At 71.9% G+C, this 57,671-nt stretch carries 47 protein-coding genes and 3 tRNA genes (2 of these 50 cut by a window edge); 26 read left to right on the forward strand and 24 right to left on the reverse strand.

The window, feature by feature from the left end; genetic code table 11:
- Positions 1–512, reverse strand: partial view of an MFS transporter gene (locus tag ACH436_RS14385; protein ID WP_430560874.1) — the start only. 844 nt of this gene lie to the left of the window's left edge; 512 of the gene's 1,356 nt are visible here — the first part of the coding sequence; its start codon is at positions 510–512; its stop codon lies beyond the left edge, outside the window.
- Between the two features lie 94 nt (positions 513–606).
- Positions 607–2,106, reverse strand: a complete 1,500-nt coding sequence (locus tag ACH436_RS14390; RefSeq protein ID WP_430560875.1) for a CCA tRNA nucleotidyltransferase — start codon at positions 2,104–2,106, stop codon at positions 607–609.
- Between the two features lie 84 nt (positions 2,107–2,190).
- On the opposite strand from ACH436_RS14390, the gene ACH436_RS14395 reads away from it, so the two are divergent.
- The 6 genes from ACH436_RS14395 to trxA all read left to right on the forward strand — a co-directional run bounded on the left by ACH436_RS14395 (position 2,191) and on the right by trxA (position 10,829).
- Positions 2,191–2,841: an NUDIX hydrolase gene (locus ACH436_RS14395; protein WP_430560876.1), complete on the forward strand. Its 651-nt coding sequence runs from the start codon at positions 2,191–2,193 to the stop codon at positions 2,839–2,841.
- 10 nt (positions 2,842–2,851) lie between these two features.
- A complete protein-coding gene (locus tag ACH436_RS14400) occupies positions 2,852–5,266 on the forward strand; it encodes a DUF6049 family protein (RefSeq protein WP_430560877.1) in 2,415 nt (804 codons plus the stop codon).
- Entirely contained in the window at positions 5,263–7,212 is a 1,950-nt protein-coding gene (gene murJ, locus ACH436_RS14405; protein WP_430560878.1) for a murein biosynthesis integral membrane protein MurJ, read from the forward strand. Before ACH436_RS14400 ends, murJ begins: the two co-directional genes overlap by 4 nt.
- A gap of 148 nt (positions 7,213–7,360) precedes the next feature.
- Positions 7,361–9,298, forward strand: a complete 1,938-nt coding sequence (locus ACH436_RS14410) for a hypothetical protein (RefSeq protein WP_430560879.1) — start codon at positions 7,361–7,363, stop codon at positions 9,296–9,298.
- Positions 9,299–9,403: 105 nt separating this feature from the next.
- Positions 9,404–10,465, forward strand: a complete 1,062-nt coding sequence (gene trxB / locus ACH436_RS14415) for a thioredoxin-disulfide reductase (RefSeq protein ID WP_430560880.1) — start codon at positions 9,404–9,406, stop codon at positions 10,463–10,465.
- 31 nt (positions 10,466–10,496) lie between these two features.
- Positions 10,497–10,829 (forward strand): thioredoxin, encoded by a 333-nt coding sequence (gene trxA / locus ACH436_RS14420; RefSeq protein ID WP_429731056.1) that lies wholly within the window; start codon positions 10,497–10,499, stop codon positions 10,827–10,829.
- Positions 10,830–14,000: 3,171 nt separating this feature from the next.
- On the opposite strand, the gene ACH436_RS14425 is transcribed toward trxA, so the two are convergent.
- From ACH436_RS14425 to rpmH, 8 genes are all read right to left on the reverse strand, one after another.
- Positions 14,001–15,410, reverse strand: coding sequence for a ParB/RepB/Spo0J family partition protein (locus tag ACH436_RS14425; protein WP_430560881.1), 1,410 nt, complete (start codon positions 15,408–15,410; stop codon positions 14,001–14,003).
- A gap of 166 nt (positions 15,411–15,576) precedes the next feature.
- Complete coding sequence (locus ACH436_RS14430) at positions 15,577–16,521, reverse strand: ParA family protein (protein WP_430561029.1); 945 nt, start codon at positions 16,519–16,521, stop codon at positions 15,577–15,579.
- A 294-nt stretch (positions 16,522–16,815) separates the two neighbouring features.
- Positions 16,816–17,481, reverse strand: a complete 666-nt coding sequence (gene rsmG, locus ACH436_RS14435) for a 16S rRNA (guanine(527)-N(7))-methyltransferase RsmG (RefSeq protein WP_430560882.1) — start codon at positions 17,479–17,481, stop codon at positions 16,816–16,818.
- 73 nt (positions 17,482–17,554) lie between these two features.
- Positions 17,555–18,085, reverse strand: a complete 531-nt coding sequence (locus ACH436_RS14440) for a protein jag (RefSeq protein WP_430560883.1) — start codon at positions 18,083–18,085, stop codon at positions 17,555–17,557.
- Between the two features lie 23 nt (positions 18,086–18,108).
- Entirely contained in the window at positions 18,109–19,044 is a 936-nt protein-coding gene (gene yidC, locus ACH436_RS14445; RefSeq protein WP_430560884.1) for a membrane protein insertase YidC, read from the reverse strand.
- Positions 19,045–19,101: 57 nt separating this feature from the next.
- Positions 19,102–19,425 (reverse strand): membrane protein insertion efficiency factor YidD, encoded by a 324-nt coding sequence (gene yidD / locus ACH436_RS14450; RefSeq protein WP_430560885.1) that lies wholly within the window; start codon positions 19,423–19,425, stop codon positions 19,102–19,104.
- Positions 19,422–19,811, reverse strand: coding sequence for a ribonuclease P protein component (gene rnpA, locus ACH436_RS14455; RefSeq protein WP_430560886.1), 390 nt, complete (start codon positions 19,809–19,811; stop codon positions 19,422–19,424). Before rnpA ends, yidD begins: the two co-directional genes overlap by 4 nt.
- 3 nt (positions 19,812–19,814) lie before the next feature.
- Positions 19,815–19,952 carry a 50S ribosomal protein L34 gene (rpmH, locus tag ACH436_RS14460; protein ID WP_013840089.1) on the reverse strand — a complete coding sequence of 46 codons (138 nt, stop codon included), beginning with the start codon at positions 19,950–19,952 and terminating at the stop codon, positions 19,815–19,817.
- A gap of 419 nt (positions 19,953–20,371) precedes the next feature.
- Between rpmH and dnaA the strand changes: the two genes are divergently transcribed.
- The 5 genes from dnaA (at position 20,372) to ACH436_RS14485 (ending at position 26,338) form a co-directional block, all read left to right on the forward strand.
- Positions 20,372–21,787, forward strand: a complete 1,416-nt coding sequence (gene dnaA / locus ACH436_RS14465; RefSeq protein WP_430560887.1) for a chromosomal replication initiator protein DnaA — start codon at positions 20,372–20,374, stop codon at positions 21,785–21,787.
- A 661-nt stretch (positions 21,788–22,448) separates the two neighbouring features.
- Complete coding sequence (gene dnaN, locus ACH436_RS14470; RefSeq protein ID WP_430560888.1) at positions 22,449–23,582, forward strand: DNA polymerase III subunit beta; 1,134 nt, start codon at positions 22,449–22,451, stop codon at positions 23,580–23,582.
- A gap of 50 nt (positions 23,583–23,632) precedes the next feature.
- A complete protein-coding gene (gene gnd / locus ACH436_RS14475; RefSeq protein WP_430560889.1) occupies positions 23,633–24,526 on the forward strand; it encodes a phosphogluconate dehydrogenase (NAD(+)-dependent, decarboxylating) in 894 nt (297 codons plus the stop codon).
- Between the two features lie 32 nt (positions 24,527–24,558).
- A complete protein-coding gene (gene recF / locus ACH436_RS14480) occupies positions 24,559–25,749 on the forward strand; it encodes a DNA replication/repair protein RecF (RefSeq protein WP_430560890.1) in 1,191 nt (396 codons plus the stop codon).
- A 112-nt stretch (positions 25,750–25,861) separates the two neighbouring features.
- Positions 25,862–26,338, forward strand: coding sequence for a DUF721 domain-containing protein (locus ACH436_RS14485; protein WP_430561030.1), 477 nt, complete (start codon positions 25,862–25,864; stop codon positions 26,336–26,338).
- Positions 26,339–26,407: 69 nt separating this feature from the next.
- Here the strand turns inward: ACH436_RS14485 and ACH436_RS14490 are convergent, their stop codons facing one another.
- Complete coding sequence (locus tag ACH436_RS14490; RefSeq protein WP_430560891.1) at positions 26,408–27,964, reverse strand: LPXTG cell wall anchor domain-containing protein; 1,557 nt, start codon at positions 27,962–27,964, stop codon at positions 26,408–26,410.
- Positions 27,965–28,406: 442 nt separating this feature from the next.
- Here ACH436_RS14490 and gyrB point away from each other — a divergent pair, with 442 nt between their 5' ends.
- The 6 genes from gyrB (at position 28,407) to ACH436_RS14520 (ending at position 34,588) form a co-directional block, all read left to right on the forward strand.
- Positions 28,407–30,518, forward strand: coding sequence for a DNA topoisomerase (ATP-hydrolyzing) subunit B (gyrB, locus tag ACH436_RS14495; RefSeq protein ID WP_430560892.1), 2,112 nt, complete (start codon positions 28,407–28,409; stop codon positions 30,516–30,518).
- Positions 30,519–30,626: 108 nt separating this feature from the next.
- The gene (gene gyrA, locus ACH436_RS14500) at positions 30,627–33,245 is read left to right on the forward strand and encodes a DNA gyrase subunit A (protein WP_430560893.1); all 2,619 of its coding nucleotides are present in this window, start codon (positions 30,627–30,629) and stop codon (positions 33,243–33,245) included.
- Positions 33,245–34,111 (forward strand): DUF3566 domain-containing protein, encoded by an 867-nt coding sequence (locus ACH436_RS14505; protein ID WP_430560894.1) that lies wholly within the window; start codon positions 33,245–33,247, stop codon positions 34,109–34,111. Before gyrA ends, ACH436_RS14505 begins: the two co-directional genes overlap by 1 nt.
- A gap of 116 nt (positions 34,112–34,227) precedes the next feature.
- Positions 34,228–34,301, forward strand: a tRNA-Ile gene (locus ACH436_RS14510).
- Positions 34,302–34,364: 63 nt separating this feature from the next.
- Complete coding sequence (locus ACH436_RS14515; RefSeq protein ID WP_217700772.1) at positions 34,365–34,484, forward strand: DLW-39 family protein; 120 nt, start codon at positions 34,365–34,367, stop codon at positions 34,482–34,484.
- A 28-nt stretch (positions 34,485–34,512) separates the two neighbouring features.
- Positions 34,513–34,588 (forward strand) — tRNA-Ala (locus ACH436_RS14520).
- A gap of 159 nt (positions 34,589–34,747) precedes the next feature.
- On the opposite strand, the gene ACH436_RS14525 is transcribed toward ACH436_RS14520, so the two are convergent.
- Positions 34,748–35,782, reverse strand: coding sequence for a hypothetical protein (locus tag ACH436_RS14525; protein WP_430560895.1), 1,035 nt, complete (start codon positions 35,780–35,782; stop codon positions 34,748–34,750).
- 105 nt (positions 35,783–35,887) lie between these two features.
- Here ACH436_RS14525 and ACH436_RS14530 point away from each other — a divergent pair, with 105 nt between their 5' ends.
- Positions 35,888–36,427 (forward strand): peptidylprolyl isomerase, encoded by a 540-nt coding sequence (locus ACH436_RS14530; protein WP_430560896.1) that lies wholly within the window; start codon positions 35,888–35,890, stop codon positions 36,425–36,427.
- Between the two features lie 234 nt (positions 36,428–36,661).
- Here ACH436_RS14530 and ACH436_RS14535 read toward each other — a convergent pair whose 3' ends face one another.
- Positions 36,662–36,826, reverse strand: a complete 165-nt coding sequence (locus ACH436_RS14535) for a hypothetical protein (protein WP_430560897.1) — start codon at positions 36,824–36,826, stop codon at positions 36,662–36,664.
- A 22-nt stretch (positions 36,827–36,848) separates the two neighbouring features.
- On the opposite strand from ACH436_RS14535, the gene ACH436_RS14540 reads away from it, so the two are divergent.
- Entirely contained in the window at positions 36,849–37,451 is a 603-nt protein-coding gene (locus ACH436_RS14540) for a rhomboid family intramembrane serine protease (RefSeq protein WP_430560898.1), read from the forward strand.
- A 63-nt stretch (positions 37,452–37,514) separates the two neighbouring features.
- Here the strand turns inward: ACH436_RS14540 and ACH436_RS14545 are convergent, their stop codons facing one another.
- Entirely contained in the window at positions 37,515–37,778 is a 264-nt protein-coding gene (locus ACH436_RS14545; protein ID WP_430560899.1) for a cell division protein CrgA, read from the reverse strand.
- Positions 37,779–37,898: 120 nt separating this feature from the next.
- Between ACH436_RS14545 and ACH436_RS14550 the strand changes: the two genes are divergently transcribed.
- A complete protein-coding gene (locus tag ACH436_RS14550) occupies positions 37,899–38,630 on the forward strand; it encodes a DUF881 domain-containing protein (RefSeq protein WP_430560900.1) in 732 nt (243 codons plus the stop codon).
- Between the two features lie 101 nt (positions 38,631–38,731).
- Positions 38,732–39,412 (forward strand): aminodeoxychorismate/anthranilate synthase component II, encoded by a 681-nt coding sequence (locus ACH436_RS14555; protein ID WP_430560901.1) that lies wholly within the window; start codon positions 38,732–38,734, stop codon positions 39,410–39,412.
- A gap of 63 nt (positions 39,413–39,475) precedes the next feature.
- Here ACH436_RS14555 and pknB read toward each other — a convergent pair whose 3' ends face one another.
- Genes pknB through ACH436_RS14590 form a run of 7 tightly spaced genes read right to left on the reverse strand, consistent with a single transcriptional unit; the run spans position 39,476 to position 48,654 of the window.
- The gene (gene pknB / locus ACH436_RS14560) at positions 39,476–41,488 is read right to left on the reverse strand and encodes a Stk1 family PASTA domain-containing Ser/Thr kinase (protein WP_430560902.1); all 2,013 of its coding nucleotides are present in this window, start codon (positions 41,486–41,488) and stop codon (positions 39,476–39,478) included.
- Complete coding sequence (locus tag ACH436_RS14565) at positions 41,489–42,991, reverse strand: serine/threonine-protein kinase (RefSeq protein ID WP_430560903.1); 1,503 nt, start codon at positions 42,989–42,991, stop codon at positions 41,489–41,491.
- Positions 42,988–44,457, reverse strand: a complete 1,470-nt coding sequence (locus tag ACH436_RS14570) for a peptidoglycan D,D-transpeptidase FtsI family protein (protein ID WP_430560904.1) — start codon at positions 44,455–44,457, stop codon at positions 42,988–42,990. The genes ACH436_RS14565 and ACH436_RS14570 overlap by 4 nt, the downstream gene beginning before the upstream one ends.
- The gene (locus ACH436_RS14575) at positions 44,454–46,016 is read right to left on the reverse strand and encodes an FtsW/RodA/SpoVE family cell cycle protein (RefSeq protein WP_430560905.1); all 1,563 of its coding nucleotides are present in this window, start codon (positions 46,014–46,016) and stop codon (positions 44,454–44,456) included. Before ACH436_RS14575 ends, ACH436_RS14570 begins: the two co-directional genes overlap by 4 nt.
- Positions 46,013–47,419, reverse strand: a complete 1,407-nt coding sequence (locus ACH436_RS14580) for a Stp1/IreP family PP2C-type Ser/Thr phosphatase (protein ID WP_430560906.1) — start codon at positions 47,417–47,419, stop codon at positions 46,013–46,015. The genes ACH436_RS14575 and ACH436_RS14580 overlap by 4 nt, the downstream gene beginning before the upstream one ends.
- Before the next feature lie 7 nt (positions 47,420–47,426).
- Positions 47,427–47,924 (reverse strand): FHA domain-containing protein, encoded by a 498-nt coding sequence (locus tag ACH436_RS14585; RefSeq protein WP_430560907.1) that lies wholly within the window; start codon positions 47,922–47,924, stop codon positions 47,427–47,429.
- A 10-nt stretch (positions 47,925–47,934) separates the two neighbouring features.
- Entirely contained in the window at positions 47,935–48,654 is a 720-nt protein-coding gene (locus ACH436_RS14590; RefSeq protein WP_430560908.1) for an FhaA domain-containing protein, read from the reverse strand.
- Between the two features lie 254 nt (positions 48,655–48,908).
- Here ACH436_RS14590 and ACH436_RS14595 point away from each other — a divergent pair.
- Positions 48,909–48,992: transfer RNA gene (locus tag ACH436_RS14595), tRNA-Leu, on the forward strand.
- A 205-nt stretch (positions 48,993–49,197) separates the two neighbouring features.
- On the opposite strand, the gene ACH436_RS14600 is transcribed toward ACH436_RS14595, so the two are convergent.
- From ACH436_RS14600 to ACH436_RS14610, 3 genes are all read right to left on the reverse strand, one after another.
- A complete protein-coding gene (locus ACH436_RS14600; RefSeq protein WP_430560909.1) occupies positions 49,198–49,584 on the reverse strand; it encodes an SgcJ/EcaC family oxidoreductase in 387 nt (128 codons plus the stop codon).
- Positions 49,585–49,645: 61 nt separating this feature from the next.
- On the reverse strand, positions 49,646–50,512 hold the full coding sequence (locus ACH436_RS14605) for an alpha/beta fold hydrolase (RefSeq protein WP_430560910.1): 867 nt from the start codon (positions 50,510–50,512) through the stop codon (positions 49,646–49,648).
- Between the two features lie 98 nt (positions 50,513–50,610).
- Entirely contained in the window at positions 50,611–51,447 is an 837-nt protein-coding gene (locus ACH436_RS14610; protein WP_430560911.1) for an alpha/beta fold hydrolase, read from the reverse strand.
- A 125-nt stretch (positions 51,448–51,572) separates the two neighbouring features.
- Between ACH436_RS14610 and ACH436_RS14615 the strand changes: the two genes are divergently transcribed.
- From ACH436_RS14615 to ACH436_RS14630, 4 genes are all read left to right on the forward strand, one after another.
- On the forward strand, positions 51,573–54,323 hold the full coding sequence (locus ACH436_RS14615) for an AAA family ATPase (RefSeq protein WP_430560912.1): 2,751 nt from the start codon (positions 51,573–51,575) through the stop codon (positions 54,321–54,323).
- Positions 54,324–54,439: 116 nt separating this feature from the next.
- Positions 54,440–55,267 carry an alpha/beta hydrolase gene (locus ACH436_RS14620; protein ID WP_430560913.1) on the forward strand — a complete coding sequence of 276 codons (828 nt, stop codon included), beginning with the start codon at positions 54,440–54,442 and terminating at the stop codon, positions 55,265–55,267.
- A 37-nt stretch (positions 55,268–55,304) separates the two neighbouring features.
- Entirely contained in the window at positions 55,305–56,549 is a 1,245-nt protein-coding gene (locus ACH436_RS14625; RefSeq protein ID WP_430560914.1) for an amino acid permease, read from the forward strand.
- 27 nt (positions 56,550–56,576) lie between these two features.
- Positions 56,577–57,671 carry the 5' portion of an FAD-dependent oxidoreductase gene (locus ACH436_RS14630; protein ID WP_430560915.1) on the forward strand. It continues 333 nt past the right edge of the window, so only the first 1,095 of its 1,428 coding nucleotides appear in the window; it begins with the start codon at positions 56,577–56,579; its stop codon lies beyond the right edge, outside the window.

Raw genomic sequence — 57,671 nt, forward strand, 5'->3', positions numbered from 1 at the left:
ATGCCGCCCACGCTCCACGCGCCGTGGAAGGAGTTCAGCAGGCTGCGTCCGTACCGTTGCTCCACCTCCACGCCCTGCATGTTCATGCTCGCGTCCACCAGGCCGAGCAGCAGGCCGACCGCGGCGACCGAGGGGTAGAGGACCGTGACGGTCGGGGCCAGGCCCGCGCCGAGCACCGCGAGCGCCACGAGCGGGCCGCAGACGTGCAGCAGGCGGCCGCTGCCCACCCGCGGGGCCAGCACCCCGGCGAGCACGCTGCCGACGCCCGCCACGACCGGCACCGCCAGCAGGATCAGCGTCAGCGTGCCGTCCGAGATGCCGAGGTCGTGCTGCAGCGTCGGGACCTGGGCGAGCAGTCCTGCGAAGCACATGCCCTGCACCAGGTAGAACGCCGTCACCACGAGGCGCGCACGCCGGTCGGCGTCGCCGCCGCCCGCAGCGCCCCTGTCGCTCGCCGGGCCACCCGCCGGGCCGCTGCCCGCACCACTCGACGTCCCACCGGACCCGCTCATGCCCAGCCTCCGCTCGTCGCGCTCCGGGGCTCGCCGTCGGGCCCGCGCGCAAGCGTGAGGATAGACCCCGCCCGTGCCGGTGCGGGAGGGTCGGTCAGGCCTCGCGCCCCGCCCACCAGGTGCGCAGCTCCTGCTCCGCACGCTCCGTGCCGAGCGGGCCGTGCTCCATGCGCAGGGCGAGCAGGTGCTTGTACGCCTGCCCGACGGCGGGCCCGGGCGCGATGCCGAGCACCGCCATGATCTGGGAGCCGTCCAGGTCGGGGCGGATCGCGTCGATCTCCTCCTGCTCGCGCAGGGCGGCGATGCGGTGCTCGAGGTCGGTGTACGAGTCGGCGAGCCGCTGTGCCTTGCGCCTGTTCCGGGTGGTGGAGTCGGCGCGCGTGAGACGGTGCAGCCGCTCCAGCAGCGGCCCGGCGTCGGTGACGTAGCGGCGCACGGCGGAGTCGGTCCACTGGCCGTCGCCGTAGCCGTGGAAGCGCAGGTGCAGCTCGACGAGCCGCGCCACGTCCTTGACCACCTGCTTCTCGTACTTCAGGGCGCGCAGCCGCTTGGCCACGAGCTTCGCACCGACGACCTCGTGGTGGTGGAAGCTGACGCCGCCACCGGGCTCGAACCGGCGCGTGGCCGGCTTGCCGACGTCGTGCAGCAGGGACGCGAGCCGCAGCACGAGGTCCGGCGCGGGCACGGGCCCGTCGGGCCCGGTCTCCTGCGCGATCGCCTGCTCCAGCACGGTCAGCGAGTGCTGGTAGACGTCCTTGTGGCGGTGGTGCTCGTCGATCTCGAGCCGCAGCGCCGGCAGCTCGGGCAGCACGTGGTCGGCCAGGCCGGTGTCGACCAGCACCTCGAGCCCGGCACGGGGACGGTCGCTCAGCAGCAGCTTGGAGATCTCGGCCTGCACCCGCTCGGCCGAGACGATTTCGATGCGGCCCGCCATGTCCACGATCGCCTGCCGGGTGGCGGGCTCGACGTCGAACCCGAGCTGGCCGGCGAAGCGCGCGGCCCGCATCATGCGCAGCGGGTCGTCGTCGAACGACCGCTCTGGGGCGATCGGGGTGCGCAGGACCCCGCGCGCCAGGTCCGAGAGCCCGTCGAACGGGTCGACGAACGTGAGGTCGGGCAGCCGCACCGCCATCGCGTTGACCGTGAAGTCGCGGCGCGACAGGTCGCCGTCGAGCGTGTCGCCGAACGCCACGACGGGCTTGCGGGAGGCGGGGTCGTACTCGTCGCTGCGGTAGGTGGTGACCTCGACGACGACGTCGCCCGACGCGGGCGCCGCCCCGGCTCCGGACCCGCCGGTGCGCGCGAACCGCCGCGCGCCGATGGTGCCGAACTCCTTGCCGATGTCCCAGTGGGCGTCGCCCCAGCGGGCGAGCAGGGCCTGCGTCTCGTCGGGCGAGGCCGACGTCGCGAAGTCCAGGTCGTTGCTGGTACGGCCGAGGAAGGCGTCGCGGACGGGTCCGCCGACCAGCGCGAGCTCGTGCCCGGCGGCGCGGAACACCTCGCCCAGCTCGACGGCCGCGGGGGCCATCTCGGTCAGCACGGCGAGGGCGCGGCGCAGCAGTGCTGCGGGGGCCGGGGGTTCAGGGGTCGACACGGCGTCCCATCCTCCCAGATCCGGCGCGTCGGCGCCCCGGCGGGCTGGGCCGGCGGGGCGTCGTCACTCGGTAGGGTGGGGCGCATGTCATCCCCGGCCCCGGTTCCCGGCCCGCGGCGCCGGCGCCCGGCCGCGCCGGTCCCCGTGCCACCGGGAGGACACCCGCTCAAGGTCGACCCTGCCCGCCTCGCCGGTCCGCGCGGCACGGCGACCCCCGCCGTCGTGGGCGTCGCCCCGTCGGGCACGACCACGCACCTGCCGGTCCACGAGGAGACGTCCGCGGGCGGCCTCGTGGTGCAGGTCGCGGCGGGCGGTCCGGAGGCGGCCGTCATCGTGCGGCGCAACCGCGGCGGGCGGCTCGAGTGGTGCCTGCCCAAGGGCCACCTCGAGGGCGAGGAGACGCCGGAGCAGGCGGCCGTCCGCGAGATCCGCGAGGAGACGGGAATCCTCGGGACCATCCGCACGCGCCTGGGAGTCATCGACTACTGGTTCAGCGGCGAGGACCACCGCGTCCACAAGGTGGTGCACCACTTCCTCCTGCGCGCGGAGGGCGGCACCATCACCGCCGAGGGCGACCCCGACGGCGAGGCCGAGGACGCCCTGTGGGTGCCCGTCGAGCAGCTGACGGAGCGCCTCTCCTACCCCAACGAGCAGCGGCTCGCCGTCGTCGCGCAGCAGACGCTGCGCCGCACGCCCGAGGTGCTCGGGCACCCCGGCCTCGGAGCAGTCGAGTGAGGCCCGCCGCGTGACCGCTCCCCGAACGTCGGGTGCCTCGGGCGCACCCGCGCCGACGCCCGCCCGGCCGGCCCGCCGCCTCGCCACGCGGCTGTCCGCGCTGACCGCGCTGTTCGTGCTCGCGGGGCTGCTCCTGACGGGCGCGCTCGTGGCGCTGCCCGCTGCGAGCGCGTCGGCCACCACCCCGTCGCCGTCGTTCCTGCCCACCGCCCGCGACGGGAAGGCGACCGTCGAGCTCGTGGGCTCCGCGCCGGTGCTCGCCGCCCCCGGTTCGACCGTGACCCTCACCCTCCGGGTCACCAACGGGACCGATTCGGTGCTGGAGGGAGCCGGGCTGGACCTCGGCGTCTCGTGGCGCCCGCTCACCTCGCGGGAGGACCTGTCCGCCTGGGCGGAGCAGGACGGCAAGGCCACCGCCGCGAAGCAGGCCGAGGAGCCCGTCGAACGCCTCGCGCCCGGCGGCTCGACGGAGGTCACGATGGACCTCGAGGTCGACGCCCTCGGCCTCAGCGCCGAGAACCCGTGGGGGCCGCGCGAGATGTCCGTCGCGCTGACGCGAGGCGGCTCCACCCTCGACGTCGTCCACACGTTCCTGCTGTTCGCGCCGGACGGGGACGCGCCCGACCCGGTCTCGGTGAGCGTCGTCGCACCGGCGACGGGCCCCGCCGTCGACCCGCTCGACCCGGGCGGCTACGACCTGGACCTCGCGACGGCGACCGCGACCGGCGGCCGGCTCACCCGGCTGCTCGACGCCGCCGCGGTCACCGGCTCCTCCCCCGGCATGTCCCTCGCCGTCGACCCCGCGCTGGTCGCCGCGGCCGCCGCCGCGGACGACGAGGACGCCCAGGCGTGGGCCACCCGGCTCACGGGAGCGCCCTCCCCTGACGACGCTGACGACGCTGCCGACACGTCCGACGAGACTGCCGACGCGAGCGCCACGGCGGCGAGCCTGGCCGGCGCCACGAGCGCGCCGGCCGGGGAGCCGGCCGACGTCGCCGTCCTGCCGGGCTACGACCCCGACCTCGCGGCGGTGGCGCACGCCGAGCCGTCGCGCGCCGACGTCGCGGCCGCGACCGGCGGGGAGGCCGCGCTCGGCGCGACCTGGCAGCGGCCGGCGGACTGGGAGCTCACCCTTGCCTGGCCGGAGGGTCGGCCGGACGCCGCGACCCTCGCCGCGGGGCGCGAGGCCCCGGTCGACCAGGTGGTCGTCGCCGAGGGGCTCGCCCCCGCCGACGGGGTCGCCGCGTCCGCACGCACGGCCGTGGAGACGCCGTCGGGCAAGGTGCCCGCGCTGGTCGCCGACGCCGGCCTCTCCTCCGCGTTCGCCTCCCTCACCGACCAGGACGACGCCCCGACCGATGCCGAGGCGTCCACCCGGGTGCTCGCCGACGCCGCGCTCGTCGCCCTGCAGCAGCAGGAGTCCGGGCAGCAGGACGTGCACGTGCTCGCCGCCCTCCCCCGCGGATGGTCCCCCGACCCTGCCCTGGTGGGCTCGGTGCTGGGCGCGCTCCACGACGCCTCGTGGGCCGACGTCGTCCCGCTCTCGGAGACCGTGGCCGCTCCCGCCTCCCGCGTCCCGCGCGACGAGCCCGCGCGCGGCGGCAAGGCCGGACGGTCCGAGGACGAGCTGGCGCCGGCCTCCGTCCGCCGCCTCCTCGACTCCCACCGCGACCTGGCGGCCTTCTCGACCGTGGCGAGCGACCCCGTCGAGCTGAGCGGCGACGCCGACCAGGCCCTCGTCGCCCCGCTCGCCGTCGCGGCACGCACCGAGCCCACGGCCCGCGACCGCGCCGTCGACCTCGCGGTCGAGCAGTCCGACGCCCTGCAGCGGGGCATCGGCGTCGCCGACCGCTCCAACGTGACGCTCGTCAGCGACACCGGGAAGCTGCCCGTGACCGTGTCGAACGAGCTGCCCGTGGACGCCACCGTCACCGTGGTGCTGCGGCCCGACGCGTCGCGGCTGGTCGTCGAGTCACGACCGACCGTCGTCGTCCCCGCCGGCACGTCGACCAACGTCCACGTGCCGGTGCGCGCGATCGGCTCCGGCGACGTCAACCTGCAGGTCGAGGTGCTCACCCCGAGCGGCACGGTCGCCGCCGGGCCGACCAGCTTCTCCCTCCGCGTCCGCGCCGGGTGGGAGACCGCGGGCACCGCCGTGGTCGCCGCACTGGTGGGGCTCCTGTTCCTCGGCGGCATCTGGCGTACCGTGCGTCGAGGGCGGTCCTCGGCCCGGACCACCGGAGAGGGTGTCGCCGCGGCGGCGGCCGACCCGCAGGGACCCGAGGCCACCTCGGCGAGCGAGCCGGACACGCACGACGGGTCCCCCGACGGCGGACCCGTCGACCGGCCGGACGACCCGGGCGGCGGCCCGCCCCCCGCTGCCCGCACGTCCCCCGCACCGGCCACGGAGACCGACCCCTCATGACTTCGACGTCCGCCTTCCCCGACGACGGCCGGTCCGAGCTGCCCGGCGCGGGCGGCCCGGCCGACCCCGCGACGCCGCCCCGCGCCCCCGGCGCGAGCTGGCACCCCGTCGGCGACACCGGCGGCCACCCGGCAGGTGGGGACGCCGCCAGGGCGGCCGGCGGCGATGCCGCCCGTGGGACTGGTGACGCCGGTGACGTCGACGGTGGCGGCGGGGCCGTTCCCGGCGGCGATGCCGCCGGTGGCGGCGGCGCGGGCGACGGTGGAGGGGCAGGCGACGGAGGGGCAGGCGACGGAGGCGGCGCCGACGCGGTGCGGCGCACCAGCCTCGGCCGCGGCTCCGTCGTGATGACGCTCGGCACGGTCGCGTCCCGCGCGTCCGGGCTGATCCGCGCGATGCTGCTGGTGGCCTGCGTGGGCGCCGTCGGCACCGTGGCCGACGCGTTCGACATCGCGAACAAGCTGCCGAACATGCTGTTCGCGCTCATCTCGGCCGGGGTGCTGCAGGCCGTGCTCATCCCGCAGATCCTGCGCGCGATGAACGCCCACAACGCCCGCGAGCGGCTCGACAAGCTGCTCAGCCTCTCGGGACTGGGCCTGCTCCTGCTCACCGCGGTGCTCGTCGTCGCGGCCCCGCTCATCGTCTGGCTGTCCACCCTGAGCGGCGCCTGGACCCCCGACGAGCGGCACCTGGCCGTGGTGTTCGCCTACTGGTGCATCCCGCAGGTCTTCTTCTACGGCCTGTACATGCTGCTGGGCCAGCTGCTCAACGCCCAGGGCAAGTTCGGCGCGTACGGCGTGGCGCCGGTGGCCAACAACGTCGTCTCGCTGCTCGGCTTCGGCGCGTTCCTCCTGGTGTGGGGCGCGGCGCCGGACCGCGGTATCTCCGACCTCTCCCAGTGGTCCACGGCGCAGACGGCGGTGCTCGCCGGCACCGCGACCCTGGGCATCGCCGCCCAGGCGCTGGTGCTCGTCGTCGCGCTGCGCCGCTCGGGCTTCCGGTGGCGCTTCCGGCTTGGCCTGCGCGGCATCGGACTGCGTGCGGCGGGCTCGGTCGTCGGCTGGACCATCGGCGCCGTCGCGCTCGAGCAGGTCGGCGTCCTCTTCCTCACCAACGTCCTCGGCGCCGCCGGACGTGCCGGCACCTCGCTCGACGAGGCCTTCGCCGGCAACGCCGCATACACCAACGCCATGACGATCTACCTGCTGCCGCACTCGCTCGTCGTCGTCTCCATCGTCACCGTGCTCTTCCCCCGCATGACTGCGGCGGTCCAGGCCGGCGACCTTCCCGGCGTGCGGCGCGACATGTCCCTGGGGATGCGGTCTGCCGGCGTCTTCTCCGTCTTCTCGACCGCGGTGCTCGTCGTGCTGGCGGTCCCGCTGACCGGCGCGCTGCTCCCGTCGCTCGGGCAGGACGGCATCGCGGCCGTCGCGCCGATCATCCAGGCGATGGCGGTCGGCATCATCGCCCTGGGCGCGACGGTGCTGGTGAGGCGCATGTACTTCGCGTTCGAGGACGGCCGCTCGATCTTCGGCATCCAAGTCATCGCGACCGTCTCGATGGTGCTCGTCCTGTGGGGCGCGACGCGCGTCCTGGCGCCGCAGTGGTGGGCCGTCGCCGCCGGCGGCGCGTACGCCCTGTCGACCTGGATCTCGCTGCTCCTGCGGGTGCGCGGCATGCACCGCAAGCTCCAGGGCATGGACGGACGGCGCGTCCTGCGGCTCTACGTCCGCGCGCTGGTCGGCGCGCTGATCGCCGGCCTGCTCGGCTGGCTGACCGTGCGCCTCCTCGACGGCTACGACGTCACGTCCTGGGGGCACTCGGTGCTCGTCACCGCGGTCGCCGGGATCGTCATGATCATCGGATACGTTCTCGCGCTGAAGGTGCTGCACGTGCGCGAGCTCGACGACGCGCTCGCCCCCGTCCTCCGGCGGATCAAGCGATGACGCCGGTCGCGTGCCCGGCTCGCGCGGGTTCCGTGAGGGCCCTGCGGGCACGCCCGCCGCGCGCGGCCTCGTGGCCACCGGCCCGCCCGTACCATGGTCCGATGGACCGGAGGACTCTCTCCCCCCGTACCCCCACCGAGGAGCACAGGTGAGCACCGCCCATCCCGGGACCGTCATGGTCGATCGCTATCGACTCGTCCAGCTCGCGGCCACCGACCTCGCCGCGGCCGAGGCGTGGGAAGCGCACGACCAGATCCTGGACCGTCCCGTCCGGGTGACCTTCGTCGACGGCCAGTTCGCGTCCGCCGCCCTCGACGCGGCCCGGCGGGCCGCGCTCGTCGCCGACCCGCGGCTCTCGCGCGTGCTCGACGTCGGCAGCACCGACCTCGGCGCGGGCCAGCGCAGCTACATCATCTCCGAGCCCTACCGCGGCTCGTCGCTCACGGAGGTCGTCTCCGGCGGGCTGGTCGACGCCCAGCAGGCGCGCGCCGTCGTCGGCGAGGCCGCGGCGGCGCTCGAGGCCGCCGGGCAGCGCGGGGTCCACCACCTGGCGCTGCGTCCCGAGGCCGTGCGGGTGGACGGTCACCGCGTCGTCGTCACCGGGCTCGGCATCGACGCCGCGCTCGCCGGGGTGGACGGCGGCCGGGAGCACATCACCGGCGCCGGCGCGGCCGCCGCCGACGCCCGCGACCTCGTCGCCCTCGCCTACTACGCGCTCACCGCCCGCTGGCCCGGCGACTCCCTCGACGAGCCGTGGATCGCCCCCGACGCCGTGCGTCCGCTGCCCGCCCAGCGCGACGAGCACGGGGTCGTGCCGGTGTTCACCCTGGTGCCGCACGTCGATCCCGAGCTCGACTCCCTGGTGCGCCGGACCTTCGGCTCCGACTCGCCGGACGCGCCCACGACCCCCGGTGACGTCGTCGCCGCGCTGGCCCCCTGGGGCGAGGTCTCCGTCGTCGCGTCCCTCCCGCAGTTCGTGCAGCCGTCGACCGAGCCGCCCGTCCGAGCCTCCGTCATGGGCGCCGTCGGTACCGGTGCCGCGCTGCCGGGCACCCCGCCTCCGGCCCCGCCCGTCCGTCGTCCTGCCAGCGGGCGCATCGCCCGCTCCGCCGCCGTCGGTGGCGCCACCGGTGCGGCCGCCGGAGCCGCCGCGGCTGTCCCGGCGCAGGCCACGCAGGCGATGCCGCCGGTCGCGACGCCGACGGCCGCGCAGCCGCCGGTACCGCCCGTGCAGGCCACGGCCGCGATGGCCCCCGTCCAGCCGCAGCAGCAGCCTGGCCCGGCGCCGCAGCCCGCCGCGGCGTACGGCGCCGCGCCGGCGGCCGCCTACGCGGGCCAGGCCGCCCCGGTCCAGCAGCAGACCGCGCACGCTCCCGTGCCCCCGCCGCCCGGCGGTGGCGAGCCGCGCACGGACACCGGTGGCTTCGCCTCCTCGCCCGCCCCGCCCCGGCGGCGCGGCGTGAACCCGACGCCGATCGTGCTCGGCCTCGTGGTCGTGCTCGTGCTCGCCGGCGCCCTGTGGGCCGTCTCCAAGGTCATGTCCTCGCCCTCCGACACCCCGGTGGCCGGGGCCAGCCCGTCCGTCTCCGAGCAGCAGGGCGGCGGCCCGGCCGCCGAGGAGCCCGCCGACGAGGCGTCGAGCGAGCCCGAGGAGACCCCGGAGGTCCGACCGGTCATCGAGTCGGGCGACCAGCTCGACCCCGAGGGCGACGGACAGCACCCCGAGGCCGTCGACCTCGCGTACGACGGTGACCCGTCGACGTTCTGGTACACCCAGTGGTTCAACGGCGCGGACTTCGCGGGCCTGCGCAGCGGCTTCGGCTACGTCATCGAGCTCGAGGAGCCGGCGCCCGTCACGTCGATCTCGCTCAACACCAACTCGTCGGGCGGTCACGTCGAGATCCGCGCGACGTCGCGCGACAAGCCCACCGACGGGCCGGTGCTCGCCGAGGGCTCGTTCAGCTCCGAGACCACGTTGGACCTCAAGGAGGAGACCGTCGCGGACTCCTTCGTCATCTGGATCACGGAGCTCCCGCAGACCAACGACAAGTACTACCTCGAGCTCAACGAGATCGTCCTCTCGTGACGTTCCCGGGCGGCGACCGTCGCCCGGGAACACCTCACCCCCTCGGGGTGTTGAGGGCGATGGCGCCTCAGGGCGCGAACGACCACCAGACGACCAGGAGAGAACGTGACCGATCAGCCGACCAACACCACCGGTGAGGCCACCGTGCACGACATCGTCATCGTGGGCTCGGGCCCGGCCGGCTACACCGCGGCCGTCTACGCCGCCCGGGCTGGTCTGGCACCCGTCGTGATCGCGGGCTCCGTCACCGCTGGTGGCGCCCTGATGAACACCACGGAGGTGGAGAACTTCCCCGGCTTCCCCGCCGGCATCCAGGGCCCCGACCTCATGGAGGCCATGCGCGAGCAGGCCGAGAAGTTCGGTGCCCGCGTGCTGTGGGACGACGCCGAGCAGGTCGAGCTCACCGCCGACATCAAGACGGTCGTCACCGGCGGCGGCGAGACGTTCAAGGCCCGCGCGGTCATCCTCGCGACCGGCTCCGCGTACCGCGAGCTCGGCCTGCCCGAGGAGAAGCAGCTGTCCGGCCGCGGCGTGTCGTGGTGCGCCACCTGCGACGGGTTCTTCTTCCGTGACCAGCACATCGCCGTCGTCGGCGGTGGGGACTCCGCGATGGAGGAGGCGACCTTCCTCACCCGCTTCGCGTCCAAGGTGACGATCGTGCACCGTCGCGACTCGCTGCGGGCCTCGAAGATCATGGCGGACCGCGCCCAGGCCGACCCCAAGATCGAGTTCGCCTGGAACAGCGAGGTCGCCGGCATCTCCGGCGAGGACAAGGTCACCGGCCTCACGCTGCGCGACACCGTCACCGGCGAGGAGCGCGAGCTCGACACCACCGGCCTGTTCGTCGCGATCGGTCATGACCCGCGCACCGACCTGGTCAAGGGCCAGATCGACCTGGACGACGAGGGCTACATCCTCGTCGAGGGTCGCTCCACGCGCACCAACCTGCCGGGCGTCTTCGCCTGTGGCGACGCCGTCGACCACACCTACCGCCAGGCGATCACCGCCGCCGGCTCCGGTTGCGCCGCTGCCCTCGACGCCCAGTCCTGGCTCACCGAGGTGGCCGACGCCGAGGGTGAGCAGTCCCTCGCCGGCACGCCGGACGTTCCCAACCCCGACGGGCTTCCCGCCGCCCTCGACGGCGCGCTGGACTCCGTCGCTGGCTGACTTTTCCCCACCGATCCCGAAGGAGCGACACATGGCTACCGTCGCCGTCACCGACGACACGTTCAAGGCCGAGGTTCTCGAGTCCGACGTCCCCGTCCTCGTCGACTTCTGGGCGACCTGGTGCGGTCCCTGCCGCATGGTCGCCCCCATCCTCGAGGAGCTCTCGGACGAGTACGAGGGCAAGATCAAGATCGTGAAGCTGGACACCGACGCCAACCAGGCCACCACCATGGCCTACGGCATCACGTCGATCCCGACGCTCAACGTCTACTCCGGCGGTGAGCTCGTGAAGTCCGTGATCGGCGCCCGCCCCAAGCGAGCCCTCCAGGAGGAGATCGACGCGGTTCTCGCGCCGAGCGCCTGAGCACTCCCCCGAAGGCCGCCCCTGTTTCACGTGAAACACGGGCGGCCTTCGCCGTGCCCGGGAAGGAGTGGTGGCCTGAGGTCCCTGAGGCCGACTGCCACACGGCCCGCGATGCCACGGGCGCGGCACAGCGGCGAGGCAACGGTGGCCATCGCACTCCGCCTGAGCGGCAGCGCTGAGCACTGCTAGCGCCCCTGCCGCGCGCCTGAGCGCGGTGGACATCTCTTGCCTCGGCCTGAACCCGACTTCGCAGCAGGGGGGGGTGGTGTCCTGGCGCCGGTGTCCTGGCGGGCCGCAGCGCCGCACCCGAGCAGGGCAGGGAGTAGGGAGCAGGCGAATCCGAGGGCCAGCCGCACCCGGGCGCGCCGACACGGCCGACGGGGCTGATGCGGGCCAACGGGGCTGATGCGGGTCCCGAGGCTGATGCGGGCCGGCGAGGCCGATGGCGGTCGCGGGGCTGATATGTCGGTCGCAGCGGCTCAGGGCCCATCAGTGCGGGTGGGGCGCGTCAGTGCGGGTGGGGCGCGTCAGTGCGGGTGGGGCGCGTCAGTGCGGGTGGGGCGCGTCAGTGCGGGTGGGGCGCGTCAGTGCGGGTTGGCGCGGCTCAGTGCTGGCCGGCCCAGGCCACTGCTGGCTGGCCCGGGCCAGTGCGGGTCGATGTGTGTGAGCCCCCAGTCCGAGTCGGGAGTTGCCGCGGACGTCACCGCCCCGCACCTGAGGGGCCAGCTTCAGCGACGGCCCGGGCGCGCAGCGGGGCCCCGAGAGCAGCTCAGCAGGTCGCCGGGTTGGCGATCCGGAGAGTGGCGTGCCGTCGAAAGTATGTCCATGAGCCGTGTTGTCACACGGTGTGACCTGCGGCGATACATTCACGAATACGCCCAGCGCGCGTCCTCCTGCGACCGGTGAGCGCGCGTCGCGCCCGACGCGAGGACCCACCGTGTGGCCGACGATCTGTATGCCGTGCACGGCGTCAACGTCTCGCCTGTCCGCCGACCGGTACGCCGCGTGCGGTGTTGACGTGTCCACCTACCAGGGTGGGGTCGGTTGGCCCGTCCTCGCGGGGCCCCGCGTTCGGCACACGAGTGTCATCTCGTCGGCCGCGGGATGGCACCTGACTCACGAGCGAAAGAGCGCTCCTCGCATCGGCTCCATGTCGGTCAGACAGGGCGAGTCGCGCATTCGGTCCACGTCGGACAGCAGCAGCCAGGACACACCCGGAAGTCTCGGGACAGGAGGAAGGCAGCATCCACCGCAGCTGGGAGTCCCACGGCAGCGAGCCCCCGTACCGGGAGGACCCTTCGCCACACTTGGCGGAGGTGAGCCGTAAGCGTAACGGGCTCCAGTGCCTCTCGCCGACAACGGCCGAGCAGTTCGTCCTGCTCAGTCCTCGACCAGCGGCCAGCGCGACTCAAGACAACGGGGCGTGCTGTGCCCCACCACGATCGCCTGCCTGTTCGAGCGCGTCCGAGGCGAACGGCCTGCTCGGAGCGCTCGAGGCTCGCGAGGTCGTAGACATTGTCCGCGGTCATCGTGACCTGATCCGCATCGCCCCATTCCGACATGCCGCGTTACTCGCAGACCCGTTGCCGACCACCATGCTGCAGCCTCCCCCGCTCCTTACTCCCCCGCCCCTTACTCCCGCCGCTCCCGGCCTCCCGTCCTTTCTTCCCCGCTCCTGGCCTGTCACGTCGCTGCCCTGTCACGTCGCTGCCCTGTCACGTCGGTGACCAGTCACGTCGCCGGCCTGGCCTTACCCGACCGGACCTTGCCGCGCCCGTCATGCACCGAATGAGAAGTCAGCATCCCCCGCAGTCCACCTCTTCCCGACGCCGCCCTCACGGTCTCGCTCCTTCTTGCGCCCCTGAGAGCGTCCACAACCGACCGGATCACGTCGTCGCGATGCGTGGTCCCGCCGTTCTGCCGCGATCTGGCCCACGCCGCCCGCTGGGCCCCTGGTGTTTCACGTGGAACGGGGGGCGCCCCTCCCCCAGACCAGCAGTCCTCGCGACGCAGCCTAGCGCTCCGGTCCCGCGGTTTCGGGTGGCCCTTGGTCGCCGCGTTCCTCGGGCGCCGCGTCCCTCGGGCGCCGCGCGACTGGGGCTGGGCAGGGAGCGGCGTATCCGAAACGTCAGGCCCGTTTCACGTGAAACAGGCGCGCGCGAAGGGACGTCCGCTGCCCTCACACTGATCGGGCGCGCGACGGACTGCCCAGCGATACGACGAGGCGCCCTCCGGCACGTTTCACGTGAAACGAGAGACTCAGCTGCGCCGTGATCGAGAAGTCCGCGCGCCTGGGGTCGGTGGGCCTGCGCGCTCTGTGTCGACCGGCTTCGACCAGCCGGCGCCCGCCATCTTCGTCGAGCCTTCCGGCGCGCCTCACGACAGCCAGGGACCTCGGCCGTTCCTCTCTGGCCCTCCGTACCTCGTGCATTCTGTACGCGCTCGCGCGGGCCGGATCGTCTGGCGTGAGGCGGAACCCCGGTGTCCTTCACCTGGGCATCGCGGGTTCCTCAGAGGTACCAACCTCGGTCCGACCTGCCGAGCCACATCCCTACCCAACGCACCGTCACGGAACACTCCCCCCGCGTGCCGCGCTGCTGACGACGGGCCCACGAGCGTGACCGACCCATCACGTCACCGCGCTCTCTCCCCGGTGTTCTCCGATCCGCGGCACAGGAAGGGCCAATCCCAGCGGCCTTCCGCACCAACGTCTGGAGTCGATCCGCGACGGGTCGCCCTCGATGCCTCACCGCACATATCCAGGCGGTCGCCCCGATCTGCTGTGCACCCTCACCTGGGTAGTCGTGTCCCCCCGTTCCCTTAGTCCACGACCAACTGACTCGGAGTACCGACCACCCGCTCCTGCGGCCTGAGGCGTTCCCATGCGCGGCTGACCTGCATGGCCAGCCGCACGAAGGAGGCGACCGACGACCGCTGCAGCGGGTCGTAGCCCACCCCACGACCTGTGACCCCGAGAACCTGGCAGGTCTCTCTCCCGCTGTGTCACCGTGGCGGCACCTGTTTCACGTGAAACGCGTGCACGGCGCCCGGTGAGTGCGACGACACAGCGCCGAGCGCCACCGACGCACGCGCCCTCCTTGATTCCCTCCGCAACGACGAACGGGTGCCACTCCCCCAAGAGGAGTGGCACCCGTTCGGGCGTCGCAGGCGTCACGCAGGTCCGGAGCGTAGGAGGCCCGGGTCCTCGGGTGCCATGACGCCCAGGATCCTGTTGAGGTCGTCGACCGAGGCGAACTCCACGGTGAGTCGGCCCTTCGTCTTGCCGATGCTCACCTTCACGCGAGTCTCGAAGCGGTCGGCGAGACGCGTCGCGAGCTCATCCATGGCCTCGCTCCGCTGGCCGGCGCGGGGAGCTCGTCGCGTAGGCGACGCGGTGTCGCCGCTGGTCAGCAGCGTGACGACCTCTTCGGTCGCCCGCACGGACAGCCCTTCGGAGACGATGCGCTGAGCAAGCCGCTCGATCTCTGCGCCATCGCTCAGCGAGAGCAGAGCACGAGCATGGCCGGCCGAGAGAACGCCGGCGGCCACGCGCCGCTGGACCAGCGGCGGCAACTTCAGCAGACGGAGCGTGTTAGAGATCTGCGGGCGCGACCTTGCAATGCGCGTAGCCAGCTCTTCGTGGGTGCAGCCGAAATCGTCGAGCAGCTGACGGTACGCGGCGGCCTCCTCGAGCGGGTTCAGCGCCGCGCGGTGGAGGTTCTCCAGGAGGGCGTCACGCAGCATGTCGCTGTCGTCGGTCACCCGCACGATGGCCGGAATGGTCTCCAGGCCGGCGGCCTGGCTGGCGCGCCACCGCCGTTCGCCCATGATGAGCTCGTAGCGATCCGGGTCGGAGGCGTCAGGACGCACCACGATCGGCTGAAGGACGCCGATCTCCGAGATCGACGCCACCAGCTCGTCCAGCTCGCCGTCGTCGAACACCGTCCGCGGCTGCCACGTGTTCGGACGGATGGATTCCACCGGGATCTCAGCGAAGGTCGCACCAGGGACGGGCTTCAGCTCCGTTTCACGTGAAACGGCGTCAGCACTCTGAACATCAGACGATGCCCCGTCGATCGACCCAGCGTCGGGCGTCGTAGGCACCGCCGACCCGTCTCCGGCGGAGGACGAGTCGGAGACGTCATCGACGTCCGGGAAGTCGATGCTGGTGATCAACCCCAGGGACAGGCCGTCCGAGCCGAAGGGCTCCTTCGACTCGCGGTCCTCACCCGCATCCACGGCATCGGCGGAGACGCCTGGAGTGTCCGTCAGGGCAGACGACACCCCATCGGAGTTCGGGGCGCCTTCCTTGGCCTGAGCCTCCCCACCAGTACGAATGCTCAGCCGACCACCCGCGATCGCCGAGTCCCAGGACGCTGACCGTCGGGTGGCGCGGCCCGAGTCTTCGCCGACCTCGCTGGTCGTGCGCTCTGCTCCCACGGACGCGAGGGCATTCCCGCTCTCGCCGCCATCACGGCCGTCCCCAGCCGGGAAGAAGACGTCGACCGGCCGGTCCCCTTCGGGTCCGGATGGGATCAGTGCGCCGAGTCCGCGACCCAGGCCACGCTTCTTCTGACTCATGCTCCAGCCTCCTGAACCATCCGGCTCCGCGCTCCCCTGGTCGTTCCGAAGTTGCCGTCGTGCCCCCGCGTGGACGGGGAAACCTTCATGTCACGTGCGGGGGGCGTGCTCAGGTGCACCGTCATCGTCGACGGCGCGCCCTTCACTCGCTCTCCATGGGTCGATGTCATCGCAGGTCCGGGCGCTGCGGGAGGCGCTCCGCGAGCTCCCGGGCCGCTTCGAGGTATGCGAGAGATCCTGTCGACCCGGGATCGTAGGTCATCACCGTCTGCGCATGGCTGGGCGCCTCGGAGATGCGCACCGATCGCGGGACCGTGGTGCGCAGCGTCTGCTCGGGGAAGTGCTCCCGGACCTCCGCCGCGACCTGCTGGGCGAGGTTCGTCCGCCCGTCATACATGGTGAGAAGGATGGTCGAGACGCGAAGCTCCGGATTCAAGTGCGCCTTGATCAGCTCGATCGTCTTGAGGAGCTGGCTCAGTCCCTCGAGGGCGTAGTACTCGCACTGGATCGGGATCAGCACCTCACGGCCGACCACGAACGCGTTCACCGTCAGGAGGCCGAGGCTGGGCGGGCAGTCGACGAGGACGTAGTCGATCCGCTCCTCCCCGCGCTCCTCTCGCTGCGCCAGGTACGCGTCAACGGCCCGGCGTAGACGTGTTTCACGTGAAACGAGAGAGACCAGCTCGATCTCTGCGCCCGACAGGTCGATAGTCGCGGGAACACCGTAGAGGCCGGGAACCGAAGGGCACTCCTGCACGGTGTTCGCGAGCGGTTCGTCCTCGACGAGGACCTCGTAGATCGAGGGGGTACCGGCGCGATGCTCCAGCCCGAGCGCAGTCGACGCGTTCCCCTGGGGGTCGTTGTCGATGACCAGCACCTTCAGGCCGGACTGGGCCAGGCCGGCGGCAAGGTTCACGGTGGTCGTCGTCTTGCCGACCCCGCCCTTCTGATTCGCCACCGTGATGATCCGGGTGCTCGCAGGCCGGGGGAACTGTCGGCCTTGCAGCTCGATCCGTCGGCGTGCGTCGATGGCGAGCTGGGCGGCCAGCGGGGTCGACTCGTCAGCCTCGGGCACCGAGGCCACGAGCGCGGCGCGGTGTCCGTCGATCACAGGAGGAAGACCGCCGTCGGCCCAGGACAGTCCCGGCGCCGTTTCACGTGAAACGTGCGGATCGCCCGTCGCGGTCCCGTCGTTCCTCGGGACGTCGTCGACGTGCTCCGTACTCGTGCTCACGTGCCACTCCTCCGGTTCGTCACAGGGACTGTGCGCCCGGGTCACGGCACGTACGACGCCACGGCCCGGTGCTCCGCGCTCACTCTACGGCCTCACTGACGACCCGACGGGTCGAAACTCCGGCCTGTGGACACGCCGCGCACCCCGCAGCCTGCGGTCATCCGTCGACGCTCAGTGTCGCCGGATCCGGAGGATGGTGGTGGGTTCGACGTTGTCGACCGTGCGCCCCTCGAGGATCTCGGGCTCGGCCGCCTTGAAGGAACGCAAGACCTTCCGCGCGGGCTCGATCTCACGCTCCACGTTCCGGCCCTTCAGGACGACCATCGCTCCTCCCCGGCGCACGAGGGGCAGGCTCATCCGAGCGAGCTTGCTCAGCGCCGCTACCGCACGCGACGTCACGACGTCGACCTCCAAGGCGTCGTGGTACTCCTCGGCGCGACCGCGCTTGACCAGCACATTCGCCAGACCCAGGTTCTCCACGCATTCCTGGAGCCATGCGGTCCGACGCTCCATCGGCTCGATGAGGTGCACCTCGACGTCCGGGCGCTGGATCGCCAGCACGAGACCGGGCAGACCCGCCCCTGAGCCGATGTCGGCGACCGATCGCGCGTCGCCGAGATACGGGGTCACGGCGGCCGAGTTCAGGATGTGCCGCTCCCACAGGCGGGCGACCTCGCGCGGCCCGATCAGGCCGCGCAGCTCGCCCTCCGCCCGCAGGCTCGCGGCGAACCGCGCCACCAGGTCGTAACGGTCACCGAGGTACTCACGCACCGCCGCGCTCTCACCGAGCGCCGCGTCCTCATCGCCCGTCGGGACCTCTGTCACGTCACTCACCATTTCTCCCTTGCGCTCCCGTTACACGACGAGAGCCCGTCGTTTCACGTGAAACAACGGGCTCTCGAAACGTCTGTCAGGACTCCGTCGCCGAACCCTGGTCCGAGGCCGGCTGGACCACCACGTATCGCGTCGGCTCCACGCCCCGCGAGTCGCTGACCAGCCCCGCGGCCGCGACGGCGTCGTGCACGACCTTCCGCTCGAAGGCGTTCAGCGGGTCAAGCTCGACCTCCCGGCCGGACTCCCGGACCTGACGGACCGCGTCCTCCGCCAGCACGGTCAGCTCCTGGCGGCGCGTCGCGCGGAAGCCGGCGATGTCGAGCATCAGCCGGCTCCGCTCCCCCGTCCGTGCCTGCACGGCCAGGCGGGTGAGCTCCTGCAGCGCCTCGAGCACCTCGCCGTCGCGCCCGACGAGCACCGAGAGATCCTCGTCCTCGTCCGCCACGATCTCGACGGCCGCGCGGTCGTGCTGGATGTCCAGGTCGATGTCACCGTCGAGGTCCGCGATGTCGAGCAGCTCCTCCAGGTAGTCCGCCGCGATCTCGCCCTCCTCCTCGAGGCGCTTCGTACGGTCGGGGCCCTGGTCCACCGGCGTGTCCGTCGTCATCGGGGTTCGATTCCTCTCGCTGCTCAGCGGCGCTTCTGGCGGTTCTTGCGCTTGGGCTGCTCACGCTGCCCGCGGGGCTTCTCGGGCTCCGGCTCCGGGGTCGCCTCGATGACGCCCTTGGCCGCAGCCTTCCGGGCCTTCTTCTCCTTGAGGAGACGCTCCGCCTCCGAGCCAGGGGCCGGCATCTTCTTGATCGTGTAGAACTGCTGGCCCATCGTCCACAGGTTGGAGACGACCCAGTAGATCAGCACACCGACCGGGAAGTTGATGCCCGAGATCAGGAAGATCACCGGGAGGATGTAGAGCATCATCTTCTGCGTGCTCGCCATCGGCCCCTCAAGAGCGGCCTTCGGCATGTTCTTCATCGTCAGCTGACGCTGGGTGAAGAACATCGTGGCGCTCATCAGGATGATGAGGCAGATGACGACCACGCGCGACGTCGTCGAGTCGGTGGTGCGGAAGACGTCGGAGAGCTGGGCCCCGAAGAGGCTCGACGACTCGATGTCGCCGGCGATGCGCTGATCGATCGGGCCGATCGCGTCACGCGAGCCCACAGCGATCGCCTGCAGGTTGTTGAGCACCCGGAACAGCGCGAAGAAGATCGGCGACTGCAGCAGGATCGGCAGGCAGGACGCCATGGGGTTGGTGCCGTGCTTGCGGTACAGCTCCATGGTCTCGCGGCCCATGGCCTCGCGGGACGCGGGATCCGTCTTGCCCTTGTACTTCTTCTGCACCGCCTGCAGCTCGGGCTGCATCATCTGCATCCCGCGTGAGGCCTTGATCTGCTTGAAGAACAGCGGGATCAGCGCGACGCGGATCACGACCGTCAGGGCGACGATCGAGAAGACCCATGCCCAACCAGGGCCGTCCTGCATCCCGAGGGTCGTGAACAGGGCATGAGCCCCGTACATGATCCAGGCCACGACCCACTCGATGGGGTAGAGGATGGTGTCCAACATCCCGAATTGTCTCCTCTGTCGGAAAGTCTGCGTCCCCGGCGGCGCGGTCCGGGAAGGTCAGTGGCGTGCAGCGCCGCGGTGCTCGTGATCCGCGTCGTCGACATCGACGTGCGGGGTGCGAGCGGGTGGGACGTCGTCGACTCCGCCGAGGCTCCAGGGGTTGCACCGCAGGATCCGCCACAGTGCGAGGCCGGTTCCCCGAAGCGTGCCGTGAGTGCGGATCGCGATGATCGCGTACTGGGAGCACGACGGGTAGTACTTGCAGGTGGGCCCCGTGAGCGGGGAGATCACCGACTGGTAGACGCGCAGGACACCGATCAGGACCGAGGCCGGGAGGTTCCGGAGCACGTCCCGCCCGCGGTCGAGCGTGGACGCGGTCACGTCGTCCTCCGGGCCCGCGCGACGGCGCGGTCGAGGCTGCTCGTGAGGTCCCGGTCGAGCTCCGCGAACGTGGCGCCGCTGGAGGCAGGCAGGGCGCGGACGACCATGCTGGCCCCGGCGGGCAACGCGGAGAGGTGGGCGGCCGCGATGTGCCGCAGACGACGCTTCACCTGGTTGCGGTGCACGGCGTTCCCCACGGCCTTGGATACGACAAGACCGACCTGTGTCGGCGCACCGCCCGCGACAGCACCGACGCCGGCCTCAGGGCCGGCGTCGGGGTTGACGAGGAGATGCACCACCACGGTCGATCGACCTGCACGCGTGCCGCGGCGCACCGTCCGTTCGAAGTCGACGGAACGGCGCAGTCGGTGCGCCGCAGGCAGCATCCGTCAGGCAGAGAGCTCGGCGCGACCCTTGCGCCGACGGTTCGCCAGGATGGCGCGGCCGGCACGGGTGCGCATGCGCAGCCGGAAGCCGTGGGTCTTGGCACGACGGCGGTTGTTCGGCTGGAAGGTCCGCTTGCTCACGAGGTACTCCAAGAAACGTCGGGGAGGTACACCGTCAGTTCCTCGACGATGCAGGGTCTTGTCGCAGGTCGGACCTCGCGCACGAGACGTGGAAGCACCGACCGGGCCGACCCGAGGACCGGCAGCCTTGTTAAGGGCGCGCGAAAGGACCTGGAACGGCTGTCCGACGTTACGCCGTGGAGCCCCCTCGGGTCAAACCCGCCCGGGGGCGACCTGGAGCGGCCGGTGGCTACGATGTGGATGACCTCACGCACCTCGGCGCGACGTCGCGCCGGCTCTCCCGCACGGTCCTCGCCCACAGCATTGTCCACAGGTTCCACAGCATGTGGACAACGCTGTGGACGGAGTTCCGGCGTGGCAGACTCGCGATCTCGTTGACCAACAGCTGCCCATCTCGAACGACCCGAAGGACGACGCCCGTGGCCCAGCCGGACGAGAACATCACCGACGTCTGGGCACACACGCTCGCCACCCTCGAGGCTCGTCCGGACATGACGGCCCGGCAGCTCGCGTTCATCAAGCTCGCGAAGCCGATGGCGATCCTCGAGGACACCGTGTTCATCGCGGTGCCGCACGAGCAGACGCGCGCCTACCTCGAGACCAGCGTCCGCGACCAGCTCGTGTCCGCGATGGCATCCACGCTCGGCCGCGACATCCGCTTCGGCATCACGGTGGACCCCGAGCTGAGCAGCGACACCCTCACCGGACCGTCGCAGGACTACACCGCTCCCCCGGAGCCGGGCGTCCCCGACGAGCCGGAGGCGCCGCCGCTGCCACCGAGCCCCAAGCAGCCCGCCGAGCCCACGCGACTCAACCCGAAGTACATCTTCGAGACGTTCGTCATCGGCTCGTCCAACCGCTTCGCCCACGCCGCGGCCGTCGCCGTCGCCGAGGCGCCCGCCAAGGCGTACAACCCGCTGTTCATCTACGGGGACTCCGGGCTCGGCAAGACGCACCTGCTGCACGCGATCGGCCACTACGCCCACAACCTCTATCCCCATGTGCGCGTGAGGTACGTCAACTCGGAAGAGTTCACCAACGACTTCATCAACAGCATCGGCGAGGGGCGCGCGGGGGCGTTCCAGCGGCGCTACCGGGACGTCGACGTCCTCCTCATCGACGACATCCAGTTCCTGGAGGGCAAGGAACAGACGATGGAGGAGTTCTTCCACACGTTCAACGCCCTCCACAACGCGGACAAGCAGGTGGTGATCACCTCCGACGTCCCGCCCAAGCAGCTGAACGGCTTCGAGGACCGCCTGCGGTCCCGGTTCGAGTGGGGTCTCATCACCGACGTCCAGCCGCCGGACCTCGAGACCCGCATCGCGATCCTGCGCAAGAAGGCCGCGAGCGAACGGCTCGACGTCCCCGCCGAGGTGCTCAGCTACATCGGCTCCCGCATCTCGACGAACATCCGCGAGCTCGAGGGCGCGCTCATCCGCGTCACCGCGTTCGCGAACCTCAACCGTCAGGCCGTCGACCTCGCGCTGGCGGAGATCGTCCTGAAGGACCTCATCACCGACGACGACACGCAGGAGATCACCCCGTCCATGGTGATCGCGCAGACGGCGGCCTACTTCGGGCTGACGATCGACGACCTGTGCGGTTCCTCCCGGTCGCGCGTGCTCGTCACCGCCCGGCAGATCGCCATGTATCTGTGCCGCGAGCTCACGGACCTGTCGCTGCCGAAGATCGGGCAGCAGTTCGGCGGCCGAGACCACACGACCGTCATGCACGCGAACAAGAAGATCGCCGGCCAGATGGCGGAACGCCGCTCCACGTACAACCAGGTGACGGAGCTCACGAGCCGCATCAAGCAGCAGCACCGCGGCTGAGCCCTTCTCGCGCGCCCACCGCACGACACGAGCCCATCGGGCCCGCATCCACACCTTCCACAGGGGTGTGGATGCGGGCCCGACGTCGTCTCTCCACATCTCTGCCCACAGGGTGGGGCCCAGAAATGCCCGGTTCTGCACAATCTGTCCCCAGGCCTGTGGAGGGATACCGTGGACAACACCGTCATCACCGGGCGGGACACGATTCACACCTGTGGAAAACTCTGTGGACGGGTGTGGACCACTGCACCAGATCCGTGGACGACGACGCCCCGATCGGTGGACGGCTGTGGGTACAGAATCCGTCGCCCACAGGCCACAGGTGTTGTCCACAGCGCCGCCCCCACAGCCTCCACACCCTGAGCAGTGCTCTGACCTGCACAAACACCCGTCATCCCCAGATTCCACAACCCCTATGACGATGACGAACGTTTGATCATCAGAAATTTCCCCACACCTTCATCAGGGCGGCGCGACACTCCAGGGCCATCCCCTCGGCAGACCGAGGATCACGTGCCGAAGAGCCGGTGTCTCGCGTAGGGTTTGGCTCGGACGACGAGGCAGGTCGGCGAACCTCGACGGTCCGGGCTGGTCCCGGGCCACCGACCGCACGCCTGCACGTCCACTTCGATCGACACGGGTCGACAACGCGAGGAGTGGGATGAAGTTCCGGGTTGAGCGTGACGTCCTGGCCGAGGCCGTGACCTGGACGGCGCGCACGCTCCCCACGCGCCCGCCGGCACCGGTGCTCGCGGGCGTCCGCATCGAGGTCGACACCGCCGGCACGATCTGGCTGTCCAGCTTCGACTACGAGGTCTCCGCACGGGCCGAGATCCCCGCCGAGGTCTCCGAGCCCGGCACGGTGCTCGTCTCGGGCCGCCTGCTGGCGGAGATCTCCCGCGCGCTGCCGAACAAGCCTGTGGACGTCACGCTCGAGGGCACCAAGGTCGTCCTGACGTGCGGCGCCTCGCGCTTCACCCTGCTGACCATGCCGGTGGAGGACTACCCGGCCCTGCCGCAGATGCCCGAGCTGAGCGGCACGGTCACGGGAGACGCGCTCACGCACGCCGTCGCGCAGGTCAGCGTGGCCGCGAGCCGTGACGACACGCTCCCCCTGCTCACCGGCGTGCGGATGGAGATCGAGGGCGAGCGCATCACCCTCATCGCCACCGACCGGTACCGGCTCGCGCTGCGCGAGCTGACCTGGACGCCCGCGACCCCGGGCTACTCGGCCGTGGCGCTGGTGCGGGCCCGCACCCTGACCGACGTCGCGAAGTCGCTCGGCGGGGGTGGCGGCCTCGTGAACGTGGGCCTGTCCACGGGCCAGGGCGTCGACCTCATCGGTTTCGAGGCCGGCGGCCGCCACACCACGTCCCAGCTGGTCGACGGCGACTACCCGCCCGTGCGTCGCCTGTTCCCGGACGCGACGCCGATCCACGCCGTCGTGGCCACCGCGCCGCTCATCGAGGCTGCCAAGCGCGTCTCGCTCGTCGCGGAGCGCAACACCCCGATCCGCCTGTCGTTCACCGAGGGCCAGGTCGTGCTCGACGCAGGCCAGGGCGACGACGCGCAGGCGTCCGAGGCCCTCGAGGCCGTGCTGGTGGGCGAGGACATCCAGGTCGCGTTCAACCCGCAGTTCCTGCTGGACGGGCTGGGCGCGCTCGGCACCGACTTCGTCCGGCTCTCGTTCACGCACCCGAACAAGCCGGTGGAGTTCACCGGCCAGGAGTCGCTCGACGGCGAGGACTCGTCGGACTACCGCTACCTGCTCGTGCCGATCCGCTTCGCCGGCTGAGCACGCCGAGCACACCCGTCCGCTCGCCCGCACCGCACCCGGAGGAACCCATGGTCAGCCACATCGGACTCGTCGGTCTGGGCAAGATGGGCAACAACATGCGCGAGCGGCTGCGCCGCGGCGGCATCGACGTCACCGGGTACGACCCGCGGCCCGAGGTGTCCGACGTCGCGTCGCTGGCGGACCTCGTGGCCGCCCTGCCCGCGGACCGTCGTGTGGTGTGGGTGATGGTGCCGGCGGGCGACCCGACGCGCGGCGTCGTGCAGGAGCTCGGCACGCTGCTCGGTGAGGGCGACGTCGTCGTCGAGGGCGGGAACTCGCACTACCCGGAGGACCAGGCGCGCGCCGCGGAGCTGGCCGAGCGGGGCATCGGCTACGTCGACGTCGGCGTCTCCGGCGGCGTGTGGGGCCTGGAGAACGGGTACGGCCTGATGTGCGGCGGCGACCGTGCGCACGTCGAGGCTCTGATGCCCGTGTTCGACGCGCTGCGTCCCGAGGGGCCGCGCGAGGAGGGCTTCGTCCACGCCGGCGAGGTGGGCGCGGGGCACTTCGCGAAGATGGTGCACAACGGCATCGAGTACGGGCTCATGCAGAGCTACGCGGAGGGCTACGAGCTTCTCGCCGCGAAGGACATCGTCACGGACGTCCACGGCACGATGAAGGCGTGGATGCGTGGCACCGTCGTGCGGTCGTGGCTGCTGGACCTCATGGTGAAGGCGCTCGAGGAGGACCCGGCCCTGGCCGCCATCGACGACTGGGTCGACGACTCGGGCGAGGGACGCTGGACCGTCGACGAGGCCATCGACAACGCGGTGCCGCTGCCCGTGATCTCCGCGGCGCTGTTCGCCCGTTTCGCGTCCCGGCAGGACGAGTCCCCGGCGATGAAGGCCGTGGCCGCGCTGCGCCAGCAGTTCGGCGGGCACGCGGTCAAGCCCGCGCAGTGAGGCCGGCGGTGTCGGGCCGCCGAGCAGGTTAGATGTACGTCTCCCACCTCTCCCTCCTCGACTTCCGGTCGTACGCCGCGGCGGACGTCGAGCTCGAGCCGGGCCCGAACGCGTTCGTCGGGCGCAACGGTCAGGGCAAGACGAACCTCGTGGAGGCCATCGGGTACGTGGCGACCCTCGGAAGCCACCGGGTCGCGAACGACACCCCGCTCGTGCGCGCTGGGTCGGAGCGGGCCGTGGTCCGGACGAGGATCGTGCGGGGCGACCGCGCGTCCACGGTCGAGCTGGAGATCACCGCCGGCAAGGCGAACCGGGCGCGCGTCAATCGCGGGCAGCTCGGCCGGGCGCGTGACGTGCTCGGCATCCTGCGGACCGTGCTCTTCGCCCCGGAGGACCTGGCGCTCGTCAAGGGCGACCCCGACGGCCGGCGCCGCTTCCTCGACCAGCTGGTGGTGCAGCTCCTCCCCCGGGCCGCGGGCCTGCTGGGCGACTACGAGCGCGTCGTGCGGCAGCGGTCGGCGCTGCTCAAGTCGCTGCGCGGGGTGCGCCGGTCGGGCGCCGGAGCGGTGGACACGAGCACGCTCGAGGTCTGGGACGCCCGGGCCGCGCAGCTCGGCGGCCAGATCCTCGCCATGCGGCTCGCGCTGGTGGAAGCCCTGCGGCCGCAGGTCGCGGCGGCCTACGAGCAGGTCAGCGACGCGGACGGCGACGCCGAGCTCGCCTACCGCGCGAGCGTGCCGGGGATCGCGGACGGCGCGACCCCGGCGGCGGAGGGCCTGGAGAAGGCCATGCTCGGCGCGATGGCGGAGTCCCGCGCCCAGGAGCTGGAGCGTGGGGTGAGCCTCGTCGGGCCGCACCGGGACGACCTGGTGCTCACGCTCGGCGGGCTGCCGGCCAAGGGGTACGCGAGCCACGGCGAGTCGTGGTCGTTCGCGCTGGCGCTCCGGCTCGCGTCGTACCGGCTGCTGGGTGGCGGCGAGGCCGCGGAGCACGTGCCGGACGCGGCGTTCTGGGACCCGGACCTCGACACGGACGCCGACCCGGTGCTGATCCTGGACGACGTGTTCGCCGAGCTGGACGTGCGGCGCCGCGAGCGGCTGGCAGAGCTCGTCGCGCCGGCACGGCAGGTGCTCGTCACGGCGGCGGTGCCGGACGACGTGCCACCGGGGCTGCTCGGTGCCCGGTTCGAGGTCACCCCGGGCCAGGTGCGTCGTGCGGGGTGACGACGCCGACGAAGGCCTGGCCGACCGCGACGACGAGGGGCACGGGTCCTCGCCGCACGCCGAGGACCCGCGACCGGTCAAGGACCGCACCGAGCTCACGCCGCCGTCGGCGGTGGCTCGTGAGGCATTGAACCGGGCCAAGGCGGCCGCCCGGGCGAAAGGGCTGCGGCCGGGGTCGCCGGCACGACGCTCCCCCCTCGCGGAGCCGCGCCTGTCCGGGCAGGGCCCGGGCGCGCGCGACCCGCAGCTGCTGTCAGAGGTGCTGGGGCGCCTCATGCGCGACAAGGGCTGGACGGCGGACGTCTCGGTGGGCGGGGTGATCGGCCGCTGGCGCGAGGTGGTGGGCGACCAGGTGGCCGACCACTGCCAGCCGGAGACCTTCGAGCAGAAGGTGCTCGTGGTGCGCGCCGACTCGACCGCCTGGGCGACCCAGGTGCGCCTGCTGGTGCCGACGCTGCTGCGCCGTCTCGAGGAAGAGGTCGGCGAGGGCGTCGTCGAGCAGGTGACCGTGCTGGGGCCCGCAGGGCCCGGCTTCCGCCGCGGACGACGGTCCGTGCGCGGTCCTGGCCCGCGCGACACCTACGGCTGACCCACAGCCTGTGGACGGCGAGGGGCCCGGCCGCTGGTGCGGCCGGGCCCCTGTCCTGTGCGTGGTGCGTCAGTGCTGGATGCGACGACGCAGCCAGAACAGCAGGCCGCCGCCCACGACCAGCAGCGCCGCGATCCCGGCGATGACGCCGACGGTCGCGCCGGTCTGCGGGAGCTCGTCGACCGCCTCGGCCGCGGCCGGGGGAACGTCCGTGTCGTCCGGGCCGTCCACGACGGCGTCCACCACGTCCGCCCCGCCCATGCCGACCGGGTTGGCGCACTCGGTCGTCGCCTCCGGGTAGCTCACGATCTGCGAGTACTCCGGGTTGACCTCGAACAGCACCTCGACGCCCTCACGGGTCCAGGCGTAGTTGCCGTCGGTCTCGACGTACGAGCCGTCGTCCTGCTGCTCCCAGCCCGGCCACTGCTTCGGCGCGGTGTCGGTGGCCCCCGGCCACAGCAGCTGGCCCTCCAGCGGCTGGTCGGTGGCGACGTAGTTCTCGCCGCCGTCCGGGTGGAGGAACGTGATCGTCAGCGGCGTGTCGTCGTCGACCTCGATGCCTTCGGGCAGGGAGACGCCGTAGCCGAGGTACGGGGTGTCGCCGACGCACACGGCACCGATGTCACCCGGGATCAGCGCGCACTCCTCGGCCGAGGGGACGAGCTGCTCGATCGGGAAGATCACGTCACCCCCCTCGGTGCGGGTGTAGCCGGCGAGGTCGGTGCCGAAGACTCGGTCCTTGCCGGGGATGGCGAGCACACCCTGCTCGGTGCGGAGGTAGGTCACGTCCTCGCTGTCGGCCGGAAGGATGACGTCGCCCGCGTCGGCGCCGCAGATCTCGACCGGGGCCGGTGCCTGCGGCACGACGACCTCGGGCTCCTCGACCGCGGGGACCTCAGGCTCGGAGGGGGTGGCGCAGTCCGCGGCGGACGGCAGCTCGATCCCGAAGTCGCTCAGCTCCTGGTGCTGCCAGTCGACGAGGTGCCCGTCCATGGAGGAGCCGTCGGGGTACGTGATGGTGTCAGGCATCGTGTAGTCGTCGACACCTCCGCGCACCAGGTCCTGCTGGATCCCCCAGCCGGTGCACAGGTCGATGTCGTCGAGCGCGTCGGTCTCGGGCAGCTCGGTGTACCAGTGCTGGTCGTTCTTGAGCTCGTCCTCGGGGACGGTGAGCGGCGTGGTGCCGAGCAGCTGCTGCTTCCCGGAGTTCTCCCACGCAGCAGGCGCGTCCTTGTCGAGCTTCGGGTACAGGTAGATGCCGACCTGAATGTCGGTGCCCTGGGGCTGCTCCGGTGTCGTCGGGGTGCAGGGCTGGGTACGGCCGGACTCGTGGGCGTCGTACTTGTCCCCGTCGCGCGCGTCGACATCGACGGTCCACTCGTGGCCCGTCGAACCGTCGAGGTCGAACGTCCGGTGCCAGGAGTCGTAGAAGTCGTCCTCGGCGACGGTCTTGCCGTCGATCTGGACGACGACGTCCGCGCCGCGGTACTGGGTCAGGTTCACCTCGAGGCTGGAACAGGAGTCCTTGACACGGGGCGTGTGCGCGGAGGCGGGCGCCGCGGTGGCGACGAGCATCCCTCCGACGGCGAGCGTCGCTGCGGCGACGCCTGCCAGGGTCTTCTTCACTGTGGGGTTGTCCCTTCGGTGGTGACCGGTGCACGGGCGCGCGCCAGTCGACGTGCGAAACGGGGAATCGTGCTGTAGTACACCAGTTTTCGGAGTAAATCGGGAGAGCCGTCGATAACGGTCAGAGTACGAAAACCGGACGTTACCGATGAGCGGCACCGATCACCCGCGGATTGTGGACAACCCTGGGGAAAACCCTGTGGACAAGGCTGTGGAGATCTCGTCGTCCACGACCTGTGGACAACGTGTGCGGAACTTCCCTCCAGCGGCGTCAATCCGCCGTTTCCTTGCCTCCGGCAGGTAGACTGGGAGGGTCATTCCGGGTCGTGCTGCGACCTCTCGCACGGCTCGGTCGCGCGCAGCCCGGAACCTGAGAGCCGCGCCGCCTGCACCACGCACGAAGCGCCGGCGCGTGCACGACGACCGAGGAGCAGCTCCGCCTGTGGCAGACCGAACCGACACCCCCCGTCCCGACACAGTCGCCAACGGAGTCAACGGAGCAGCCGGACCGGGGAGCGGGTACGACGCCGGCAACATCACCGTCCTGGAGGGCCTGGAGGCCGTCCGCAAGCGCCCGGGCATGTACATCGGCTCCACGGGCGAGCGAGGCCTCCACCACCTGGTCTACGAGATTGTGGACAACTCTGTGGACGAGGCCCTCGCCGGTCACGCCGACAGCGTCGAGGTGACCCTCCTCGCCGACGGCGGCGTCCGGGTCCGGGACAACGGCCGTGGCATCCCCGTCGCGATGCACCCCACCGAGGGCAAGCCGACGCTCGAGGTCGTCATGACGATCCTGCACGCGGGCGGCAAGTTCGGCGGCGGCGGGTACGCCGTCTCCGGCGGCCTGCACGGCGTGGGCATGTCCGTGGTCAACGCGCTGTCCACCCGCTTCGTCTCCGAGGTGAAGCGGGACGGCTTCCACTGGCGCCAGGAGTACCAGGAGGGTGGCGAGCCCGTCACCGAGGTGCAGAAGCTCGAGCCGCTGGCCGAGGGCGAGGGCACGGGCACCACGCAGACCTTCTGGGCCGACGGGTCGATCTTCGAGACCACGGACTACGACTTCGAGACGCTGCGCTCGCGCTTCCAGCAGTACGCCTTCCTCAACAAGGGCCTCCAGATCACGCTCCGGGACGAGCGCGCCGGCCACGCCGTCGCGGACGACGAGGTGGCCGGGCAGGCCCCGGACGGCGCGGACGCCGACGTGACGGCGGCGGACGGTTCCGCGGACGTCGAGGAGGCCAACCCCGTCCGCACGGTCACGTACCGCTACGACAACGGCCTCACCGACTACGTGGCGCACATCAACGCGGCCAAGAAGTCCGAGCTGATCCACCCCGAGATCATCGACGTGGAGGCGGAGGACACCGAGCGGAAGATCTCCGTGGAGATCGCGATGCAGTGGACCAGCGCGTACAGCGAGTCGGTGCACACCTTCGCGAACACCATCTCCACCACGGAGGGCGGCACGCACGAGGAGGGCTTCCGCGCGGCGCTCACCACGCTGGTCAACAGCTACGCGCGCGAGAAGGCCATCATCAAGGAGAAGGACGAGAACCTCACGGGTGACGACATCCGCGAGGGGCTCACCGCCGTCATCTCCGTCAAGCTCGGCGAGCCCCAGTTCGAGGGCCAGACCAAGACGAAGCTGGGCAACACCGAGGCCAAGACGTTCGTGCAGCGCGTGGTCCGCGAGAAGCTCGTGGACTGGTTCGACGCCCACCCCACCGAGGCGCGCGACGTGATCCGCAAGGCGATCCAGGCGTCGCAGGCGCGGATGGCGGCCCGCAAGGCGCGCGAGGCCACCCGCCGCAAGGGGATCCTCAGCTCGGGCGGGATGCCCGGCAAGCTCAAGGACTGCCAGTCCAACCGGGCCGAGGACTGCGAGGTCTACATCGTCGAGGGCGACTCGGCCGGCGGCTCCGCGGTCCGCGGCCGGAACCCGCACAACCAGGCGATCCTGCCGCTGCGCGGCAAGATCCTCAACGTGGAGCGGGCGCGCCTGGACAAGGCGCTCTCCAACCAGGAGATCCAGTCCCTGATCACGGCCTTCGGCACCGGTATCGGGGAGGACTTCGACATCTCGAAGCTCCGGTACCACAAGATCGTGCTCATGGCCGACGCCGACGTCGACGGCCAGCACATCTGCACCCTGCTGCTCACCCTGCTGTTCCGGTACATGCGCCCGCTCATCGAGCACGGCCACGTGTACCTGGCCCAGCCGCCGCTGTACCGGCTCAAGTGGTCGAACGCGCCGCACGACTACGTGTACTCCGACCGCGAGCGGGACGCCTTCCTCAAGGAGGGTCTCGCCGCGGGCAAGCGGATCCCCAAGGAGAACGGCATCCAGCGCTACAAGGGCCTGGGCGAGATGGACTACACCGAGCTCTGGGACACGACCATGGACCCGGAGCACCGCACGCTGCTGCAGGTCACCATGGACGACGCGGCCGCGGCCGACGAGATCTTCTCGGTGCTCATGGGCGAGGACGTCGAGTCCCGCCGCAGCTTCATCCAGCGCAACGCCAAGGACGTCCGCTTCCTCGACATCTAGCGGCCGACGACGTCGCCGTACAACTCGTACAGGCGATGTTGTACACGGCCATGGACCACGAGGACGGAACCCGCGCCCCGGCGGCGCAGGACAGGAAGAAGGTAGACGGTGACGGACGAGACCCCCGGTCCCGACATGACGGACGGCGCCCCGGACGAGGCGATCGACACGACCGACGGCTCGGTCGCGGTGCAGCACGGCCGCATCGACCAGGTGGACCTGCAGCTGGAGATGCAGCGCAGCTACCTCGACTACGCGATGAGCGTCATCGTCGGGCGCGCGCTCCCCGACGTGCGGGACGGCCTCAAGCCGGTGCACCGCCGCGTGCTGTACGCGATGTACGACGGCGGCTACCGCCCCGACCGCGCGTTCTCCAAGTGCTCGCGCGTCGTGGGCGACGTCATGGGCAAGTTCCACCCGCACGGCGACACCGCGATCTACGACACGCTCGTGCGGCTGGTGCAGGACTGGGTGCTGCGCTACCCGCTCGTCGCCGGCCAGGGCAACTTCGGCTCCCCCGGCAACGACCCGGCCGCCGCCCCGCGGTACACGGAGTGCCGGATGGCCCCGCTGGCCATGGAGATGGTCCGGGACATCGACAAGAACACGGTCGACTTCCAGGACAACTACGACGGCCGCACGCAGGAGCCCGTCGTCCTGCCCGCCCGGTTCCCCAACCTGCTGGTCAACGGCTCCGCCGGCATCGCGGTCGGCATGGCGACCAACATCCCGCCGCACAACCTGCGCGAGGTGGCGGAGGGCGTGCGCTGGCACCTGGCGAACCCCGACGCCTCCCGCGAGGAGCTCCTGGCCGCACTGATGCAGCGCATCAAGGGCCCGGACTTCCCGACCGGCGCTCAGATCCTGGGCACCAAGGGCATCGAGGAGGCGTACCGCACCGGTCGCGGCTCGATCACGATGCGCGCCGTCGTGAACGTCGAGGAGATCCAGAACCGGATCTGCCTGGTCATCACCGAGCTGCCCTACCAGGTCAACCCGGACAACCTCGCCAGCAAGGTCGCCGACCTGGTCAACGACGGCAAGCTCGCCGGCATCGCGGACATCCGGGACGAGACGTCCGGCCGCACGGGCCAGCGCCTCGTCATCGTGCTCAAGCGCGACGCCATCGCCAAGGTCGTGCTGAACAACCTGTACAAGCACACCCCGCTGCAGTTCAGCTTCGGCGCCAACATGGTGGCGCTCGTCGACGACGTGCCGCGCACGCTCAGCCTCGACGCCTTCGTGCGGCACTGGACCACGCACCAGATCGAGGTCGTGCGCCGCCGCACGGAGTACCTGCTGGCCGAGGCCGAGCGTCAGATCCACATCCTGCGCGGCTACCTCAAGGCGCTCGACGCCCTCGACGAGGTCATCGCGCTCATCCGCCGCTCGCCCGACGTGGATCAGGCCCGCACCGGCCTCATGGAGCTGCTCGACGTCGACGAGCAGCAGGCCAACGCGATCCTCGCGCTGCAGCTGCGCCGCCTCGCGGCCCTGGAGCGCCAGAAGATCATCGACGAGCACGACGGCCTGCAGCGGCAGATCGAGGACTACAAGGACATCCTCGCGAAGCCGGAGCGGCAGCGCACCATCGTCCAGGAGGAGCTCGACGACATCGTCGAGCGGTACGGCGACGAGCGCCGCACCACGATCCTGCCGTTCGACGGCGACATGTCGGTCGAGGACCTCATCCCCGAGGAGGAGGTCGTCGTCACGATCACGCGCGGCGGGTACGCCAAGCGCACGCGGTCGGACAACTACCGGGCACAGCGCCGCGGCGGCAAGGGCGTGCGCGGGGCGGCGCTGCGCGAGGACGACATCGTCGAGCACTTCTTCGTCACGACGACGCACCACTGGCTGCTGTTCTTCACGAACCTGGGACGCGTGTACCGCGCCAAGGGCTACGAGCTGCCCGAGGGCGGCCGTGACGCCAAGGGCCAGCACGTGGCGAACATGCTGGCGTTCCAGCCGGGCGAGCACATCGCACAGGTGCTCGACCTGCCGGACTACGAGGCGGCCGACTACCTGGTGCTCGCGACGCGCCGCGGGCTCGTGAAGAAGACGCGCCTCGGCGAGTACAACTCGCCGCGCTCGGGCGGCCTCATCGCGATCAACCTGCGCGAGGACGACGACGGCAAGCCCGACGAGCTCGTCGCGGCACGGCTGGTGAACGCGGACGACCACCTCATCCTCGTGTCCCGCAAGGGCCAGTCGATCCGCTTCCCCGCCGACGACGACACGCTGCGCCCGATGGGGCGTGCGACGTCCGGCGTCACGGGGATGAAGTTCCGCGAGGAGGACGAGCTGCTCAACGCGGACGTCGTCACCCCGGGGACGGACCTGTTCGTCGTGACCGAGGGTGGCTTCGCCAAGCGCACCGCGATCACCGAGTACCGCGTCCAGGGCCGCGCCGGCTACGGCATCAAGGTCGCCAACCTGGTGGAGGCTCGTGGAGACCTCGTGGGGGCCTTGGTGACGGAGGCGGACGACGAGGTGCTGGTCATCATGGAGCGTGGCAAGATCGTGCGCTCGGCGGTCGCGGAGGTGAACCTCACCGGCCGCACCACGCAGGGCGTGACGTTCGCGAAGCCCGACCGCGGGGACCGCATCATCGCCGTCGCCCGCAACGTCGAGCGCCGGGACGTCGACGAGGCAAGCGGCGACGAGTCGGTTAGCGTGGACGAGCAGGCCGCCGACGAGCAGACCACGAGCGGGGACGAGGACTGATGACGGAGAACAGCGCGTCGACCCGGGCGTCGTCGGCGCCTTCCACGCGGGAGGCGGAGATCGACGAGTCGACCCACCGCCGCAGCCCGGCTGCGGGCACGACGGCGGCAGCCACGCCGTCGATGTCGTCGACGGGCGCCGTCCGCGTCGGCGAGGTCCCGGCGCCGCCGGCTCCCCCCGTCGCGTCGCCGCCCGCTCCCCCGGCGGGGGGCGCCACCACCCAGGGCGCCTCGCCCGTCAAGGACGGCGCGGTCAAGGCCGCGGCCGCCGCTCTCGCTGCCGCGCGCAACGCGGCGAAGAAGGTGCAGTCGGTGATGCCGGAGACGACGGGCAAGGGTCAGGACGGCACGGACGGCGCGGGTGCTCCCGCCCCGTCGAAGAAGGCCTCCACGCCGGCCGAGCCGCGCCCGGAGATGCACTACTCCGCGGGCGGCGTGCAGGGGACGGCCGCCCCCGCGGCGGCGCCCGTCGGCGGACCGATGGTCGGGGCTGCGCAGGGTGGCGCCGGCGCGCGCCGGGTCCGGCTGTCCGTGTCGCGGGTCGACCCGTGGTCGATCATGAAGCTCGCGTTCCTGCTGTCCGTCGCGATCGGCTTCATCACCGTCGTCGCGACGATGGTGGTCTGGTACGTGCTCAACGACATGGGCACCTTCGCGAAGATCCAGGGCTTCCTGAGCGAGACGATCGGCCCGCAGGCCGTGAACCTCATGCAGTTCATCGAGTTCGACCGCGTCGTCTCGCTGTCCGTCCTGATCGCCATCGTCAACGTGGTGCTGCTGACCGCGCTCGCCACGATCATGGCCATCCTGTACAACGTCACGGCCGCGCTCGTCGGCGGCGTGCACCTCACGCTGACGGACGAGTGACCCCGTCCCCCGGCCGGGACCGACGTCACACCGCGTGACACCGGTCCCGGTTTGGGAACGGACCCGCGCGTACGGTAATGTTCCGTGCTGCACGCGCTCCCTCGTGGGGCGCGCTCGGGGCTATAGCTCAGACGGTTAGAGCGCTTCCCTGATAAGGAAGAGGTCGGAGGTTCAAGTCCTCCTAGCCCCACTCCAGGCCACCTCAGGCCCGGGCCCGAGACGCACGACCACGGTCGTGACGAGGAGGCAGAAGATGAAGAAGCTGTTCGTCCTCCTGCTCGCGCTGGGCGCGGGATACCTGGTCTGGCGCCGTCTCAACGAGGACTCGGCCGACCGGGACCTGTGGTCCGAGGTCACCGACACCATCGACTGAACGCCCGGCCCGTCTGACGCGGCCGCCAGGGGCCATGGCGCAATTGGTAGCGCACCTGCTTTGCAAGCAGGGGGTTAGGGGTTCGAGTCCCCTTGGCTCCACCAGCGACGACCCCGTACGCCCCGCGTGCGGGGTCTCGTCATGTCCAGGGTGCCGTGCGCACGGTGCGCCCCGGGCCGGACCCCGGACGCGCCACAGGGCCGCGCCCTCGTGGACGCGGCCCTGTGGCGAGCGGTGCGGTGCCGTCCCGGACGGCGCGGCGGTCAGGCCTTGTCGCCCTCCCCCGCGTCCTTGGTGGCGTCCTCGGCAGCGTCTGCCGCGTCGCCGGTGGTGTCCTCCGCCTTGCGGGTGGTGGACCGCGTGCGGTTCGTCGCCTTCTTGGCGGCGTCGCTGGCCTTGTCCTTGGCCTTGTCCACGGCGTCGGTGACCTCCTCGCCGAGCTCGGCCGCCCGCTCGGAGGCGCGCTCGGCGGCCTCGCGGCCCTTCGCGACGGCGTGCCCGGCGGCCTCGCCGACCGCCTCCGCCGCGTCGGCGACGGCGTGCCGCGCGTCGCGGGCCGCGCCGTCGTAGTCGGGGCCGGACTGCTGCTCCCAGGGCTCGGCCCACGGGTCGTTCTGCGGCTGGGCGCGACGCCAGAAGGCGAAGCCCGCCACGGCCGCCCCGGCGAGCGCGAGGAACCAGAACAGGCCCTTGCCCTTGCCGGACCTCCCGGCCTCCTTGGCGGCCTTCTCCGCCGCCTTCTCGGCGGCGGCCTGGGCCTTCGCGGCCTCCTTGGCCGCCTGCTTCGCGGCCTTCTTGCCCGCGCGGCCGGCCTTCGCCGCGGCGTCGCGCGCTGCGTCCGCCGCCACGACGCCGGCCGCACCCGCAGCCGCACCGGCGCGCGCCGCCGCGTCGTTGAACGCCTGCACGACGCGTGGCAGGTAGTCGTCCACGATCTTGTCGTGCGCCGTGTCCACGAGCGGGCCGGCCTTGTCCGCCGCCTTCTCGACCCGCGGCGCCGCCGCGAGCACGCTCTCGCGCCACGCCTTCTCGGCGCGGGGCACGAGCCACTCGAGGAACGAGTCGACGCGCGGCTCCGCCCAGTCCTTGGCCTGGTTCGCGGCCTCCTTCGCCCCGCCCGCAGCCCGGGTCCCGGCGCCGACCAGAGCGGCGGCCGCCTCGGTCGCGGAGTCCTTGAGCTTCTCGGTGTCGATGTCGTTGATCGTCGAGCTCACCTTCTCGGAGACCTTCGAGGAGAGCTTCTCGGCCTGGTCCTTGGCAGCGTCCTTGACGCCGTCGCCCACGTTCTTTCGCACCATGGACCCACTGTGCCACCAGGTGCCCTGGCCTGCAGCGGTACGCGCGGGCCGCGCCGTGCGGGTCCTGGAGACGGATGGTGAGAGCGAGGGTGAGAGGATGAGGGCATGTTCGCAACCCTCCACACCACCGCCGGTGACATCCGCATCGAGCTGCTGCCGAACCACGCGCCCAAGACCGTCGCGAACTTCGTCGGGCTGGCCAAGGGCACCACGACGTGGACGGACCCGGCCACGGGCGCCGAGCGCAACGACCCCCTGTACGACGGTGTCATCTTCCACCGCGTCATCGACAGCTTCATGATCCAGGGCGGGGACCCGCTGGGCACCGGCACCGGCGGCCCCGGCTACACCTTCGACGACGAGATCCACCCGGAGCTCCAGTTCGACGACAAGTACATCCTCGCGATGGCGAACGCCGGCAAGCGCCGCAACCCGGTCACGGGCGCCGTCGAGGGCACCAACGGCTCGCAGTTCTTCATCACCACCGCCGCCACGCCGTGGCTGAACGGCAAGCACAGCATCTTCGGGAAGGTGGCCGACGACGAGTCGCGCGCCGTCGTCGACGCGATCGGCACCACGGCGACCCGCCCCGGCGACCGTCCCGTCCAGGACATCGTCATCAACAGCGTCACCATCGAGGACTGACCAGACCGATACCGGTCGCCAGGTCACGGTCGGGGTCGGAAACCTCGTCGCAGTCCCGTTCACGCGCCCCAGGGGGCGCTCCACTTCGGGAAAGATAGGACTGCGACGAGGTTTCCGACCCCGACCTTTCCATCGCCTCACGGAGGGCCGACTCATCTCGACACCGCCTGCCGAACCGCAGTACGGGCAGCCCGCCGCGCCACCGGTGTGCCCGCGGCACCCGGACCGTGTCTCCTACGTGCGCTGCCAGCGCTGCGGCCGCCCGACGTGCCCGGAGTGCCAGCGGCCCGCCGCGGTGGGGATCCAGTGCGTCGACTGCGTCAAGGAGGCGTCGCGTGCGATGCCGAGCGCGCGGACGATCTTCGGCGGCACGGTCCGTGGCGGGCGCCCGGTCGTCACGCTTACGATCGTCGCCCTGTGCGTGGTGAGCTGGGTCCTGCAGCTCGTGACGGGCGGTGACTGGACGCAGCGGTGGGCCTTCGCCGCCTCCGTCGGGCTCGCCGAGCCGTGGCGGTTCCTCACCGCCGCGTTCCTGCACTCCACCAGCCCGCTGCACATCCTGTTCAACATGTACGCGCTGTGGCTCACGGGCCCGTTCCTGGAGCAGGCGTTCGGGCGCGGCCGGTTCATCGCGCTCTACGTGCTGTCCGCGATCGCGGGCTCCGTGGGCTACCTGCTGCTCGCCGACCCGCACGGGTACTCCTGGTACACCGCCGTCGTCGGCGCCTCCGGGGCCGTCTTCGGGCTGTTCGGCGCGATCATCCCGGTGCTGCGACGTACCGGGCGCAGCGCCACGCAGATCCTCGTGCTCATCGCCATCAACATGGCGATCCCGTTCTTCGTCGGCGGGATCGCCTGGCAGGCGCACCTCGGCGGCCTGGTGATCGGTCTGGCGATGGGCGCAGGGTTCGCCTTCGCGCCCCGCGAGCGGCAGGCGCTCGTGGGGTGGTTGCTCCCGGCGGGGGTGGCCGTCGTCCTCCTCGCCGCGACGCTGTGGAAGTACACCTCGGTGGGGATGCTCTGAGCGTCGCCCACAGGGTTGTCCACAGGTGTGGAACGAACTACACGGGTGAAATCCCGCCTCGGGTCAGCGCCAGCGCGTGGTGAGCCCGAAGCCCGCGATGATCAGCACGAAGCCGACGGCGAGGTTCCAGGCGCCGAGCGCCGGGACGGGCAGGCCGAGTCCCTGGGCCGTGAGGTAGTACAGGACGATCCACGCGAGGCCCAGCAGCATGAGCGTGAGCATCGTCGGCACCAACCAGCGCGGGTTGCCCTGCGGCTTCGCCTTCGCCGGGGCGCCGGCCTGCTCGACGGGGGCGCTCTTCTTCTTGCGGGGCTTCGACTCGGGCACGGGGAGGTCTCCTGTCCGGACGGTGGGGCGGCGGCCGCGGGCCGGATGCCCGCCACCGTCGGCGATTCTGTCGACTAGCGTAGTGGCCAGCAGGCTCGAGAAGGACAGCGAGGGGTGCCGATGAACCGCCGAGTGCGCCAGAGCGCGACCGTCGCGTGCGTCCTCGCCGCGTCCGGGCTCCTGTTCACCGCCAGCGCGCAGCTCGCGGACACCAAGGACGGCCGCGACCCGCAGGACCTCGCCGAGCTGGTCACCACGGAGTCCGACCGCGTCGCCGTCCTCACCGACCGGATGAACGAGCTCGAGGCGGAGATCGACGACCTCGGCAAGCAGGTCGGCACCGACCTGCCCACGCGCAGCGCCGAGCTCGTCGCGGACGAGTCCGTCGTCACCGGCGCCGCGCCCGTGTCGGGGCCGGGCCTCCGCGTGGCGCTCGACGACGCGCCCGCGTCCAGCCAGTCCATCTCGGGGGCGCGTCCGGACGACCTGGTCGTGCACCAGCAGGACGTACAGCACGTGATCAACGCGCTGTGGGCGGGCGGCGCCGAGGCGATGACGCTGCAGGGCGAGCGCGTCACCGCGACGTCGGCGTTCCGCTGCTCCGGCAACATCCTGCTGCTGCACGGCAAGGTGTTCTCCCCGCCGTACGTGATCGAGGCGGTGGGCGACCCCGAGGAGCTCCGGGCGTCCCTGGATGCTGACCCGGGGGTCGCGATCTACCAGCAGTACGTCGACTGGGTCGCCCTCGGGTGGTCGGTGAAGGACGCGGGCACGCTCGAGCTGCCCGCCTACACCGGCAGCTCCGAGATGAAGTACGCGACGGTCCCCGCCGGCACGGACGTGTTCTCGTGAGCCGCGCGATCGCCGCGTGCACCGCGCTGCCGGGCCGGCGATGGCGTGGCCGCCGTCCCGCCCCGCAGCCCGCCTGACCACCTCCCCGAAGCGAGACAGCCATGACCACCCCCGCCACCACGACCACCGGCCCGCGCATCCTCGTCGTCGACAACTACGACTCGTTCGTCTACACGATCGTCGGCTACCTCGACCAGCTCGGGGCGCGCACCGTCGTCGTGCGCAACGACGCCGTGCCCGAGCCCGACGCCGACGGCGTCTTCCGCGACGCGGACGGGGAGCCCTTCGACGGGGTGCTCGTCTCCCCCGGCCCGGGGACCCCGAAGGAGGCCGGCGCGTCCGAGGACGTCATCCGGGCGTGCGCCCGGTCCCGCACGCCGATGCTCGGCGTCTGCCTGGGGCACCAGGCCCTGGCGGAGGTCTACGGCGCCACGGTGGCGCACGCCCCGGAGCTCATGCACGGCAAGACCAGCCTCGTGGAGCACGGCGGCGATGGCGTGCTCGACGGCCTCGCGTCCCCGTTCACGGCCACGCGCTACCACTCGCTCGCGGTGCTGCCGGAGAGCGTGCCCGCGGAGCTCGAGGTGACCGGCGCCACGGCGAGCGGCGTCGTCATGGGGCTGCAGCACCGCGAGCTGCCGCTGCACGGCGTCCAGTTCCACCCGGAGTCGGTGCTCACCGAGGGCGGGCACCGGCTCCTGGCCAACTGGCTGGCCGTGTGCGGCGACGACGGCGCGGTGGAGCGGTCGCGAGGCATGGCGCCGCTGGTGCACCAGGGCTGAGGCGGCCCACGCAGGGGTCGAGCCCGTCGGAACTCCGGTTCCGACGGGCTCGACCCTTCGTCGTCAGTCGCCGAGGATGCCGAGCGGGTCGCCGGCGTCGTCCGTCTCCCCGTCGGTGGGCTCCCCGGTCGGTTCGTCGGTGGGCGTCTCGCCGGGCTCCGGGCCGCTGGACACGACGACGGTGACGTTCGAGCCGACCTCGACCTCGCCGCCCTCCGGGTCCTGGGAGATCACGAAGCCGTTGGGCACGTCGTCCGAGGGCTCGAAGGTGATCTGCGGGCTGAGGTTCGCGCCGTTGATGGCGGCCTGGGCCTCGGCGGCGGAGCTTCCCACGACGTTGGGCACCGTCGTCATCTCCGGGGCCTTCTCCTTGGCGATGACGAGCTCCACCGAGCTGCCCTGACGGACGTTGCCCGCCTCGGGGCTCTGCCGGATGACGGTGCCGGCCTTCTCGTCGCTCTCCTCGGTGCTGGTGGAGCTGCTCAGGCCGAGGTCGGTCAGGGTGTCCTTCGCCTGCTGCTCCGACCTGCCCTTGAGGTTCGGCAGCTCGACCCGGCCGTTGGACAGCACGAGGTCGACGGACGACCCCTCGCTGACCGCCTGGCCCTCGGCGGGCTTCGACTCGATGACCTGCCCCTCGTCGACGTCCTTGCTGTTCGCGTCGGACACGTCCCCGAGCGTGAGCTGGGCCTCCTCGAGCGTGGCCTTCGCCTCGTCCTCGGTCATGCCCGCGAGCTGGGGCACGGCGATGGTGTCCGGGCCGGCGGAGAACGTCACCGTCACGACCGTCCCGCGGTCCACCTCGGTGCCGCCGGCCGGGTCCTGCCCGAGGAAGGTGTTCTCCGGCTCCGTGGACTCGGTGTCGACCGACTGCTCGTACTCGAGGCCGGCGGCGGTGATCGCGCGCTCCGCCTCGGCGGGGGTGACGTTGGACTTGAGCTCCGGGACGGTCGTCTTCGCCTCGGCCCCGTTCATGATGAGGAACGTGATGATCGCGGCCAGCGCGACGGCACCGATGGCGATGAGCGCCCACATGAGCCCCTTGCGGCTCTTCTTCTCCTCCTCCGGCTCGCCGCCGTTCGCGCCCTGGACCCCGGTGGTGCCCCACTGCGACGTGGTCGCGGGGTCCATCACCTGCGTGCCCGCGGGCTGGCCCATGACCTGCGTCGCGGCGGCGCCGGCGGCGGCCGCACCGAGCAGCGGCGCGGTGACGTCGCCCCCGCGCAGCGCGGTCTCCAGGTCGGCGCGGAACTCCGCGGCGGTCGAGTAGCGGGCGTCGCGGTCCTTGGTGAGGGCCTTGAGGACGATGCGGTCGAGCACCTCGGGCACGTCGGAGGCGAGCTCGCTGGGCCGCTGCGGCGCCTGCCCGACGTGCTGGTACGCCACCGCGACCGGGGAGTCGCCGATGAACGGCGGACGCCCGGTGAGCAGCTCGAACAGGAGGCAGCCGGTGGAGTACAGGTCGGAGCGGGCGTCCACGGTCTCACCGCGGGCCTGCTCGGGCGACAGGTACTGGGCCGTGCCGATGACGGCGTGCGTCTGCGTCATCGTCGCGGCGGAGTCCGCCACGGCGCGCGCGATGCCGAAGTCCATCACCTTGACCGCGCCGGTGGGCGTGATCATGACGTTGGCCGGCTTGATGTCGCGGTGCACGATGCCGGCCTGGTGCGAGTACTCGAGGGCGCTGAGGATGCCCGCCGTGATCTCGATGGCCTCCTCGATCGGCACCGCCGCGCCGTCCTGCAGGATGTCGCGGACCGTGTGGCCCTCGACGTACTCCATGACGATGAACGGCACGTGCACGGAGGCGCCCTGCGTGTCCGTGTGCGTGTCCTCGCCCGTGTCGTAGACGGCGACGATCGCGGGGTGGTTCAGGGCGGCGGCCGACTGGGCCTCCCGGCGGAACCGCGCCAGGAAGGACGGGTCGCGTGCGAGGTCGGACCGCAGCACCTTGATCGCGACCGTGCGACCCAGGCGCGTGTCGTGCCCGATGTGCACCTCGGCCATGCCGCCGCGGCCGATGAGCTCACCGACCTCGTAGCGGCCGGCGAGTACCCGGGGCGTGTTGTCCACCACTCAGATGTCCTTCTCGGTCATGGCCGCGCGCGGGGCGTGCGGCGTGTCTCGGAGCATCATCCCAGAGGAGGGAGACGCATCCGTGCGGGAGGGGCGGGAGAGCGCGAGGGCCGGGCCCGCCAGGAGCGCCGCGGCCTGACCGGCGTCGGCCGCCATGGCCTGCACGAGGGTGGCCAGCAGCAGGACGACGAGGAGGCCGAGCAGCGCGAGCAACGGCCAGGAGAGGCGCCCGAGCGGGCCGAAGCGCTGGCCGGTCGACGTCGAGGTGCGTCGCGCGGGCTTCGCGTCGGGGGTGGCGCGGGAGGCCGCGCGGCTGCGGGTGCCGGCCGGCTGGGGCTTGCGGACCGGGGGACGTCGGGCGTCGTGGGCGCCGGCGCGCACGTCGCGGCGCAGCGGGTAGGCGCGACCGGCGGCGACGCCCTCGACCGGCGTCCGGGGGGCGGGCTCGTCGCCCTGGGCCGCGGGCGCCGGCTCGCCGGAGGGCGCGCGCTCGTCGTCGGACGGGGTCACGGACGCCCACGCGACCGGCATCGCGGCCGACGGCGGCGAGGCGGGGGCGGCGGGAGCAGGTCGCGGCGGCGTGGGTGCGGCGTGGGCCGGTGCGGCGTGCGCGGGCCGGGTGCCCTGGCGGGCCGCCGCGGCGCGCCGCGCGGACCGGGACCGGGCACCGAGCGGGTCCTCGGCGATCTCGCGCGCGAGCGTCTCGAGCTCCCCCGCGAGGGAGGCGGCCGACTCGGGGCGCCGCGACGGGTCCTTCTCGAGCATGCGGCCGATGACGTCCGCGAGGCCGGGGTGCACGTGCGTGGGCAGCGGCGGGACGGGCGCGTTGACGTGCGCGACGGCGATGTCCACCGGCGTCGACCCCGTGAAGGGGCGCTTGCCCGCGGTTGCCTCGTACGCGACGACACCGAGCGCGTAGACGTCGGACGCCGCCGTCGCGGGCTGGCCGACGGCCTGCTCGGGCGACAGGTACTGCGCCGTGCCCATGACCATGCCGGTGGCGGTCATCGGGGCCTGGTTGGCGGCGAGGGAGACGCCGAAGTCGGTGATCTTCACGCTGCCGCCGTGCTCCAGCAGGATGTTGCCGGGCTTGACGTCGCGGTGCACCACCTTGGCCAGGTGCGCGTGGTGCAGGCCGCGGGCCGTGGCGGCGAGGATCGGCAGCAGCTTGCGGGGCGCGACGACGGGCTCGCGCTCCAGGAGGTCGGCCAGCGGCTCGCCCAGCACCAGCTCCATGACGAGGAAGCCGGCGCCGTCCTGCTCGCCGTAGTCGTACATCTGGGCGATGTTCGGGTGCGACAGGGCGGCGCTGTTGCGCGCCTCGGTGCGCAGGCGGCGCAGGAAGTCCTCGTTGCCGGTGTACTCCTCGCGGAGCACCTTCACGGCGACCTCGCGGCCCAGGTAGCCGTCGTCGGCCACCCAGACCTCGCCCATGCCGCCGATCGCGATGCGGCGCGTGAGACGGTACCGCTCGCCGAGCGCGAGCCCCGTGGCCGGCCTCATCCGTTCAGCACCGCTTCCATGACGGCCTTGGCGATCGGCGCGGAGACCGAGCCGCCGGTGGCCTGCCCGCCGAGGTCGCCGCCGCTCTCCACCACGACGGCCACCGCGACCTGCGGGTCGTCCGCCGGCGCGAAGCCGGTGAACCAGACGTGCGGGTTCGTCTTCGACGTGTCGCCCCACTGGGCGGTGCCCGTCTTGCCGGCCACCTGCACGCCCGAGATCTGGGCGCTGGTGCCCGACCCCGACTCGACGACGCTCTTCATCATGTCGGTGAGCTGGCCCGCCGTCTTCTCCGAGACGGCGCGGCCCAGGCTGGTCGGCGACGTCTGGCGGACCACCTCGAGCTGCGGGTCGCGGACCGTGTCCACCGAGTAGGGCTGCATGACCTCGCCGCCGTTCGCGATGGCCGCGGAGACCATGGCGACCTGCAGCGGGGTGGCCGTCACGGAGCCCTGCCCGATACCGGACAGCTCCACCTGCGCGGTGTTCATCGCGTCCGGGTCCTGGTCGTACTGGCTGGCGTCGGCACGGAACGGGACGTCGACGGTCTTGCCGAACCCGAACTTCTCCGCCTGCTCGTCCATCGCGTCTGCGCCGAGCTCTCCGCCCAGCCCGAGGAACGCCGTGTTGCAGGAGATGCGCAGCGCGTCGGCCAGCGTCATCTGCCCCGACGAGGCGCACGAGGTGCCGGCGAAGTTGCCGACCTGCGTCTGCGTGCCGGTCAGCGTGTAGGTGGACGGCGCGTCGATGACCGTGTCGGGCTGGTAGTCGCCGCTCTCGAGGGCCGCGGCCGTGGTGACCAGCTTGAACGTCGAGCCCGGGGGGTAGCTCCAGTTCGTGGCGCGGCTGTTCAGGGGCTTGTTCTCGGTGTCGTTGAGCAGCTTCGTGTAGGCCTCCCCCGCCTCCCTGGTGGAGTGGGACGCCAGGTCGTTGGGGTCGAACGACGGCTTCGACACCAGCGCGAGGATCGCGCCCGTCTTCGGGTCGAGCGCCACGACGGCGCCGCGCTGGTCGCCCAGCGCGTCCCACGCCGCCTGCTGGGCCTTCGGGTCGATGGTGAGCTCGACCGAGGAGCCCTCCGGGTCGGCGCCGGTGAGGAGGTTCTGCAGGCGGTCCACCCACAGGGCGTCGGCCTGCCCGTTGAGGTAGTCGTTCTCCGTGTGCTCGATCTTCGTGGTGCCGTTGGCCAGCGAGAAGAACCCGGTCAGCGGCGCGTAGAGCTTGCCGTCCGTGTACTCGCGCTGGTAGCCGAACTCGTCGTCGACGGGCTTGGAGAGCGCGATCGCCTCGCCGCCGACGACGATCGGGCCGCGGGCGCGGCCGTACTCGGCGTAGATCGAGCGGATGTTGCGGGTGTCGCTGTTGAGCTCGTCGGCGTGGAAGAACTGGATCCACGTGGTCGACACCATGAGCGCCAGGAACATGACCATGACGACGCTCGCGAGCCGGCGCAGGGTCGTGTTCACAGGTGCTCACCTCCTGTCGTGCCTCGGGGATCGTCGCGGTGCGGCGTGATGGCCTCGGTGGGGTGCGACGGCGTCGACCCGCGCGAGGGCGCGTCCGCCGCGGCCCGCCGGACCGGGACGCCGGCGCCCGGCGTCGTGCCGTCGTGCGCGCCGACCACGATGGGGTCGTGCATCGCCCCGCCCTGGGCGATCGTGCCGCGCACGGGCAGCGACGACGGACGCCGGGCGTTGTCGGAGATGCGCAGCAGCAGCGCGATGACGATCCAGTTCGCCAGCAGCGACGACCCGCCCTGCGCCATGAACGGCAGCGTCAGGCCGGTGAGCGGGATGATGCGCGTGATGCCGCCGACGACGACGAAGAGCTGCAGCGCCATGACGAACGCGAGGCCGCCGGCCAGCAGCTTGCCGAAGCCGTCGCGCACCGCGATCGCGGTCCGCAGGCCGCGCTGCACGATGAGGAGGTACGTCAGCAGGACGGCGAGCAGGCCGGTCAGGCCCAGCTCCTCGCCCAGCGACGAGTAGATGAAGTCGGAGAACGCGTACGGCACGAGGTACGGGTAGCCCTCGCCCCAGCCCGTGCCGAAGAGCCCGCCCGCGGCCAGCGCGAACGTGCCCTGCACGATCTGGAAGGAGCCTCCGACCGCGTTGTACAGCTCGTTGTCGAACGGGTTCAGCCAGACGTCCATGCGCGCGCCGACGTGCGGGAACACGCTCGCCGCGACCAGGGCGCCGGCGGCGAACAGGACGAGGCCGATGAGCACCCAGCTGAACCGTTCGGTGGCGAGGTACAGCATTGCGACGAACAGCCCGAAGAACAGCAGCGAGGTGCCCAGGTCCCGCTCGAAGACGAGGACGGCCAGCGACGCCGCCCACACGATGATGATCGGCCCGAGGTCGCGGATGCGCGGCAGCTGCAGGCCCAGCACCTTCTTGCCCGCGAGGGCCAGGGTGTCCCGGTTGGTCACGAGGTAGCCCGCGAAGAAGATCGCGAACGCGATCTTGGCGAACTCGGCGGGCTGCAACGAGAAGCCGGCGATGTTCACCCAGATGCGGGCGCCGTTGATCTCGCGCCCGATGACGGGCAGCAGCGGCAGCACGACGAGCCCCAGGCCCACCAGCATCGCCGTGTAGGTGAGGCGCCGGATCCAGCGGTGGTCGCGCAGGAACCAGACGAGCAGGATCGCGATGACCGCGCCGAGCGCCGTGTACATCATCTGCGCCCACGCGTCGGCGCCCTTGGTGCCGGCGAGCTCCAGGCGCAGGATCATGGCCAGGCCCAGCCCGTTGAGCAGCACGACCGCGGGCAGGATCACCTGGTCGGCCCAGGGTGCGCGGAGGCGCAGCACGACGTGCGCGGCCACGGAGATCCCGGTGAGGAGGAGGCTGACCGCCCAGAAGTCGCCGGGCAGCTCGCCCGTGACGCTGCGGCCCACCATCGCGAACGCGCTGATGCCCGCGGCCAGCGCGAGGATCAGCAGGAACAGCTCGGCCAGCCGGGCAGGACGGCGTTCGGTGGGTTCCACCGTGCGCTCGGCGGGGGTCTCGACGGCGGCGCTCACTCCTTCGACCCCCCGTCGGCCTTACTGTCGGCCGGCTTGTCAGCCGTGGTGTCGGCGTCGGCCGGCTTCGCGGTCGACGTGCTCTTGGGTGTCGCGGACGGCGTGCTCGAGGGAGTCGGAGAGGGGGTGGGGGTGGGCGTCGGCTCGGGGGCGGCCTCGGCGATGAGCCGGTCCGCGCGCTCGCGAGCGTCGGCCTCGGACGACGCGCGGATGGAGCCGTCGAGGCGGTCCGCCCAGTAGCCCGGCAGGTCGGAGACCGGGGTGCCGGTGAGCTCCACCGGGGTGGAGAGGGTGAGGGGGCCGGCGCTGGCCGGGATGCCCTGGAACACGGCGACCTCGCCGTCGGCGACGCCGACGTAGTACTGCTCCTGCGTCCAGCCGTAGGCGCGCCACAGGCCGTACCCGACGCCGCCGAGCACCACCAGCACCACCAGCACGGTGATCCACGGGCGGCGCTTGCGCTCCGGGCGGGCGTCCGCGTCGTCGGCGTCGTCGTCCTCGGGGTCGTCGGCGGGGTCGGTGCCCTGGTCGGCGGGCGACGGGTCGTCCGCCGCGTCCTCCGCGGGGGTGGCGAGGACCGCGGGCAGCTCGCCGGTCGCGGCCGCGCCGACGACCTGCGGCAGCGTCGCTCCCTCGACCGGGGCCGACGCCGCGTCCTCGGCCGCGGGGGCGTCGTCGTCCTCCACGACGTCGGCGACGACCACGGTGATGTTGTCGGTGCTGCCCGCCGTCATGGACAGCGTGATCAGCAGGTCGGCGGCCTCGTCGGGAGAGGTGGTCTCGGTGAGGACCTCGGTGATCTGCTCCGGCGAGACGAACCCGGACAGGCCGTCGGAGCACAGCAGCCAGCGGTCGCCGGCGCGCGCCTCGCGCACGGACATGTCGGGCGTGAGGTCGACGTCGAAGTCGCCCAGAACCCGCATGACCACGTTGCGCTGCGGGTGGTGCTCCGCCTCCTCCGGGGAGATGCGGCCGGTGTCGACCAGGTGCTGCACGAACGTGTGGTCGACCGTGACCTGCGTGAGGCGCCCCTCGCGCAGCAGGTAGGCGCGCGAGTCGCCGAGGTGCGCCATGACGAGCGTGGTGCCGGTGTGCAGCAGGGCCGTGACGGTGGTGCCCATGCCGACCAACTCGGGGTCGGCGTCGCTGGCGCGCACCAGGTCCTGCCGGGCGCGCTCCACCGTGTGCTCCAGGTCGGTCAGCGCCTCCTCGGGGCCGTGCTCGGTGCGGTCGAGGGGGGCGAGGGCGGCGATCGCGAGGCGCGACGCGACGTCGCCGCCCGCGTGCCCGCCCATGCCGTCGGCGACGACCAGCAGGTGCGGCCCGGCGTACGCGGAGTCCTGGTTGTTGGACCGCACGAGGCCGACGTCGGACCGCGCGGCGTAGCGCAGGGTGAGGGTCACGGGGCGGTCACCCCTGGAGCTCGACGACGGACTGGCCGATCCGGACGCCGACACCCGGCGCCAGCGGCTGCGGTCCCGACACCTGGGAGTCCCCGATGAAGGTGCCGTTCGTCGACCCGAGGTCCTCGACGTACCACTGGTCGCCCTGCGGGAAGATGCGGGCGTGCCGCGACGACGAGTAGTCGTCGTCGAGCACGAGGGTGCAGCCCGGCGAGCGACCGATGAGGATCGACGCCGAGGAGAGCGGGAGGGTGGTGCCCGTGAGCGGGCCGGCCGTCACGACCAGGCGGGTGGGGCCGGACCGGCGGGCGGGCGTGGGCGCGGAGGGGACGCCGGCGGCTGCGGCGGGCGGCGCGGCCTCGGTGCGACGGCGCTCGGCGCGGGAGGCGCGCGGCGTACCGCGTGGCGCCAGGTCCCGGCGCAGCACAGCGATCGCGGAGAGCACGAACACCCAGAGCAGCACCAGGTAGCCCAGCCGCAGCAGGGTGATCGTCAGCTCACTCATCCTGGGGGGATCACCAGCCTTCGGTCTGCTGGCCCGAGGCGCTGCCGGTCCAGAACATGATGCGGGTACGGCCGATGGTCAGGGTGTTGCCGTCGAGCAGGGTCGCCGCGGGCACCTGGTGGCCCTCGACGAACAGGCCGTTCGTGGAGCCGAGGTCGGTGGCGACGACGCCCTCCGGGGTCACGCGGATCTCCAGGTGGCGGCGCGAGACGCCCGGGTCGTCCACGACGATGTCGGCCTCGGCGTCACGACCGATGACCGTGACGGGGCCGGTGAGCAGGTAGCGCTGACCGTCGATGTCGATGAGCGGGTGGCGTGTGGACGGTGCCGCCGACGTGGCCGGCGCGACGTTGCCGCGCACGGTCGCGGAGCGGAGCTGGAAGCGGCCGCCCGGCAGGTCCTCGTGCTCCTCGAACGACACGCTGACCGGGCCCACGAAGGCATAGTGCTGCGAGGCGGCGTACTCGGTGAGGTTCGTGGCCAGCTCGTCGGCCATCGTCTCCGCGCCCCAGGCGTCGATCTGCGAGAAGTCCGCGGACGACAGCTCGATCGTGAACTCGTTCGGCACGACCGTCCGGTCGCGCCCGACGACGGCGGCGCGGTCGTCGATCTCGCGTCGCAGGCGGCTCGCCAGCTCGACCGGCTTGATCTCGCTGTTGCGACCCACCTTCGCGAACGCGTTGTTCATCACGCGCTCCACGCTCTTCTCGAAGCGATCCAGGGCGCCCATGCCACCTCCTCCCATTGGCCCGACTCGTCCGCGGGCAGACTATCTAGATCGTAGGCAGCGCTGCAGCACCACTCCTCCGCGCGGTGTGGATTTCCTGCGAACGCTCGGGGCAGAAGCGGAACCGGCAGGTCACGGCCCGGTGACGCCCGTCACCGCCGTCACGGGCCCCGGGACCGGCCCGGATCCGGGCCCCGCGGGGCTCCCGACAGGCGATTGGGGAGCACCCCCCGCGCCGTGCTAATCTTCTGCGGCACGCGCGAGTGGCGGAATAGGCAGACGCGCACGGTTCAGGTCCGTGTGCCCGAAAGGGCGTGGGGGTTCAACTCCCCCCTCGCGCACGTGAGGGGGTTCCCGCTTAGTCGGGGGCCCAGATGACGGAAAGTCCCGGTCGAGTTCAACTCGGCCGGGACTTTCTCGTTCTCGGGATGGGGAGTCCGGCCCGGGCCGCTCGGTGTCGAGCGGCCGGGGCCGGACTGTCGGGTCCGGGCTGCTCGAGGAGGACGTCGCGCGGAGCGACCGCGTGGGTCGTACGTCGAGGGTTGCTCAAGCCGGGATGCGGGACACGTGGTAGTGGCTGATGCGCCAGTTTGGGCCGTCTTGTTCGGCGATCGCGCTGAGGTGGACAGCGATCGTCCGTCCGTCGACGAAGCCGAAGGTCAGGCGCGCGAAGGCGATGATGGCCCGGTCACTCAGGGTCCGGGCGTCGAGCACGTCGTAGGTGGCCGTCATGCCGTGCGGCTGGGCGTCGTAGTACGCCCGGACGCAGTCGCGTCCGATGGTGTGTGTGGGTCGCAGCCCTTGGAAGAGGGCGTCGTGGGTGAACACGGTGGCGACGGCGTCGGGGTCGTGGGCATCGACGTGGTGCTTCCACTCCGTCAGGACGGTGTCAACGACGTGTCGGGGTTCAACTGCTGCAGTGGTGGTGGTCATGGGGGTCTCCTGACTGGGGTGCTGGGCCGCCGCGGGTGATGGCGGCGGCCCAGCCGGGGTGTTAGCCGAGGTGGCGGGCGAGGAAGTCCTGCATGCGGGTGGTGATGGTGTCGAGCTCGCTCTCGAGCGCGAAGTGGCCGCTGGGGAGCAGGTGGATCTCGGCGTCGGGCAGGTCGTCGCGGAACGCGGTGGCTCCGTCCGGGCCGAAGATGCCGTCGCCTTCGCCCCACACGGCGAGCAGGGGCACCTGGCTGGTGCGGAAGTACTCGTGGACGGCGGGGTAGAGGTCGACGTTCGTCGGGTAGTTGCGGAAGAGGGCGAGCTGGACGAGGTCGTTGCCGGGGCGGTCCAGGAGCACCTGGTCGTGGGTCCAGGTGTCAGGGCTGACGCGGCTGGGGTCGGGGACACCGTTGAGGTACTGCCACTGGGTGGACTCCAGGGCCAGGGCGGCGCGGACGCCGGGTTCGGTGTCGGGGCCGGGGTTCTTGGCGTAGGCGAACAGTCCGTCCCAGAAGGCGCGGACGAAGCCGGCCTCGTAGGCGTTGCCGTTCTGGGTGACGATCGCGGTGACGGCGCCGGGGTGGCGCAGGGCGAGCCGCCAGCCGATCGGGGCCCCGTAGTCCTGGACGTACAGGGCGTAGTGCTCGACGTCGAGATGGGTCAGGAGGGCCTCGGTGACGTCGGTGAGGTGGTCGAACGTGTAGTCGAACTCGTCGACCGAGGGTGCATCGCTGAGGCCGAAACCGATGTGGTCGGGCGCGATCACGTGGTACTGACCGGCCAGCTGGGGGATGAGGTGGCGGAACATGAAGGAGCTGGTGGGGAAGCCGTGCAGCAGCACGATCGTGGGGCGGTCGGGGTCGCCGGCCTCGCGGTAGAAGACGGTGCGGCCAAGGACGGTCGTGGTGCGGTGGTGGACGGTGCTCATGGTGCTCTCCTTCGGGAGGTGGGAATGGTGGGGGTGCCAGCCGGTGGGCCGGGGATGTCTCCTGCCGGCCCACCGGGGCTTGGGGTGATGAGCAGGGTTCAGCGGGTGGCGCGGTCGGCCCGCAGGATGGTCGCGGTGACGACGTCGGGTCGGGCGACCATGGCCAGGTGCCCGGTCGACACGGTGGTCACGGTGGCGCCGGCGCGGTCGGCCATGAACTGCTGCAGAGCCGGCGGGACGATCTGGTCCTTGCTGCCCTTGACGTACCAGGACGGCAGGGTCTTCCAGGCGGGCTCACCCGACGGCTCGGCGAGGGCCTTGGCCGCCAGGGGGCGCTGGGAGGCCAGGAGCTGGGACTGGACCAGGCTCGGCAGGCCGTTGGCGAAGACGACGGGGAAGACCTCGTCCTTCAGGTACAGGTCCGCGTCGCCCTCGGGGGCGCCGGGGTAGCCGACGAAGTCGAACAGCTGGGTCGGGTCGACCGGGCCCTGGCGGGTGAGCAGGTCGGTCAGGCTCTCGCCCTGGTCGGGCACGAACGCGTCGATGTAGACGAGTGCCTTCACGTCCGGGTCGGCGGTGGCGGCGTTGGTGATCACGGCCCCGCCGTAGGAGTGCCCGACCAGGATGACCGGGCCCTCGGTGCGCTGCTGCAGGTAGGCGGCGAGGTAGGCCGAGTCGCTCTCGAGGGAGCGCAGGGGGTTGGCGAACTCCTGGACCTTGTAGCCGGCGAGGTCGAGGGACGTCTCGACGGCGGCGAACCCTCCGGCGTCCGCCCAGGCGCCGTGCACGAGCACGACGGTGGGCTTGGCGGAGGTGGTGCGACCTGCCGTGGTGTCGGCGGTGGCGATCGTGCCGCCGGAGACCAGAAGCAGCAGGGCGGTCAGCATCGCCAGCACGGAGAAGCGTCGCCGTGCTCGGCTGGGGTTGCGGTTCATGGGGTGCCTCCGAGATTCTCTGGGTTGTTGGCACCGGGCTGGTGCCGTTCCCCGAGATTGCGTCGGCAGGGGATCCCGCGGGATCGGCCAAATGACTGTCTCGACGGCTTAGCGCGGGAGGCACCGTGAGCGTGGTGGGTCCAGGACTGGTGGGTCGTGAGGTCGAGGTCGCGATGCTGGCCGATCTCGCCTCGGGGCGCTCCGATGGCGCGCTCGTGCTGCGGGGAGGCCCTGGGGTGGGCAAGTCCGCCCTGTGCGACGCGACAGTCACGCAGGCCGTGCAGGCGGGTCATACCGTCGTGCGCGCCACGGGGGTCGAGGCCGAGAGCGCGCTTCCGCTGTCGGGGTTGCACCAGCTGGTGCACGCCCTGCGTGCTCACCGCACCGGCGTGGACGATGCCGAGCAGCAGGTGCTCTCGGCGGTGCTGACCGGCGACGTTTCCGGAGCCCTGAGCCCGATGGCCTGCGGGACGGCCCTGCTCGCCCTTGCCGAGGCTGCCGGCGCGCACGGTCCGGTGCTGGTGGTGATCGACGACGTGCAGTGGTTCGACGACGTCAGTGCCCAGGCGGTCGCCTTCGTGGCCCGTCGGCTCAACGGCGGCGAGCCGGTCCGGATGCTCGTCGCGATGCGCGCGGGGGAGCAGGGCGGGTTCGACTCCTCTGGACTGCAGGAGGTGCCGGTTCGGGAGCTGACGCCCGACGAGGCGGAGTTCTTCCTCGATTCGCGCTACCCGCAGCTGACCGGACAGGCACGTCAGCGCGTGCTTGCCGCGGCGGCCGGCAACGTGCTCGCGCTGGAGGAGCTGGGCCGGTCTGGGTGGCCTGGGACGGACAGCGGCGACCTCGCCGCCCGGGGCGAGGTCCCGCTCACGCGTCGACTGGAGCGGGTGTTCGGCCGTCGTCTGGGCGAGCTGGACGCGGCAGCACGTCGGGAGCTGTTGCGTGGGGCGCTGGACGGCGCGGCTGCTGCGTCAGCGGGTCCGGCCGGGGCCGGGCGCTACCCGATGCGTGGCGTCGACGCGGCGATCGAGCTGGGCCTGCTGCGCCTGGACAACGCAGGAGAGCTGATGTTCCGTCATCCGCTCGTGCGTTCGGCGGTGGTGCAGAGCTCGACGGTGAACGAACGGCGCGATGCGCACACCGTCCTCGCCGGTCGCTACCCCCACGACCTGGTGCGCCGGGCGGGCCATCTCGCGGCGGCGACGATCGACCCGGACGAGGCGGTCGCCGCGGAGCTGGAGGCCGCGGCGCACCTGGCGATGCGTCGCGGCGGCGCGGTGTCGGCGATCGGACTCCTGCAGCGCTCGGCCGAGCTCAGCCCGCGCGGCGAGGCCCGCAGCCGCCGCCTGGCCGAGGCCGCCTACGTGGCCGGGCAGTCCGCGCAGCTCGGTACGGCGCGTGAGCTGATGGCAGGGGTCCAGGTGCACGACCCGCAGGAGGCCGCCGCCGGCGTCATGGCGCAGGCCTATGCGGCGCTGTACGAAGACGGGGACGTGGTCTCCACCCACCGCCGTCTGGTGAGCCTCCTGGACCGCTCGGACGGCCTCGACCCAGTCACGCGCGCGCGTCTGGTCAACCTGCTGCTCGCGGTCTCCCAGTACGCCGCCGACCCCGCCTTGTGGTCGGCGACCGATCGCACCATCGATGCTCTCGGCGAGCAGGCCGAGCCGCTGTCCCTGATCTACCGGGACGCGTGGGGCGACGTCGCCGGTCATGGCCCCGGCGTGCGCGACCGGGTCATCCAGGAGCTCGAGCGAATCCACGAGCACGACCCGTGGGACGTCATGCGCCTCGGCGTGGCGGCGTACTACACCGACGCCCTGGACGAGTACCGGTCGGTGCTGGCGGACGCCGTGCGCGCGGAGCGGCAGAGCGGCGCCGTGGCCAACGCGATGACGATGATGCACCTGCAGCTGTTGGACCAGATCGGTTCGGGGCAGTGGGGTGCCGCGGAACAGACTGGCCGCCAAGGGCTCGACCTGGCTCGCGAGCACGGGTACGTGCTCTTCGCCCACCAGTTCCTCATCTACCTCGGCGTCCTGGCCGCCAGTCGCGGGGGCGCGGGGCGGGCAGCGTCGCTGGCCGAGGAGGTGGAGGCGTGGGCACGTCCTCGACGCCTCGGCCTCCATCTGGGGTACGTCCAGCTGACCGCGGTGCTGCGCGCGCTCGGCGACGGCAAGTACGAGGACGCCTACGCCGCGGCGTGCGCGATCACCGGTCCTGGGCAGTTCTCGGCGTACTCCCACCAGGCGGTGCGCGGAGTCCTGGACTTCGTGGAGGCTGCCGTGCGGTCGGGCCACCTCGACGAGGCCCGCCGCCACGCACAGGCGGCGGTCGATCACGGCCTGAGCGAGCTCTCACCACGGTTCGGGCTCGTCGTCGCCGGCGCGAGGGCGATGACGGCCGACGACGAGGACGCCGGCCGCCTGTTCGAGGTTGCCGAGTCGCACCCTGGGACGGCGTCCTTCCCGTTCGAGCACGGCCGGATCGCCCTCGCGCACGGCGTCTGGCTGCGCCGCGTGCGGCAGTACGCACGGGCGCGGCAGGTGTTGGAGCGGGCCGTGCAGATCTTCACCGAGCTGGGCGCGGCCCCTTGGGTGGTCCGAGCCCAGGCAGAGCTTCGTGCAGCGGGCACCACCGTGCACCACGGTGCCTTCGCACCGGTCTCGTTGAGCTCCCAGGAGCTGCAGGTCGTCCGGCTCGCCGCCGAGGGTCTCAGCAACAAGCAGATCGGCGAGCGGATGTTCCTGTCCCCGCGCACGGTGGGTGCTCACCTGTACCGGGCGTTCCCCAAGCTCGGGGTCACCAACCGAGCGTCGCTGCGCGCCGCGCTGGAGCGGTCCGGCCTCGACGACCCCGCGCCGGCAACCGACTGACGGCATGACGTAGGTCGTCGGATTAGGTCGTCCTGCTCATCCCAGGCCCCCTGTGCCGGCACGAGTCTGAGGTCATCGCCCGGAGCTCCTCCGGGCCCAGACTCGAGGAGACACCGATGACCGCCATCCACACCCCCGTCGTCTTCATCCACGGACTGTGGCTGCATGCCACGTCCTGGGACCCGTGGGTTGAGCTGTTCCGCAACAAGGGCTACGAGCCGATCGCTCCCGGCTGGCCGAACGAGCCGCAGACCGTGAAGGCGGCCCGGGAGAACCTGGACGTTGTCGCGGGTCTCGGCGTCCAGGACGTCACCGACCACTACGCCCGCATCATCGCCGGGCTGGACCAGAAGCCCGTGATCATCGGGCACTCGTTCGGTGGCCTGATCGCCCAGAAGCTCGCCGCCGCGGGCCTGGCACGGGCGACCGTCGCGATCGACCCGACGCAGATCAAGGGCGTCAAGCCGCTGCCGTTCTCCCAGCTTCGCGCCGGCTTCCCGGCGCTGAGCAACCCCGCGAACAAGCACCGCTCGGTGTCCCTGACCCCGAACCAGTTCCGGTACGCGTTCGCGAACGCGGTCGACGAGGCCGAGTCTCGCCAGCTGTTCGAGGCGTACGCCATCCCCTCGCCCGGACGTCCGCTGTTCGAGGCGGCGTTCGCCAACTTCACGCCCCACTCGGCCGCGGCCGTGGACGTGCACGCGGCCGACCGTGGCCCCCTGCTGCTGATGTCCGGCCAGGAGGACCACACCGTGCCCGACGTCGTCACCCGGGCCACGTACAAGCTGTACGGCGACACTCCCTCGGTCGAGCTGCGCCAGTTCGCCGACAAGGGGCACTCCCTCGTCCTGGACCACGGCTGGCACGGGGTGGCCGACTACGCCCTGGGCTGGCTCGCCCGCCAGGACGTGCGGTCCGTCGTCGGCACCGTCGACGGCCAGTGACGAGGCCCCGGCCATGGCAACGCCAAGGATCGGGACCGTGCGGGGCACCGCGCTGTATGTCGCGGCGGTCGCCGGCCCCGGTCTGCTGACCCTCCCCGCGGTGGCCACCGCCACCGCGGGGCCGGCCGCCGTGGTGGCCGTGGCCGGCCTGCTCCTGCTCTCGGCCGGGGTCGCCGCCACGTTCGTGGCGCTCGAACGGCACACCGGCGTCCAGGGCGGCGGCGTGGTCCAGTACACGCGCCTCGCCTTCGGCACGACCGCCGCCACGGTGGTGCGGGCCTGGTTCGTGCTCGGAGTGCCGGTCGGTGTCCCCGCGCTCGGCATGATCGCCGGAGAGTACGTCGCAGCACTCACCGGTGGCGGACGGGTGACGGTGCTGGTGACCAGCATCGCCCTGTCCCTCGCCGCACTGGTCGCCTGTCTCGGGCCACGGGGCCCGGTCGACGTGCTGAACCTGCCCCTGACCATCCTGCTCGCCGCCGTCGTCCTGATGGCCGTCGTGCTGACCGCAGGCCGCTGGGACTCGTCCCACCTGCAGCCGGTCGCCCCCCACGGGTGGACCGCAGTTCTCCCCGCCGCGCTGGTCCTGGCGTGGATCCTCACCGGCTGGGAAGCCGCCGCCAACTTCGCCGGCTCTCTCGCCGACCGGGGGCGCACCCTGCGCCGTGTGACCACCGGTGCCGTTCTCATCGTCGGGCTGCTCTTCCTGACCCTCACGCTGGGCCAGATCCTCGCGCTCGGGCCGCAGCCCGGCCCGGCGCCCGTGGCCCAGCTGCTCGAGCTTGCGCTAGGGCCCGTCGGCGCCCTGGGCGCGGTGGTCCTCGCGCCCGTGGTGGCCCTCAACAACGCCGCCGCCTACACCTACAGCCTCACGCTCGTGGCCCAACCGGTCACCGGGTCACGCCACCGGTCCCTGGCCGTGGTCGGCACCGTCATCGCCGTCACGCTGAGCCTCGCTACCGTCACCACCACGCCGGTCGAAACGCTGGTCGTGGTGTGCGCAGCCAGCCAGCTGCCCGTCTACCTGACGGTGCTGCTCGCCGCCGTACGACTGCTCTCACGCCACAGCCCAGCGCGCTGGACCGCCATGGCCTGCGCCGCCGCCGTCGCCGGGCTCCTCCTCAGCGCGGGCACCGCGCTCATCGTCCCCGCCGTCATCGCGGTGGCCGCGATCGCGTACGCCCGGCACTCTCGACACCACCCAGCCCGTCCCGCAGCACACCCCGCACCCGCCACGCCACCACTCGGCGCTGATGACAACGCCCGAACCCCCCGCCCCTGATCACGCCGCCCAGACAGGAGACCGACCATGACCACCGAGGCACCCGAACCCCAGACCTTGCCCACCACGCTCGACGTCGACCTGGCCGTGATCGGCTTCGGCAAGGGCGGCAAGACCCTCGCCGCCGCCATGGCCAAGCGCGGCGCCCGCGTCGCGATGATCGAGCAGTCCGACCAGATGTACGGCGGCACCTGCATCAACATCGGCTGCGTCCCGACCAAGGCCCTCGTGTACGACGCCGAGAACACCGGCGGCGACCTTCCCGGACCCGACCGATACCGTCAGGCCACACGACGCACCGACGACCTCACCGCACTGCTGCGCGGGAAGAACTTCGCGATGCTCGACACCCTCGACACGGTCACCGTGATTACCGGCACCGCGGCATTCACTGACGCCCACACGCTCACCGTGCAGGCTGGCGACGACACCATGCAGGTCACCGCCCGCACCATCGTCATCAACACCGGAGCCGACCCCGACCTCCCACCTCTTCCCGGGCTGCGCGAGAGCGCCCACGTGGTCACCAGCACCCAGCTGCTCGCCCGCGACGAACGACCCGACCACCTCGTCGTGATCGGCGGTGGGTACGTGGCCGTCGAGTTCGCCTCCATGCACGCCGCCTTCGGCGCCCAGGTCACCGTGCTCGAACGTGGCGACCGCATCCTGCGCACCGAAGACGCCGACGTCGCCGCCGCGGCCGCCGACATCCTCACCTCCTCGGGTGTCACCATCCGCACTGGTGTCACGATCACCGGCATCAAGGACGACGACGACCGCGCTCACGTCACCTACACCGACGACAACGGCGTCGAGCAGACCGTCCCCGCCGACACCGTGCTCGCCGCGCTCGGCCGCCGGCCCCACACCGACGGCCTGAATCTCGTAGCGGCGGGCATCCGCACCGACCACCGCGGCGCCATCGTCGTCGACGAGCACCTGCGCACCTCCCAGCCGCACGTGTACGCGATCGGCGACGTCAACGGCGGACCGCAGTTCACCTACGTCTCCCTCGACGACTACCGCATCGTGCTCGACGACCTGGTCAGCACCGGCGCGCGCACCACCGCCGACCGTAAGGCGGTCGCCTCGGCGCTCTTCATGACCCCGCCCCTGGCACGC

This window comes from Isoptericola sp. NPDC019693 (genome assembly GCF_044389085.1).
GTDB lineage: Bacteria > Actinomycetota > Actinomycetes > Actinomycetales > Cellulomonadaceae > Isoptericola.

Excerpts from the sequence above, each read along its gene's own strand:
- rnpA (WP_430560886.1), bottom strand. The coding sequence starts at position 19,811 with ATGCTGCCTGCGGCGCACCGACTGCGCCGTTCCGTCGACTTCGAACGG.
- ACH436_RS14525 (WP_430560895.1), bottom strand. The coding sequence starts at position 35,782 with ATGGTGCGAAAGAACGTGGGCGACGGCGTCAAGGACGCTGCCAAGGAC.
- recF (WP_430560890.1), top strand. The coding sequence starts at position 24,559 with ATGTACGTCTCCCACCTCTCCCTCCTCGACTTCCGGTCGTACGCCGCG.
- ACH436_RS14610 (WP_430560911.1), bottom strand. The coding sequence starts at position 51,447 with ATGAACCGCAACCCCAGCCGAGCACGGCGACGCTTCTCCGTGCTGGCG.
- murJ (WP_430560878.1), top strand. The coding sequence starts at position 5,263 with ATGACTTCGACGTCCGCCTTCCCCGACGACGGCCGGTCCGAGCTGCCC.
- ACH436_RS14425 (WP_430560881.1), bottom strand. The coding sequence starts at position 15,410 with ATGAGTCAGAAGAAGCGTGGCCTGGGTCGCGGACTCGGCGCACTGATC.
- ACH436_RS14550 (WP_430560900.1), top strand. The coding sequence starts at position 37,899 with ATGAACCGCCGAGTGCGCCAGAGCGCGACCGTCGCGTGCGTCCTCGCC.
- ACH436_RS14605 (WP_430560910.1), bottom strand. The coding sequence starts at position 50,512 with ATGAGCACCGTCCACCACCGCACCACGACCGTCCTTGGCCGCACCGTC.
- ACH436_RS14555 (WP_430560901.1), top strand. The coding sequence starts at position 38,732 with ATGACCACCCCCGCCACCACGACCACCGGCCCGCGCATCCTCGTCGTC.
- ACH436_RS14505 (WP_430560894.1), top strand. The coding sequence starts at position 33,245 with ATGACGGAGAACAGCGCGTCGACCCGGGCGTCGTCGGCGCCTTCCACG.
- ACH436_RS14585 (WP_430560907.1), bottom strand. The coding sequence starts at position 47,924 with ATGAGTGAGCTGACGATCACCCTGCTGCGGCTGGGCTACCTGGTGCTG.
- ACH436_RS14515 (WP_217700772.1), top strand. The coding sequence starts at position 34,365 with ATGAAGAAGCTGTTCGTCCTCCTGCTCGCGCTGGGCGCGGGATACCTG.
- ACH436_RS14600 (WP_430560909.1), bottom strand. The coding sequence starts at position 49,584 with ATGACCACCACCACTGCAGCAGTTGAACCCCGACACGTCGTTGACACC.
- rsmG (WP_430560882.1), bottom strand. The coding sequence starts at position 17,481 with ATGGTGAGTGACGTGACAGAGGTCCCGACGGGCGATGAGGACGCGGCG.
- ACH436_RS14530 (WP_430560896.1), top strand. The coding sequence starts at position 35,888 with ATGTTCGCAACCCTCCACACCACCGCCGGTGACATCCGCATCGAGCTG.
- yidC (WP_430560884.1), bottom strand. The coding sequence starts at position 19,044 with ATGTTGGACACCATCCTCTACCCCATCGAGTGGGTCGTGGCCTGGATC.
- ACH436_RS14590 (WP_430560908.1), bottom strand. The coding sequence starts at position 48,654 with ATGGGCGCCCTGGATCGCTTCGAGAAGAGCGTGGAGCGCGTGATGAAC.
- trxA (WP_429731056.1), top strand. The coding sequence starts at position 10,497 with ATGGCTACCGTCGCCGTCACCGACGACACGTTCAAGGCCGAGGTTCTC.
- ACH436_RS14565 (WP_430560903.1), bottom strand. The coding sequence starts at position 42,991 with ATGAGGCCGGCCACGGGGCTCGCGCTCGGCGAGCGGTACCGTCTCACG.
- ACH436_RS14620 (WP_430560913.1), top strand. The coding sequence starts at position 54,440 with ATGACCGCCATCCACACCCCCGTCGTCTTCATCCACGGACTGTGGCTG.
- dnaN (WP_430560888.1), top strand. The coding sequence starts at position 22,449 with ATGAAGTTCCGGGTTGAGCGTGACGTCCTGGCCGAGGCCGTGACCTGG.
- gnd (WP_430560889.1), top strand. The coding sequence starts at position 23,633 with ATGGTCAGCCACATCGGACTCGTCGGTCTGGGCAAGATGGGCAACAAC.
- ACH436_RS14440 (WP_430560883.1), bottom strand. The coding sequence starts at position 18,085 with ATGACGACGGACACGCCGGTGGACCAGGGCCCCGACCGTACGAAGCGC.
- ACH436_RS14395 (WP_430560876.1), top strand. The coding sequence starts at position 2,191 with ATGTCATCCCCGGCCCCGGTTCCCGGCCCGCGGCGCCGGCGCCCGGCC.